Origin of the sequence: Lysinibacillus sp. A1 (assembly GCF_000801965.1) — a bacterium.
Taxonomy (GTDB): domain Bacteria; phylum Bacillota; class Bacilli; order Bacillales_A; family Planococcaceae; genus Lysinibacillus; species Lysinibacillus fusiformis.
Window position 1 is genome coordinate 1 of the sequence record NZ_JSZM01000032.1, and the last position, 57,671, is coordinate 57,671.

At 37.8% G+C, this 57,671-nt stretch carries 47 protein-coding genes, 1 tRNA gene and 1 rRNA gene (1 of these 49 running past the window's edge); 29 read left to right on the forward strand and 20 right to left on the reverse strand.

All coding sequences use genetic code 11. The features are described from left to right. The first annotated feature begins 149 nt into the window (after positions 1–149). Positions 150–265, forward strand: a 5S ribosomal RNA gene (rrf, locus tag PI85_RS20060). A 44-nt stretch (positions 266–309) separates the two neighbouring features. Here rrf and PI85_RS20065 read toward each other — a convergent pair. The 5 genes from PI85_RS20065 to PI85_RS20085 all read right to left on the reverse strand — a co-directional run bounded on the left by PI85_RS20065 (position 310) and on the right by PI85_RS20085 (position 5,701). After that, positions 310–1,761: a sodium:alanine symporter family protein gene (locus tag PI85_RS20065; protein WP_036121001.1), complete on the reverse strand. Its 1,452-nt coding sequence runs from the start codon at positions 1,759–1,761 to the stop codon at positions 310–312. A 275-nt stretch (positions 1,762–2,036) separates the two neighbouring features. Beyond that, on the reverse strand, positions 2,037–3,257 hold the full coding sequence (locus tag PI85_RS20070) for an NAD(P)/FAD-dependent oxidoreductase (RefSeq protein ID WP_036120998.1): 1,221 nt from the start codon (positions 3,255–3,257) through the stop codon (positions 2,037–2,039). Then, on the reverse strand, positions 3,247–3,588 hold the full coding sequence (locus PI85_RS20075) for a (2Fe-2S)-binding protein (RefSeq protein ID WP_036120995.1): 342 nt from the start codon (positions 3,586–3,588) through the stop codon (positions 3,247–3,249). Before PI85_RS20075 ends, PI85_RS20070 begins: the two co-directional genes overlap by 11 nt. Next, entirely contained in the window at positions 3,588–3,854 is a 267-nt protein-coding gene (locus tag PI85_RS20080; RefSeq protein WP_036120992.1) for a (2Fe-2S)-binding protein, read from the reverse strand. The genes PI85_RS20075 and PI85_RS20080 overlap by 1 nt, the downstream gene beginning before the upstream one ends. 140 nt (positions 3,855–3,994) lie before the next feature. Beyond that, positions 3,995–5,701 (reverse strand): sigma-54-dependent Fis family transcriptional regulator, encoded by a 1,707-nt coding sequence (locus tag PI85_RS20085; RefSeq protein WP_036120990.1) that lies wholly within the window; start codon positions 5,699–5,701, stop codon positions 3,995–3,997. A 152-nt stretch (positions 5,702–5,853) separates the two neighbouring features. Here PI85_RS20085 and PI85_RS20090 point away from each other — a divergent pair, with 152 nt between their 5' ends. The 5 genes from PI85_RS20090 to PI85_RS20110 are packed head-to-tail and all read left to right on the forward strand — an operon-like array spanning position 5,854 to position 11,365. Next, positions 5,854–7,035, forward strand: a complete 1,182-nt coding sequence (locus PI85_RS20090; RefSeq protein WP_036120986.1) for an FAD-binding oxidoreductase — start codon at positions 5,854–5,856, stop codon at positions 7,033–7,035. Next, on the forward strand, positions 7,032–8,051 hold the full coding sequence (locus PI85_RS20095; RefSeq protein ID WP_036120984.1) for a proline racemase family protein: 1,020 nt from the start codon (positions 7,032–7,034) through the stop codon (positions 8,049–8,051). The genes PI85_RS20090 and PI85_RS20095 overlap by 4 nt, the downstream gene beginning before the upstream one ends. A 12-nt stretch (positions 8,052–8,063) precedes the next feature. Continuing rightward, positions 8,064–8,936 (forward strand): proline racemase family protein, encoded by an 873-nt coding sequence (locus tag PI85_RS20100; RefSeq protein WP_036120981.1) that lies wholly within the window; start codon positions 8,064–8,066, stop codon positions 8,934–8,936. A gap of 26 nt (positions 8,937–8,962) precedes the next feature. Continuing rightward, a complete protein-coding gene (gene dapA, locus PI85_RS20105; protein WP_036120978.1) occupies positions 8,963–9,865 on the forward strand; it encodes a 4-hydroxy-tetrahydrodipicolinate synthase in 903 nt (300 codons plus the stop codon). A gap of 18 nt (positions 9,866–9,883) precedes the next feature. Further along, positions 9,884–11,365 carry an aldehyde dehydrogenase family protein gene (locus PI85_RS20110; protein WP_036120975.1) on the forward strand — a complete coding sequence of 494 codons (1,482 nt, stop codon included), beginning with the start codon at positions 9,884–9,886 and terminating at the stop codon, positions 11,363–11,365. 61 nt (positions 11,366–11,426) lie between these two features. Here the strand turns inward: PI85_RS20110 and rpoN are convergent, their stop codons facing one another. Together rpoN and PI85_RS20120 are read right to left on the reverse strand one after the other, a co-directional pair. After that, a complete protein-coding gene (gene rpoN / locus PI85_RS20115; RefSeq protein ID WP_036120968.1) occupies positions 11,427–12,713 on the reverse strand; it encodes an RNA polymerase factor sigma-54 in 1,287 nt (428 codons plus the stop codon). A gap of 180 nt (positions 12,714–12,893) precedes the next feature. Beyond that, positions 12,894–13,958, reverse strand: coding sequence for a Xaa-Pro peptidase family protein (locus PI85_RS20120; RefSeq protein ID WP_036120966.1), 1,065 nt, complete (start codon positions 13,956–13,958; stop codon positions 12,894–12,896). Between the two features lie 135 nt (positions 13,959–14,093). On the opposite strand from PI85_RS20120, the gene PI85_RS20125 reads away from it, so the two are divergent. Continuing rightward, positions 14,094–15,776 (forward strand): peptide ABC transporter substrate-binding protein, encoded by a 1,683-nt coding sequence (locus tag PI85_RS20125; protein ID WP_036120964.1) that lies wholly within the window; start codon positions 14,094–14,096, stop codon positions 15,774–15,776. Positions 15,777–15,817: 41 nt separating this feature from the next. Here the strand turns inward: PI85_RS20125 and PI85_RS20130 are convergent, their stop codons facing one another. From PI85_RS20130 to opp3b, 4 genes are read right to left on the reverse strand one after another with little or no spacing between them, the layout of a single operon-like run. Further along, positions 15,818–16,183: a DUF3899 domain-containing protein gene (locus PI85_RS20130; RefSeq protein ID WP_235318518.1), complete on the reverse strand. Its 366-nt coding sequence runs from the start codon at positions 16,181–16,183 to the stop codon at positions 15,818–15,820. Continuing rightward, a complete protein-coding gene (locus PI85_RS25180; protein WP_042737429.1) occupies positions 16,180–18,171 on the reverse strand; it encodes an ABC transporter ATP-binding protein in 1,992 nt (663 codons plus the stop codon). Before PI85_RS25180 ends, PI85_RS20130 begins: the two co-directional genes overlap by 4 nt. Before the next feature lie 12 nt (positions 18,172–18,183). After that, complete coding sequence (gene opp3C, locus PI85_RS20140) at positions 18,184–19,215, reverse strand: oligopeptide ABC transporter permease (protein ID WP_036120962.1); 1,032 nt, start codon at positions 19,213–19,215, stop codon at positions 18,184–18,186. Continuing rightward, a complete protein-coding gene (gene opp3b, locus PI85_RS20145; protein ID WP_036120959.1) occupies positions 19,212–20,141 on the reverse strand; it encodes an oligopeptide ABC transporter permease in 930 nt (309 codons plus the stop codon). The genes opp3C and opp3b overlap by 4 nt, the downstream gene beginning before the upstream one ends. A 150-nt stretch (positions 20,142–20,291) precedes the next feature. Here opp3b and PI85_RS20150 point away from each other — a divergent pair. From PI85_RS20150 to tsaD, 6 genes are all read left to right on the forward strand, one after another. Then, positions 20,292–20,367: transfer RNA gene (locus PI85_RS20150), tRNA-Asp, on the forward strand. 470 nt (positions 20,368–20,837) lie between these two features. Continuing rightward, positions 20,838–21,176, forward strand: a complete 339-nt coding sequence (locus PI85_RS20155; protein WP_036120956.1) for a hypothetical protein — start codon at positions 20,838–20,840, stop codon at positions 21,174–21,176. 331 nt (positions 21,177–21,507) lie between these two features. Next, positions 21,508–21,957: a tRNA (adenosine(37)-N6)-threonylcarbamoyltransferase complex ATPase subunit type 1 TsaE gene (gene tsaE / locus PI85_RS20160; RefSeq protein ID WP_036127398.1), complete on the forward strand. Its 450-nt coding sequence runs from the start codon at positions 21,508–21,510 to the stop codon at positions 21,955–21,957. Further along, positions 21,954–22,661, forward strand: coding sequence for a tRNA (adenosine(37)-N6)-threonylcarbamoyltransferase complex dimerization subunit type 1 TsaB (gene tsaB / locus PI85_RS20165; RefSeq protein WP_036120953.1), 708 nt, complete (start codon positions 21,954–21,956; stop codon positions 22,659–22,661). The genes tsaE and tsaB overlap by 4 nt, the downstream gene beginning before the upstream one ends. After that, positions 22,654–23,106, forward strand: a complete 453-nt coding sequence (gene rimI / locus PI85_RS20170; protein ID WP_036120951.1) for a ribosomal protein S18-alanine N-acetyltransferase — start codon at positions 22,654–22,656, stop codon at positions 23,104–23,106. The genes tsaB and rimI overlap by 8 nt, the downstream gene beginning before the upstream one ends. Beyond that, positions 23,106–24,122: a tRNA (adenosine(37)-N6)-threonylcarbamoyltransferase complex transferase subunit TsaD gene (gene tsaD / locus PI85_RS20175; protein ID WP_036127396.1), complete on the forward strand. Its 1,017-nt coding sequence runs from the start codon at positions 23,106–23,108 to the stop codon at positions 24,120–24,122. Before rimI ends, tsaD begins: the two co-directional genes overlap by 1 nt. Before the next feature lie 437 nt (positions 24,123–24,559). Here the strand turns inward: tsaD and PI85_RS20180 are convergent, their stop codons facing one another. Beyond that, the gene (locus PI85_RS20180) at positions 24,560–26,503 is read right to left on the reverse strand and encodes an ABC-F family ATP-binding cassette domain-containing protein (protein WP_036120949.1); all 1,944 of its coding nucleotides are present in this window, start codon (positions 26,501–26,503) and stop codon (positions 24,560–24,562) included. A 244-nt stretch (positions 26,504–26,747) separates the two neighbouring features. Here PI85_RS20180 and PI85_RS20185 point away from each other — a divergent pair, with 244 nt between their 5' ends. The 3 genes from PI85_RS20185 to tatC all read left to right on the forward strand — a co-directional run bounded on the left by PI85_RS20185 (position 26,748) and on the right by tatC (position 28,575). Then, on the forward strand, positions 26,748–27,383 hold the full coding sequence (locus PI85_RS20185; protein WP_012291935.1) for a redox-sensing transcriptional repressor Rex: 636 nt from the start codon (positions 26,748–26,750) through the stop codon (positions 27,381–27,383). Between the two features lie 165 nt (positions 27,384–27,548). Continuing rightward, the gene (locus PI85_RS20190; protein ID WP_008176991.1) at positions 27,549–27,734 is read left to right on the forward strand and encodes a twin-arginine translocase TatA/TatE family subunit; all 186 of its coding nucleotides are present in this window, start codon (positions 27,549–27,551) and stop codon (positions 27,732–27,734) included. Positions 27,735–27,750: 16 nt separating this feature from the next. Further along, the gene (tatC, locus tag PI85_RS20195; protein WP_036120945.1) at positions 27,751–28,575 is read left to right on the forward strand and encodes a twin-arginine translocase subunit TatC; all 825 of its coding nucleotides are present in this window, start codon (positions 27,751–27,753) and stop codon (positions 28,573–28,575) included. Between the two features lie 75 nt (positions 28,576–28,650). On the opposite strand, the gene PI85_RS20200 is transcribed toward tatC, so the two are convergent. Continuing rightward, positions 28,651–29,415 carry a CPBP family intramembrane glutamic endopeptidase gene (locus tag PI85_RS20200; protein WP_036120942.1) on the reverse strand — a complete coding sequence of 255 codons (765 nt, stop codon included), beginning with the start codon at positions 29,413–29,415 and terminating at the stop codon, positions 28,651–28,653. Positions 29,416–29,583: 168 nt separating this feature from the next. Here PI85_RS20200 and groES point away from each other — a divergent pair, with 168 nt between their 5' ends. The 6 genes from groES (at position 29,584) to PI85_RS20230 (ending at position 35,566) form a co-directional block, all read left to right on the forward strand. Beyond that, positions 29,584–29,868, forward strand: coding sequence for a co-chaperone GroES (groES, locus tag PI85_RS20205; RefSeq protein ID WP_008176986.1), 285 nt, complete (start codon positions 29,584–29,586; stop codon positions 29,866–29,868). 129 nt (positions 29,869–29,997) lie between these two features. Continuing rightward, positions 29,998–31,632, forward strand: a complete 1,635-nt coding sequence (gene groL, locus PI85_RS20210; protein WP_008176984.1) for a chaperonin GroEL — start codon at positions 29,998–30,000, stop codon at positions 31,630–31,632. A 313-nt stretch (positions 31,633–31,945) separates the two neighbouring features. Next, complete coding sequence (locus tag PI85_RS20215) at positions 31,946–32,482, forward strand: DUF6241 domain-containing protein (protein WP_036120938.1); 537 nt, start codon at positions 31,946–31,948, stop codon at positions 32,480–32,482. A 214-nt stretch (positions 32,483–32,696) separates the two neighbouring features. Continuing rightward, on the forward strand, positions 32,697–33,776 hold the full coding sequence (locus PI85_RS20220; RefSeq protein WP_036120937.1) for an iron ABC transporter permease: 1,080 nt from the start codon (positions 32,697–32,699) through the stop codon (positions 33,774–33,776). A gap of 4 nt (positions 33,777–33,780) precedes the next feature. Beyond that, positions 33,781–34,542 (forward strand): ABC transporter ATP-binding protein, encoded by a 762-nt coding sequence (locus PI85_RS20225; protein ID WP_008176974.1) that lies wholly within the window; start codon positions 33,781–33,783, stop codon positions 34,540–34,542. A gap of 13 nt (positions 34,543–34,555) precedes the next feature. Continuing rightward, positions 34,556–35,566: an ABC transporter substrate-binding protein gene (locus PI85_RS20230; RefSeq protein WP_036120933.1), complete on the forward strand. Its 1,011-nt coding sequence runs from the start codon at positions 34,556–34,558 to the stop codon at positions 35,564–35,566. A gap of 105 nt (positions 35,567–35,671) precedes the next feature. Here PI85_RS20230 and PI85_RS20235 read toward each other — a convergent pair whose 3' ends face one another. From PI85_RS20235 to PI85_RS20250, 4 genes are all read right to left on the reverse strand, one after another. Beyond that, positions 35,672–36,133 (reverse strand): 4'-phosphopantetheinyl transferase superfamily protein, encoded by a 462-nt coding sequence (locus PI85_RS20235; RefSeq protein ID WP_235318519.1) that lies wholly within the window; start codon positions 36,131–36,133, stop codon positions 35,672–35,674. 185 nt (positions 36,134–36,318) lie between these two features. Continuing rightward, complete coding sequence (locus PI85_RS20240) at positions 36,319–39,486, reverse strand: non-ribosomal peptide synthetase (RefSeq protein ID WP_036120927.1); 3,168 nt, start codon at positions 39,484–39,486, stop codon at positions 36,319–36,321. Between the two features lie 131 nt (positions 39,487–39,617). Next, positions 39,618–41,366: a methyl-accepting chemotaxis protein gene (locus tag PI85_RS20245; protein WP_036120923.1), complete on the reverse strand. Its 1,749-nt coding sequence runs from the start codon at positions 41,364–41,366 to the stop codon at positions 39,618–39,620. Between the two features lie 560 nt (positions 41,367–41,926). Continuing rightward, positions 41,927–42,406: a hypothetical protein gene (locus PI85_RS20250; RefSeq protein ID WP_039392410.1), complete on the reverse strand. Its 480-nt coding sequence runs from the start codon at positions 42,404–42,406 to the stop codon at positions 41,927–41,929. A 152-nt stretch (positions 42,407–42,558) separates the two neighbouring features. Here PI85_RS20250 and PI85_RS20255 point away from each other — a divergent pair, with 152 nt between their 5' ends. Next, positions 42,559–43,896 (forward strand): AAA family ATPase, encoded by a 1,338-nt coding sequence (locus tag PI85_RS20255; protein WP_036120919.1) that lies wholly within the window; start codon positions 42,559–42,561, stop codon positions 43,894–43,896. After that, positions 43,889–44,620, forward strand: a complete 732-nt coding sequence (locus tag PI85_RS20260; RefSeq protein WP_036120916.1) for a hypothetical protein — start codon at positions 43,889–43,891, stop codon at positions 44,618–44,620. The genes PI85_RS20255 and PI85_RS20260 overlap by 8 nt, the downstream gene beginning before the upstream one ends. 47 nt (positions 44,621–44,667) lie before the next feature. Here the strand turns inward: PI85_RS20260 and PI85_RS20265 are convergent, their stop codons facing one another. Together PI85_RS20265 and PI85_RS20270 are read right to left on the reverse strand one after the other, a co-directional pair. Then, the gene (locus PI85_RS20265; RefSeq protein ID WP_036120913.1) at positions 44,668–49,752 is read right to left on the reverse strand and encodes a DUF4132 domain-containing protein; all 5,085 of its coding nucleotides are present in this window, start codon (positions 49,750–49,752) and stop codon (positions 44,668–44,670) included. Positions 49,753–49,765: 13 nt separating this feature from the next. Continuing rightward, positions 49,766–50,185 (reverse strand): hypothetical protein, encoded by a 420-nt coding sequence (locus tag PI85_RS20270; protein ID WP_036120910.1) that lies wholly within the window; start codon positions 50,183–50,185, stop codon positions 49,766–49,768. Positions 50,186–50,721: 536 nt separating this feature from the next. Between PI85_RS20270 and PI85_RS20275 the strand changes: the two genes are divergently transcribed. From PI85_RS20275 to PI85_RS20285, 3 genes are all read left to right on the forward strand, one after another. Continuing rightward, on the forward strand, positions 50,722–52,011 hold the full coding sequence (locus tag PI85_RS20275; protein ID WP_036120907.1) for a glycoside hydrolase family 18 protein: 1,290 nt from the start codon (positions 50,722–50,724) through the stop codon (positions 52,009–52,011). A gap of 126 nt (positions 52,012–52,137) precedes the next feature. Beyond that, positions 52,138–54,351: a YcdB/YcdC domain-containing protein gene (locus PI85_RS20280; RefSeq protein WP_036120905.1), complete on the forward strand. Its 2,214-nt coding sequence runs from the start codon at positions 52,138–52,140 to the stop codon at positions 54,349–54,351. A gap of 107 nt (positions 54,352–54,458) precedes the next feature. Then, entirely contained in the window at positions 54,459–54,923 is a 465-nt protein-coding gene (locus tag PI85_RS20285; RefSeq protein ID WP_008176953.1) for a YusW family protein, read from the forward strand. 53 nt (positions 54,924–54,976) lie between these two features. Here the strand turns inward: PI85_RS20285 and PI85_RS20290 are convergent, their stop codons facing one another. Continuing rightward, positions 54,977–56,962 carry a catalase gene (locus tag PI85_RS20290; protein WP_036120902.1) on the reverse strand — a complete coding sequence of 662 codons (1,986 nt, stop codon included), beginning with the start codon at positions 56,960–56,962 and terminating at the stop codon, positions 54,977–54,979. Positions 56,963–57,134: 172 nt separating this feature from the next. Here PI85_RS20290 and PI85_RS20295 point away from each other — a divergent pair, with 172 nt between their 5' ends. Next, a complete protein-coding gene (locus tag PI85_RS20295) occupies positions 57,135–57,569 on the forward strand; it encodes a MarR family winged helix-turn-helix transcriptional regulator (RefSeq protein WP_008176948.1) in 435 nt (144 codons plus the stop codon). 51 nt (positions 57,570–57,620) lie between these two features. Beyond that, on the forward strand, positions 57,621–57,671 hold the beginning of the coding sequence (locus tag PI85_RS20300) for a ring-cleaving dioxygenase (RefSeq protein ID WP_036120898.1). The gene runs 933 nt beyond the window's last position; 51 of the gene's 984 nt are visible here — the first part of the coding sequence; it begins with the start codon at positions 57,621–57,623; its stop codon lies off the right edge, out of view.

The following is a 57,671-nucleotide window of genomic DNA, read 5'->3' on the forward strand; positions in this document are numbered from 1 at the left end:
GAAAGAATAATTTCTTTTATGAAGGGTTTCAAGATACGAGTAGTTCGAGGAAGCAATGGAGAGAGGGAAGGAGCGTACTTTAAGTACGTGACTGACTGAACGACAGCAGCTGACGAAGAAATACGATGTATATTGAAAGCCGACTATAGTCTAGTGATGATGGCAAAGAGGTCACACCCGTTCCCATACCGAACACGGAAGTTAAGCTCTTTAGCGCCGATGGTAGTTGGGGGCTTCCCCCTGTGAGAGTAGGACGTCGCTAGGCAATAAAAACAGTCAGCTGTGTGCTGACTGTTTTTTTATTTCTATTCATTTCTTTTTATGCTTATTGCTATATTCTATCCAGAACTCAGCATTTTTAATACCAGCTTCTCTTGGATCAAAAATAGGATCGAGGCCAGCCTTTTTTTGTCGATCATAATCTTGTAAAACTCGAATCGCTGGTTTCGTTAATAATACAATAGCAATAAAGTTCAAATAACTCATACTCCCAAATCCAATGTCTCCAAGCCCCCACATAAGACTGACAGATTGAACACTTCCAACATAAACAACTAGTAAGAAGATTACTTTTAATACTAATTTTAAAAACGGGAAGCGAAGCTTTTTATCTAAATATACAATAGTTGTCTCTGCAATATAATAATATGCCATTAAAGTAGTGAATGCGAAGAGGAAAATTGCTATAGCTACGAATCCACTTCCAAAATCATTAAATACTGTAGATACTGCTGCTTGTGTATAAGCAGTACCTGCTACAACGCCTGGTATATTTTCAACTAACGGTGTCGTTGTTCCAGGAGGAGTAACATTATACATACCTGTTATGAGAATCATTAAAGCTGTAGCCGTACAGACAATAATTGTATCAATATAGATGGAAAACCCTTGGACTAAACCTTGTTTAGCTGGATGAGATACTTCAGCAGCAGCAGAACTAAATGTTGCTTCTCCTGCTCCAGCTACGTTTGAAAATACCGAGCGTCTTACACCCCAGGCGATGGCAGTCCCCACTATACCTCCAAAAATTGCATTTGTACCAAAGGCACTTGTCAGTATAAGTTTAACCATATCTGGAATTTCACTTACATTCGCTCCTAATATAATGAGTGTTAAAATTACATAGGCAAGTGCCATAATTGGCACAACTTTATCTGCAACACGTGCTATGCGTTTTACACCGCCGAATATGATTAATCCCAAAAGAATAACGATTAGGGCACCTGTGATAAAGGGTGGAATATGAAAAGCCGTATTAAATGAAGTGGCAATTGTGTTCGCCTGGATTCCCGGTACTAGAACACCATATGAAAGACAGATAACAAACGCAACAAATATAGCAAAACCCTTTAGTCTTAAACCCTTTTCGATATAGTATGGAGAACCACCACGATACTGATCATCAGCCTTTTCTTTATATAATTGGGCAAGTGTTGATTCAATAAATGCACTTGCACCCCCTAGAAATGCCATAACACCCATCCAAAATACTGCGCCTGGTCCACCAGCAGCAATTGCCGTAGCCACTCCTGCGATATTGCCAACACCAACTCGCCCAGACAATGCCATACAAAACGCTTGGAATGATGAGATTCCTTCTTTTGACTCTTTGCGTTCACGTAATAATCGAATCATCTCAGGGATATAACGAAATTGAACAGCTTTTGTTAGGACGGTAAAGTAAAGACCTACCCCTAATGCTAAGTATACAAGTGCATTTCCCCAAATATAATCGACCAATGTATTAACGATTGTCTCCATAGATGTTTCCCCCTTTTTTCTTAAATCAAAATCCTAATTATCACTCTAAAATTTGTGTACTATACATCACCAGCAATCATTTCCTCACGCGAATTATGCCTGCCATATGAATGAGGCGTGTATAAGGCTTTTGTTCAGACATATGTTTAAATGGCGGAAGCCTCCCTTCATGAATTTAAAGCTCACCCTATGTATTGCATGTTTTATGCCATAAAGCAAAAAAGCCTTTTACTCATGAAGATGAGAAAAAGACTTTTACACTTTCATATAGTTTTTTAATGAATAGTAAGAGACCCAACAGTTTCATTCCAAATTTGTTTCATCTGCTGACGACCAGCTAAAATTTCTGGATGAAATTGAATATGTGCAGTGGCTCTTGTTTTTTCAACAGCTTGGATGGCAAGCTTAATATCATGATTGGATGCTCCTCCATTGAGGCGTTGAGCAATTGTAAGTGCTGCAACTTCCCCCTGCGCTAATGCTACCTTGGCTCCTTCAATTCCTGTAATATTTCCAGCTACATACAATCCCTCTAAATTAGTTTCCATTTGTTCATTATGCAAAGGAATGAACCCACCTAATTGTTCGATATAATGAAATGGACAACCTGCTACAGAAGCAAGCTCTGCTAGAGGGTAAAGGCCACCGGCGATACAAATAAAATCAGCTTTGATACGTTGTTCGCTACCTTTCACAATAGAGCCGTCTGTATTCACAGTTGCTAAAACGACCCCTTCGACCTGATCTTTACCTACGATTTCAATAACCGCTTTACGCAACATAATAGGTATACCCCACATTTTTACACCATTTTTAGGATAAAAGGTAATACCGAGTTTTTTCATAAAGTCATTTTTTATGAATTTGCTACCCATCTTAACAAAAGGGGAGGGAGCCATATGAGCTACATGCAATAATGAGTTCATAACTTCTAAGGGATTGCTATTCCCTTCTGTTAACAAGTTAGCAGGGGGTAATGTAATAGCGGCTACCTGAACCCCTGCTAATTGTAATTCCATGGCAATAGCTGAAGAAAGCACATTAACTCCGACAATGACGCCACGTTTACCTGGCTTCACACGATGCACATTTGTCATAACTTGTGCTGCTCCAACAGACAATACCCCTGGTAGCGTCCAACCTGGAATTGGGAAAGGCGATTCGGCAGCTCCAGTAGCTAGTAGCAGATGTTGGGTGCGAAATACACCTTTGGTTGTATGAATGATCCACATTTCATCTATTTTTTCTAAGTCGGATACACTTGTTTGTAATAAAAACTCAACATGGACTGCTTTAGCACGTTCTACTAAACGTTCAGATTCTACAATGCCATTCCACCATGTTCCTGGCTTTTCTTCATATAATTGTCCCAGTAATCGACCTCCTGCATATAAATATTCATCGATAACAAGGACTGCAATATTTTTTTCCGCTAATGTAATGGCCGCCGCAAGCCCAGCAGGACCAGCCCCAATAATAACTACTTTATTGTTCATGATTCTTCCTCCAGTCTCTTACTGTCGTAGGAAGTGTCTGTCCACTTTTTACAACCATCCCATCTGAGAGAGGGGTTAAGCATGCTCGTTCGCCCTCTAAGCCATTTACAGTGACACGGCATTCAAAACAATGTCCAATATTACAATAAATACCTCGAGGCTGCCCAGTTTCTTCGTGCAAACGTAAAGTCCGTATTCCTTGTGCTAGCAAGGCAGCCGCTAGAGACTCACCTTGGTAACCTTCAAACTCATGATCGTCAAAAGTAAAGGTCACTTTTTCTCTTTGTATTATGTTCCCTAAAATGGGGTGGTTTAATATACGTTCTGTCATCAGTTAACCTCCCCTAAGTCGGAGAATCGTACTGGTCGAATAGGGGCTTGATGTTTTAATGAAACTTCATCATTTTTACGAGGATGATGAAGATTGGCAATTGTATCTACCATAGTACGGCATGTACGACCGCCACAATAACCCATACCTGCACGCGTTCGTAATTTCAGTTCTCGTGCAGAGCACTTATATTTTGATGCGCTTTCAACTAATTCATCGTAACTAATTTCTTCACAACGGCATACAATTATAGATTTATTTTGCATAGTTCCACCTCTACTATAAAAAATACTTAACATAGTACATAATGCAAAAATTATGCCAAAGAAAAGAAAATAGCTACGAAAAGTAAATCTAGGTGGATGCGATAGATGTGTATAGAAATATTGACATCTATTCAAAGAAATTAGACATCTATGTTTAATTTGTTTAATCGGTTGTATAAAGTGGCACGAGTAATACCTAAAATTTTAGCGCATGTTTTTTTATTACCATTTACTTTAGCAAGTTGGTCTAATATTATTTCTCGTTCATAATGCTCAAGCTGATGGTGGAGCCCTGTCCCTAGAGGAAACTCCCTCTTAGCGTCCAATGTTTCATCTTTTGGCATCACCGCTAAAATATCAGTAGGGAGATCTTCCATATGAATGGCACCCTCATCAGAAAAAACAACGAGTCGCTCGATAACATTCGATAACTCACGCACATTGCCTGGCCAGTGGTATTTTAAAAGAACATTTGCTATTTCAGTTGGGATACCTTGAATAGGTCGATTATATTTAATCGACTTTTCATATAAGAAGTAATTGCTTATTTCTAATATATCTGATGCCCGTTCTCTAAGAGGGGGGACTGTGAAATTCACTACATTCAGTCGATAATATAAATCTTCTCTAAATTTGCCTTCTGCCACTAATTGCTTCAAATCTCTATTAGTAGCTGCTACTAAATTAAATTCGACGTCCATTTCCTTTGTACCGCCAACTGTATAAAAAGTTTTTTCCTGAAGCAGTCGTAAAATCTTGACTTGCATGTCTAGCGGCATCTCACCAATTTCATCTAAAAATAAAGTACCCCCACGTGCAAGCTCCACTTTACCTTTTTTCCCCTTTTGATGGGCGCCAGAAAAAGCTCCTTTTTCATAGCCAAAAATCTCACTTTCAAACAGACCGCTTGGAATGGCCCCGCAATTGATAGCAACAAAGGGTGCCTCAGACTTTTCTCGAATAGCGTGAACTGCACGTGCAAACAGTTCTTTACCAACGCCACTCTCTCCGTAAATTAAAATATTTGCCTCGGTTTCTGCGACCTTTTTTACTTTTTCTAATACTTCTTTAAGCTTTGGACTATTACCACGAATAAGGGTGAATGGGTCAAAGGCTAGGCCATTCGTATTCATCTGTTTCTCTAAATTTAACAATTTCTCAGAGGTAATATGAAGCTCTTCGTTTAATTTTTTGACATGGGTAATATCTGTTTCAGCAACCACCGCTCCTATTGTCTTATCCTGCAGCATAACAGGATTAGAGTTAATCATGACGACGAGATCCTCCCGCGGAAAATGCTGCTGTTGATAGACAGATTTTCTATGCTGTAAAGTATGTAAAATTTCTAGTTGATCTTCTTTGAAAAAGTGAGTGATTGGCTTACCGATAATATTTTCTCCGGATACTGAAAAAATGCTTTCAGCTCCTTTCGTCCAATAAATAACATTTTGTTCAGCATCTATGACCGTACATGATTCATTAATAGTATTTAATATGGCTTGTAAATAAGCATTTCCGCATTCTAATTCATAGGCAAGGTCGTATGTTAAGGACTCTCTCCATAAATATCCTAAATATTGCTTTTCATCATTACAAACTAGTAAAAATTCGTAGTCCTTCATATATTCAATGGCGATTTTAAGCGGGCAATTCGACTGGATGGTAAGACAGGCAACATAGTGAACATCATTTTTCTTTTTACCGCGAATTGCTCCATAGGGTTTATTATTTTCTATCACAAAATATTGTTTGCTGACATCGTTTATTTTGGACACAATGTCGTCAGTAGTTGTAATAGCAAAGTTACGTTTTACTATTTTATTCATTATTAAATGATATGGATGCAAGATAAGCCCCCCTCATTGTTCATTTGTCCAATTATTTTGAATAATATAAATAATTTTGACATATAGTGCCTAGTTTATCAAACAAATTCGAGTTTGATAGATTGGCATGTTTTTTGCATCATACAGTCATGAATAGAAAGGAGGAGGGAGATATGAAGAAATCCCATCATGATATCGTAATTATTGGCGGTGGCATTATTGGTGGAGCAATAGCTTATTATTGCGCAAAGGCTGGCTTAGATATCACAATACTTGAAAAAAACGAACTTGCGAGTGGGACTTCTTCTCGTTGTGATGGCAATATTTTAGCTATTGATAAAGATCCTGGCTTCGACAGTCAAATGTCTTTAGTCAGTCAAAGATTGGTTCATGAACTAAATAGAGAATTAGATATGAGCTTTGAATACCGAAATCCGGGCAGCATCCTTGTTTGTGAAAGTGAGCTAGAGATGGAGGCTGCACAACAATGGGTTAATCGCCAACAAGAGGCGGGGTTAGATTTTACGATGTTAGATCGTGAGGATTTGCGGAACGAATCAAAATACTTCGCAGATGACTTATACGGTGGATTGGAATGTAAAACTGATTCAACAGTGAACCCATACATGCTGACATTTTCTATGTTTCATTCAGCTGAACAGTTAGGGGCAAAGATAAAAAAACAAACAGAGGTCAAGCGTATTAAAAAACAGCCAGATCATACATTTTTACTTGAAACGAATGACGGATGGATAACCGCCAATAAAGTCATTAATGCATGCGGAATTTGGGCACCATTTATTGGACAAATGCTTGGTATTGATATTCCCATTAAACCTCGCAAAGGTCATATACTGGTCGCATCACGTCAGCAACCAGTTGGGCTAAGAAAAGTTATGGAATTTGGTTATTTAATTTCAAAGTTTGGTGGAGAGCGTAAGGTGGATGCGGATATTGAAAAATATGGAGTAGCCTTAGTGTTTGAACCGACAGAGGCACAGAATTTTTTAATAGGGAGTAGTCGTGAATTTGTAGGCTTTGACACGAGGGTGAATCATGATGTGGCAAAAATGATTGCTAGACGTGCAGTGCGTTTCTATCCAAAAATTGCTGATATGTCGATTATTCGTACATATGCAGGATTAAGACCATGGACAGAAGATCACTTACCTATTATTTGTGAAGTAGAAGAAATACCTGGCTTCTATATTGCAGCGGGTCATGAAGGAGATGGCATTAGCTTAGCTGCAGTTACCGGAAAGCTTATCCAAGAATTACTCCAGCACAAAGATACATGTATTCCTACTGAACCGGTTCATCTTAGTCGTTTTCAGAAAGGAGTCCTTCATAAATGAATTTTCAAAAGCTATTTACGACGATTGATACTCATACGGGTGGAAATCCAACACGTTCATTAATAAGTGGTATGCCCAAGCTTGAAGGCAAAACTATGTCAGAAAAAATGTTATTTATGCAAGAAAACTATGACTGGATTCGAAAATTTCTTATGAATGAGCCACGAGGACATAGCGTAATGTCAGGCGTTATCATTACAGATCCTTGCCACCCCGAAGCCCATATTGGCGTGATTTATATAGAAACAGGTGGTTATTTACCAATGTGTGGACATGACACAATAGGGGTTTGTACAGCACTAATTGAAGCAAATTTAATAGAGGTCATTACACCCTATACAAACATAAAATTGGACACACCTGCAGGTTTAATTGATGTACAAATTAAAGTGGATGATGGAGTAGCGAAGGAAGTGACCTTTAAAAACGTACCATCCTTTTTATTAAAAACGATTGAAATCAATGATGCTGAGCTAGGTGTAGTGGAATGTGAAATAGCGTATGGAGGGAACTTTTACGGCATTATTGATGCTAGAAAAATCAATCTAGACTTAGCTGTAGACAACTCGACGAAGATTATTAACACGGCTATTCGCCTCCGCAATACTGTAAATGCTAAGGAGGATATTGTCCATCCTGAATTCTCATTTATCCGTGGGCTTACACATATTGAGTTTTATACAGATCCAGTTAACCCATCTGCAGATTTAAAAAATACAGTTGTTGTTCCGCCAGGAGGAATTGACCGTTCTCCTTGTGGCACTGGTACATCTGCCAAAATTGCTACACTCTACTCAAAAAATAAGCTCGATCTCCATGAGTCCTTCGTTTATGAAAGTATTGTGGGGACAATGTTTAAAGCACGTGTATTAGAAGAAGTAACAATTAGTGGTTTAACAGCTGTTATTCCGGAGGTAACAGGATCAGCATGGGTAATGGGGATGCATCGTTTCTTTTACAATGATCAGGACCCACTAAAAGAGGGCTATTTGATGATTCCGCCAATGGATCACTAAGGGAGGATAAACATGAATTTTCATAAGTCTTTTCAAACGATAGATACACAAGTAGTGGGAGAAGCCTTTCGCATCATAGTGCAATCCCCAATCATGCTTATGCATGAAGATATTTTGGAAGCGGATCATCAGTTAAATACACAATTTGAAGATACAAAACAACAGCTTTTGAATGAGCCACGAGGACACCGTGGAATGAATGGCTGCCTTGTTTTACCATCCGCTATTGCTTCTTATCGCTTATTATTTTTCCAGCATGCAGCTTCTACAAATTTTAAGTATGAGGCACTTGTAGCCACGATGACAGCATTGATTGAGCAAGGAACAATAGAACTCTCAAAAAATAATACTTACTCTATTGAAACAGTCAAAGGCGTCTATGAAGCCCACGTCAAACTTTCTGAAAAGAGAGATGCCGTATTATCCGTTCATTTAGTAGTGAAGCCAGCACATTTAGAAGGTGAGCAAATCATTATTGATAATGAACGACGCTACATGGTGGTCGAAAAGCCACGGCAAATTAAAGCCATTGTTTTAGAAGAATTAGCAGAAATCAGTACGTGGGGATTACTAGAAAGGGAGAAATATAGTAAGGCAGATGGGGTCATTATGTATGAACAGTTACATGGCTCTGTCAGGTCTGTTACCTTTGAACGAGATGGCTATATATTACGTTCACCCGGTGTAGACAGTACACTGGCGTTAATAGCAGTTTTAGGGGAAGAAGCTGTCAAAAAAAATGACAGTATTTTTGGTAGCAGCATTGGAATTATACAAAAGCATGAAGCTGGCTACGAAATTGCATTAACAGGTTATATCACAGGAATCCATCAATTTGTAGTGGATCGTGAAGATCCTTTGCAGCGTGGATTTATCATTGTGTAATAAAAGAAGATAGAGGAGGAATAAAGATGAAAAAACTAGAAGGTGTATTTCCTGTATTAGTAACGCCGATGAAAAATCAAACGGATATTGATTGGGATGGTTTCCGTCAAAATATTGAACATTTTATTGAAGCAGGGGTAACAGGTATTGCTATTAACGGTAGTACAGGTGAATTTGTAAGTTTAACGAAAGAAGAACGGTTTAAAGCAGTAGAAGTAGCTGTAGATCAAATTAAAGGGCGAATTACATTGATTGTTGGTACAGCAGCTGAAACAACTGCAGAGGCAATTATCTATACACAGCAAGCAGAACAGGCGGGAGCAGATGCAGCATTATTAATTAATTCCTATTACGCACATCCAAAAGATGATGAAATATATGTTCATTTTAAATCAGTAGCCGAATCTGTAAGCTTCCCTATTATGATCTATAATAATCCGTTTACTTCGGGGGTAGATATTGGCTTAGAAACGATTTTAAAAGTAGGTAGAGATGTTCCCAATATTACACATATTAAAGAATCAAGCGGCAATATTGGAAAAGCGCGTGATATCGTACGTCAAGGCCGAGATGATATAAAAGTATTTTGTGGCTCGGAGGATTTAGCTATCGAATCATTTTTTGTTGGGGCTGTTGGGTGGATTTCTGTTTCTGGAAATATTGTGCCAGAGCTTGTGACAAAATTATATAGTCAAGTAAAAGAAGGGAACTTAGAGGCAGCTTGGGCAATTTATGATCGCTTATTACCTTTATGTGCATTTTTAGAGGGATCGGGTAAATATGTACAAATTACTAAACGTGCAATGGAACTAAAAGGATGGGCAGGAGGGCCTTGTCGTCTACCAAGACTCCCACTAACAGAGGAAGAAGATGCCCAGCTTAAAGCAATTATGACTAATTTAGACGTACTGGCAATTGAACATTATTAATGCAAAGGAGGATGAATGATGGAGGCAGTGTTGACATTAAAACCACAAGTAAAGGAATTTCTACAGTCCACGATCGGCTTGTATATCAATGGTGAATATGTGCGAGCTCAATCAGGTAAAGCATTGAATGTTTTAAATCCTGCTAATGAAGAGGTCATTGCGGTAGTAAGCGAAGCACAAGCAGAAGATATTGATCTTGCAGTAGAAGCTGCTCGAAAAGCATTTGATGGTGAATGGTCAACGATGGAGGCAGCTGAACGCTCACGAATTATTTATAAATTGGCAGATTTACTAGAAGAACATCGTGAAGAGCTAGCACAGCTTGAATCATTAGACAATGGAAAACCATTTAAAACTGCTCTTGCAGATGATGTGGATGGCACAGTTCAACATTTTCGTTATTATGCGGGCTGGGCAACAAAAATTACAGGCCAGACTGTACAAGTGTCGAAAGATTATTTGAATTACATTGTACATGAGCCCGTTGGAGTTGTAGGTCAAATTATTCCTTGGAATTTTCCTCTTGCAATGGCGGCATGGAAGCTTGGTTCAGCGTTAGCTGTAGGATGTACGGTTGTCATCAAACCAGCGGCTGAAACGCCATTGTCATTATTATATGTGGGGCAATTAATGAAACAAGCTGGTTTTCCAGACGGTGTAGTAAATATTGTACCAGGTACTGGAGAAGCGGGCGAAGCGATTGTTACTCATAAAGGTGTAGCAAAAGTAGCCTTCACAGGATCAACAAAGACAGGAATACACGTGATGAAAAAGGCTGCTGATGATGTGAAAAGTATCACATTAGAGCTTGGGGGGAAATCTCCTGCTATTGTGTTACCAGATGCAGATGTCGAGGAAGCAATAGAAGGAACATTTGCTGGGACGATGTACAATCATGGCCAAAACTGTAGCGCATGTACACGGGTATTTGTGCATAGTAGTCTATACAATCAATTCATTGAACGACTCGCAGAAAAGGCTAAAGCATTGAAGGTAGGGCCAGGCTTAGACCCAGAAACAGATATGGGTCCATTAGTGTCACAAAAGCAATTAAACACTGTTCTTCATTTTATCGAAAAGGGAAAAGAGGAGGGTGCTCGCTTAGTAGCTGGTGGTGATCGAGCACTACCAAAGGGATATTTTGTCCAACCAACTATCTTTGCTGATGTTCAGGACACGATGACAATTGCCCAAGAAGAGATTTTCGGACCTGTTATGTCCATTCTATCGTTTGATACAGTAGATGAAGTAATTGCACGCGCTAATAATAGTAAGTATGGACTTGCTGCAAGCATTTGGACTGAAAATGTGAAAAAGGCACATTATATTGCTAGTAAACTACAAGCAGGGACAGTATGGATTAATGATTTTGGGTTAGAATGGGAAACGATGCCATTTGGAGGTTACAAACAGTCAGGGATTGGTCGTGAAATGGGCGGTGAATATGGATTGTCCAATTACACTGAGGTGAAAAGTGTATTTGTTAATATGAAGCAATAATAAGCGAGTTTGCATGAAAGAAGGAAAAGGAGCTATCTTCAATAGGTAGCTCCTTTTCTCGTTATTGAAAGGGTATTATTTTACGCCGTGCAGAGGACGGGATACTCATGTCCTCGCGGTATTTGGCAATGGTACGTCGAGATATTTCAATGCCTAAAGCAGCGTTAAAATATTCAGCTATTTTTTGATCGGAGAAGGGCTTAGCCTTATTTTCTGACTTGATATAGTCTGACAGCAAAGACTTCACCTTTATTTGTGATACACTCTGACCATTGGCTGTCGACAATTTAGAGCTGAATAATTCCTTTAATTCAAAGGTGCCAAAAGCAGTTTGTACATATTTATTTGTTGTAATACGACTTACCGTCGATTCATGAACATCTATTTGGTCAGCAATTTCACGCAACGTAAGTGGTTGCATGGCGTCGAAGCCATTCAGAAAGAAATTTTTTTGCTTTTCAATAAGGGCCTTCATAATATTGATCATTGTATTTCGACGTTGTTCAATGCTGTTCACTAGCCAGTGGTAGTCAGCTAAGTGTTTTTTAAAATAACTCTTTTCTGAGGAATGAGCTTTTATATAAGGAAAGTAGTCAGCGTGAATACTAATCTTTGGTAAATAATAGTCGTTCAATGAAAAGGTGATCCCACCGTCAACAATATCAACAATAATATCTGGTATCGTCGTATGTACCAATTCCTGATAAAATAATGAGCTTAGTTTTGGCTGTAATGATTGTATAAAAAGATAGATCATTTGTAAGTCATTTAGTGTTATATCCAGCTCTTTTAATATTTTCTTCCAATTATTATGAGCAAGCTCTTCTAGATAATTAGAAATAATAGTATCGGCATGAGCAGGGCTGTTAGGACAATAAATAGTTTGTAATAGTAAACATTCCTTTAAATTACGTGCACCCATTCCTAAAGGACCAATCGTTTGTAATAAATGAACGCCCTTTTCTATTTCTAGGTCATTATAAGAAGTTTGTATAGGTTGCTCATAATAACCATTGTCATCTAAATGATAAATAATATGTTTTAAGAGCTGAATGTCTTTTTCATTATCAAATGTTAGCCTGACCTGCTGGAACAGCTCATCACGAATATTTTTTTCACATTTTGTAGAAAGATGCCAATTGTTATAGTGTCCGCTACTCATTTTTGGAATCTGTAGATGCTCTTTAAGTGCTGGTTCACTTAGCTCGATTAACGGATTAACGAGCTCTTGTTCACGTATATATTGTTCTAATTCCTGAGTTGAGTATTGGAGTAGCTCGATTGCCTGACGAAGTTGGGTAGACATAACGATTTGTAATTCTTGTGTTTGTTTAATAGAAAGTTGCATACTTAAACCTCGATTCTCTATCAATCTATCTAACTAACTTAGAAAAATATAGTGACAAGAAACTTTGACATGTGCAACGAAATGAATCATTAGCTTTCAATAATAAGCTTAAAATCTTGAAATAAATGGTTTTAAAAAGTGTAAAAAAAAGTAAACATCTATAGGGTAAGTGTAAAGAAATTATAAAATAATGAGTTCTTTTGGCGAGTGTGTAATTATTTCAACACCGTCTTTTGTAATGATGACATCATCCTCTATACGAACACCACCAACTTGTGGAACATAAATGCCTGGCTCAACTGTAAGCACCATATTCTCCTCTAAAACGTCTTCACAAACTGTCGACATGAAAATATTTTCGTGAATATCTAGACCGATGCCATGACCTGCTCCATGTCCGTAATTTTCTCCATAGCCTTTAGTTGTAATATAGTCACGTGTATAGCTATCTGCCTGTCGACCAGTAATACCAGCCTTCATATTAGAAAGGGCGTGTTGCAAGGAGTCATAAACAATTTGATATATTTCTTTTAATTGTTCAGGGGGCTCGCCGACAGCAATAGTTCTTGTCATGTCAGAACGATAGCCTTCATAATAAGCGCCAAAATCAAGTGTAAGCATATCACCTTGCTCAATAATTTTCGAAGATGCCACGCCATGTGGTAGAGCAGAGCGATGACCAGAAGCGACAATCATATCAAATGCAGCGCCAGTAGCACCATTTTTACGCATATGGGATTCTAGCTCATTGGCAATTTCGATTTCTGTAACACCAGGTTTAATGAATGTCAAAATATGCTTAAAGGCTTCATCTGAAATCCAAGCTGCTTTCTTCATAATTTCAATTTCCTCTGGTGTCTTAATCATACGTAAATCCTCCACAATAGTAGATAAAGGCTTTAATGTTGCTGTTAATTTATTAGCCATTAATTGATACGTGTAGTAAGTGACGTGATGTTGTTCAAAGCCAACAGTTTGAATGGATTCCTGTTCTAAAATTTCTTGAATCGTTTCATATAAACGGCTGCGATCAATTTCATGAACCTCAAATGTTTTACTTTGCTCTGTTGCTTGCTGTGTATAGCGGAAGTCCACCAATAAAAGTGCTCGTGTGTTAGTTACTACAACCGTTCCTGCACTTCCTGTAAATCCTGTTAAATAACGTCGGTTTTGAGCATTTGTAATAATAATTGCGCTTGTACCTTGTGCTTGTATAGCATTTCGTAATTGTTCTAGTTTTGACATGTTGTCATTCCCCCTTTAATGAAAGTATAATGCAAAATCTGTGCCAATTTTTAAAAAATTAGAATCGGCATGGAAATTGCATAGATTTTTATAGTGCGATTTCTTTCGTGCAATAAAATTAAAGGGGTTTTGAGGATGGCTAAAAAAACAAAATGGCTCTTCGTATTGTTAGCATTAATGCTCGTTGTATTGGTCGGTTGTTACGGCAAAGATAACACCACTTCTGGAAATACTACAAATAATAATGAAACAGACCAAGCATCTTCTGATGGGGAAGACACTATTGCCTCACAGGAACTTCATTTAGTGGCAACAGGAGATTTAACGACGATGAGTTCTTTAGGGAGTGTAGATGCACTTGCTGTGACGGCAATGAACTCAGTATTTGAGGGATTATATCGTATAGGTCCTGAAAATACACCCATCCCAGGTATGGCAGAGTCACATGAAGTTTCTGAGGATGGTACAGTATATACATTTAAAATACGTAAAGATGCTGTGTGGAGTAATGGGACTCCAGTGACAGCACATGATTTTGAGTATGCATGGAAAAGAGCTATAAATCCCGAAACTCAAGCAATCTATTCATACTTAATGCTAGATATAAAAAATGCTGCCAATGTGCAAACAGAAGAAGATCCCCTTTATGGTAAGGTGGAGGAAATCGGTATTAAAGCAATAAATGATGAAACGTTAGAAGTGCAGCTAAATGCGCCGATCCCATACTTTATTAGCTTAACAACGTATGCACCGTTCTTCCCATTAAATAAAGAATTTACAGAGTCCCAAGGCGATCAATATGCACTAGAAGCGGAAAATATGATCTATAATGGACCATTCATGATGGAGTCTTGGCAACATGGGCAAGGATGGACGTTCGTCAAAAATGAAAGTTATTGGGATAAAGACACGGTAAAGCTCACTAAAATCACGCAGAAAATAGTGAAAGATACGGCAACGGCTGTCAACCTCTATGAAGCTGGTGAAATAGACACTGCCGAGTTATCTAGTGAATATGTTGCTCAATATAAAGACAATCCAGAGTATTCAACGTTTTTAAAGCCAAATACGTATTTTATTCGTATGAATCATGAAAATAAATATTTATCTAATCTAAACATTCGTAAGGCCATTGATATGGCATGGGACAAACAAGGATTCGCTGATGTGATATTACAGGATGGTTCCATTCCTGCTTACTATTTAGTACCTCAGGGATTATCAACAGATGACAAGGGGAATGATTTCCGTGATGGCAACGGCGATATGAATAAAACAAATATCGAGCTAGCGAAGGAAACGTGGGCTACTGGCTTAAAGGAACTTGGTGTAGACCAAGTAAAGCTGGAGTTTTTAACATATGACCGTGCAGAATCTAAAAAAGCCGCTGAATTTATTAAAAACCAATTGGAGACGAATTTAGAAGGCTTAGAACTAACAATTAATATGCAGCCGAATAAGCAAAAGCTTGCATTAGAAGGGGCTGTTGATTTTGATTTAGACTATGGTGGCTGGGGCCCTGACTATCAAGACCCTATGACTTATATTGAATTATTTGAGTCAACGGCTTATTATAATCAATCTAACTATAAAAATGAAAAAGTTGATGCACTTATTAAACAAGCAAAAACTACCTCTAATGTTACCGAGCGTTGGGAACTTATGCAGCAAGCCGAAAAATTAATGATGGAAGATGTAGCATTTGCCCCAACATTCCAAAAAGGGTTAAGTCGTTTGACAAAACCATATGTGAAAAACTTATATGAGCATCCATTCTCAGCTGACATAAGCTATAAATGGGTAGAAATTGTAAAATAAAAAGTGCTGTCCTCTTTTCACGAGAGGACAGCATTTTTCATTTATAGATAGAAAACTATAGATAAAATGGCTGTCACTGAGCAGCCAAGTATACCTGCTAGTAGTAGCGGATAAGTGAAGGTATAGGTCGGAGCATGAACATATTCTAAATCTCCATCTAATTCCAAGGCATAGACACCATTTTTAGTAACACGTGCAAAAAAACGTTTGAAACTATAGGCGATGCCATTAAAAAGCCCACCTTGTACAACAACCAATGAAGCACCTACAATTGTAGAAGTAAGTGAAGTGAGGAAAATATTGTCAATTATCGTTAAAAAAGTGATTGGTTGGTGGAGGAGCCAGGTATAGCTGAGGGAAACTGTGATTATACCGCTAGCAAGTAAGAGGAAGGTCTTTAATTTCAAAGTAATATACCTCCTTCTTGTGCTGAACGGTATTGGACAAGCTCCTCCTCTGTCAGCATAACAAAGTGACCAGGCCGTATCTCAACAAAGCTTTCACCTTCAATATTTCGGTTAGCTTGATAGGTAGCTTCATTAAAAAAAATGCGTTTGCGGTCTCGCTCTAGCTTAGGATCTGGTAATGGGATGGCCGATAATAATGATTTTGTATAAGGGTGTACGGGGTGATCATAGAGTTCTTGACTGTCCGCTAGCTCAACGATTTTCCCTCGATACATCACACCAATACGATCACTAATATACTTCACCATTGACAAATCATGTGCAATAAAAAGATAGGTCAACCCACGTTCTTGCTGTAACTTTTTTAGCAGATTCACTATTTGTGCCTGAATGGAAACGTCCAATGCAGAGATAGGCTCGTCTGCAATGATGAGTTCAGGCTCTACAGCTAGAGCACGTGCAATACCAATACGCTGACGCTGGCCACCACTAAGTTCGTGTGGATAACGGTTTGCATACTCCTTTGTTAATCCGACTATGTTTAATAGCTCATATATTTTTGACTTCCATTCACTTTTAGGTACTTCATGGATAGCCAATCCTTCTGCAATAATATCCATTATCTTCATACGTGGATTGAGAGAAGAATAGGGATCTTGAAAAATCATTTGCACCTTGCTATTGAAGGCAAGCTTGTCTTTTTTTGTTTGATGGTCATTGATATTACGGCCATCAACGTGAATGTCACCACTAGTAATCGCATGGAGTCCAATAATGGAACGTCCCGTTGTCGATTTACCACATCCGGATTCTCCTACAAGACCAAAAATTTCTCCTTTATAAATATCGAAAGTAATGCCATCTACCGCTTTATTAACCATGTTTTTACTTAAAGAAAAGTGCTGCTTAACCTCTTTTAATGATAAATAGGGATGTTCTTTATCAAAGATAGCTGGTGCCTGACGCTTCTCTTGCTGTACTTGAGCAAGCTGTTGGTGAACCGGTACTATTTTCGGTGCGTGTTCATGCAATAACCAAGTGGCAGCGAAATGAGTGTCGCTGACCTGAAACATAGGTGGCTCCTCTATAAAGTCAATTTTTAAGGCATGTTTATTACGAGCTGCAAAGGCGTCACCAGTAGGGGGGTGAAGCAGGTTTGGTGGCGTTCCAGGAATGGCATATAATGAGTTAGTATGAATATCTGGATTAGGCATGGCTGCGAGTAGCCCTTGTGTATAAGGGTGCTGACATTGATAAAATATTTCATCAACTAAGCCAATTTCAATGATTTTTCCAGCATACATCACGGCAACGCGATCGGCCATTTTAGCGACAACACCTAAATCGTGGGTAATAAAGATAATGGATAAATTCATTTTTTGTTGTAGATTTTTTAATAATTCTAAAATCTGTGCTTGGATCGAAACATCTAGTGCTGTGGTAGGCTCATCAGCAATGATGATACGTGGCTCACAAGCAAGAGCCATGGCAATGACTATTCGCTGGCGCATACCTCCAGAAAATTGATGTGGGTATTGTTTATATCGTTTATCAGCTTCTTTAATACCGACAAGTTGCAATAGTTCTATAACACGGTTAGTTATGTGTCGGCCACGTAAAGTCGTATGTTTTTTTATACTTTCTGCAATTTGGTGACCAATCGTCATCGTAGGGTTTAAGGCAGTCATGGGATCCTGGAAAATCATAGCGATCTCAGCTCCGCGTATTGCTCGAATTTCTTGTTCACTGGAAGATAAAATATCATGTCCATCATAAAAAATATGTCCGCTTTTTATCATGGTGGACTCGGTTGGATTGAGGCGAAGAAGGCTTTTCGACGTAACTGATTTTCCAGAGCCAGACTCGCCTACAATGGCTAAGGTTTCACCTTCAAATAAATCAAATGATATATTACGTACGGCTTGTACCTCACCATTATACGTGTTGAAGGAAACACTTAAATTTTTTACCTCTATTATTTTTTTCATTTAGAGCACCTCCTATTTACGAGTTTTTGGATCGAATGCATCACGCAGTCCATCACCGAGTAAATTAAAGCTAATCATAATTAAACTAATGACAATAGATGAGACAATCATGCCATGTGGATAAATTCTTAATAGTTTATATGAATCATTAACAATTGTTCCCAAAGAAGCGGTTGGAGGTTGTAGCCCTAGTCCAATAAAGCTTAATAAAGCCTCTGTGAAAATAGCACCTGGGATAGTAAATGTGGTCGCAACGATAATTGGTCCAAGCGTATTGGGAATTAAATGCTTCCATATGAGACGCTGGTTACTAGCACCGAGTGTTCGTGAAGCAAGTACATATTCATACGTTTTTAACTTCAGAATTTGTGCGCGAACAATTCGAGCCATACTAATCCATCCTACGATCACCATTGCAATCGTAATTGAAATAATGCCAGGCTTTAAAATAAGGATCAGAAGAATGTTCACAATTAGTCCGGGGATACCCACTAACACTTCAATAATACGTTGCATGATAGTATCTGTTCGACCACCATAAAATGCTGAAACAGCCCCATAAGCAACGCCTATAATGAGATCGATGGTTGCTGCTAAAAAAGCTATATAAAGAGAAATTCTTGTTCCTTCCCATACACGTGTCCAAAGATCTCGCCCTAATTCATCTGTACCGAACCAAAAATATTCTTCAATACCTTTCGCTTCATATTGGTCTATGCCGCGGCTATCGACACCATTCAAGCCTAAGAAAGAAATATTCTCAAGGACAGGAATTTTTGGCGGTAAATTGGTACGCGCAATATTTTGTTCGTCATAGCCATGGCTATTCATAAAAGGTCCTAAAATGGCAAGTAATAGAACAATGATAATAGTACATAGCCCAACGATAGCTGCTTTATTTTTTCGCAAACCACGCCAAGCATCCTGCCAAAATGATTGCTCAGGACGATAGGTGAAATCATCTGTAATATCAGTTTGCGTTGCATATTCAAATAACTCCTTTGGATGACTCTTCGTTGTACCATCTGTCAGTTTTATGGTCATGCCTTATCGCCTCCCATCACACGAATGCGGGGATCAATCAAACCGTATAAAATATCGATGATTAAAATGACGGTTACAAATAATACCGCATAAAAAATAGTTGTCCCCATAATGAGCTGATAATCATTCGTAATAATTGAATTAACAAATTGCTCACCTAAACCTGGAATACTGAATATCTTTTCAATAACAAGTGAACCAGTAATAGTGTTCACGGTTAACGGACCAATAATAGTCACGATAGGGATCATGGCATTTCGAATCCCATGCTTTGTAATAATAATAGGCTTTGATAATCCTTTTGCTTTTGAGGTTAAAATGTATTCTTGACTAAGGACTTCTAGCATTTCAATGCGCGTGAAACGAGCAATTGTAGCAATTACTCCTACTGCTAAAGCAATTGTTGGTAAAATGGAGTACTCAAAGCCATTCCAAAAGGCAATGGGTAACCAGCCCAATTTAACGCCAACCCAATACTGTAAAAAACCTGCAAAAACAAATGATGGAATGGATATGCCTAGTACGGCTAGTATTGTAGCGCCATAGTCAATAATCGTGTTGTGTCTTAGAGCAGCTATAATGCCTAAAAAAAGACCAATAATTGTACCTACTAGAATGGCTTGAAAGCCCAAAATAGCTGATGCACCAATACGTTCCTGAATAATCTTAGTCACTGGTCGATTATCAAAGACAAAAGAAACACCTAAATCTCCTTGTACAAGATTCGTTAAATAAATACCAAATTGCACAGGGACCGGCTTGTCTAATCCATATTTTTTGTAAAGCAGCTCTTTTTGCGTCTCTGGAAGGCGTTCATCATTAAATGGTGAACCGGGCAAAGCCTTCATTAATAAAAATGACAGCAGGATAATAATAAAAAGTGTAATGATCATATAGCCAATTCGTGTAAATATGTACCGAACCATGGCACCAGCCTCCTACTAAATAGTGTGTTGAAACTATTAATTTATTTGCAAGATTGATGCCAATTGTTAGAAAAATAAGAGAAGAAAAAATATGAAAATATATATTGCATACCTTTTTCTTATATGATATATTTATAAATGTCTTAAAGAGGTCCCGTGGTGTAGCGGTTAACATGCCTGCCTGTCACGCAGGAGATCGCCGGTTCGATCCCGGTCGGGACCGCCATTTAAAATTGATATGTTCGCTCTTATGTACTGTTACAGTCATAAGAGCTTTTTTGTATTGAATGAGAATTTTCTTGCCGACTAGCTGTCAACCATAAAATTTATTCAAGCATTTATTTCAATTGTGAAAGTGTCACTTTATGAAGACCTAGTTCGCAGGGTATAAACATAGAGGTGAAAAGCTTTACATTTGGTGAAGGGTTTATGACCTACCTCCTATTGATTTTAATAAAATAACATCTATTGCCCTAAATGGCCCCACTACTGTCACTCAAAATACGCCCAATCCCAATGAAATCACTTGTATTATTGAAATGAAACTAATGAATTGTATATATTTAACATTATCTAAAGATAGTAAAAATTACCGATAAATGATGACGGTTTTATAAGGTAAAATGAGATATGTTTCTAAAATTAAAACGATGGGTAAAAATTAGAAGTAATTGGATTGGCTACGGAGGTGTTTATATGGGCAAAGACCATTTCTTAAACCATTTTTATGTACCTTTGCTTATTGGTTCCATGATTATGATGGTAGGCTGTGGAGATCCTATTATAGAGATTGAAGAAGCAAATACGTATCACTGGCAAAAAAATATGAACGAAGTAGAATTTGAGAAATTAAAAAATGATATGTCATATATTGAGGTAGTAGAGACAGCAGGTGGCGCAGGTAAAAAGGTGAAAAATAATGAATACCGTTGGAATGATGAAACTTTGTTGACTCAGGCTTATATAGTGAAATTTAAGGATGATAAATTAATTGCTAAAGAGATCATAGCTGTAAAAGGCCATTCCAATCGATAATTGTAAAATGTCTTTGTAAAAGAAGGCATCTCAACATGTAGACAAAAGCCATCGGGAAAATTCACTCTCGATGGTTTTTGTTCTCTTATCACATTCACTGGAAAGCATTCGCGTAGTGGAAATCAGCAGCTTTACTTTTTTCATTGTACAGTCTGACACGTCTTCATCAGAGAAGTCGTGTTTTTGTTTTCATCGTGTCACCTCACTGCTGTTATTAAAAGAGCTTTTTAACGAGCGCAATCAAAGCAAGTATAATGGTATTGGATGCTTTGAACATTTTGGCTAGTTTAGGTAAACTAGAGGTAATGTAGTGATGAGAGGAAAAAAGAATATGTATGAATTAATCATGAATTCAATTGATGATACAGAACGTTTTGCCTGCAAACTTGCGAATAAACTAGAAGCTCAAGATACGATTACATTAGAAGGTGATCTAGGCGCGGGCAAGACAACATTTACGAAAGCCTTGGCGAAGGGGCTGGGGGTCAAACGAACAGTCAACAGTCCTACATTTACGATTATTAAGCAGTATGAGGGAAGAGTACCGTTTAATCATTTAGATGTATATAGGTTAGCAGAAAGTGATGAAGACCTTGGTTGGGATGAGCTGTTTTATGGAGATGCGGTATCAGTGGTCGAATGGGCGCATTTAATTGAACAGGATTTGCCACAGGATCGTCTAGCGATCGAGATTTACCGAATCGGAGAAAATGAACGACGCTTTGTGTTAATACCTCGTGGAGAACGCTATGAGGCACTATGTGAGGAGCTAATGAAATGATTTGGTTAGGAATAGAAACAGCAAATACACCACTTTCCATTGCAGTTGTAAAGGACGGCAAAGTAGTGGCCGAGATGGTACAAAATATAAAATTAACGCATTCTGCAGGTGCGATGCCAGCGATTGAAGAAATCTTGGCACGAATAGATGTAAGGCCGAATGACTTGGATGCGATCGCAGTATCTGAAGGACCAGGTTCTTATACGGGTGTCCGTATAGGTGTGACATTAGCAAAGACATTAGCATGGACATTACAGAAACCCTTAGTCGGCGTATCTAGTTTAAAAACATTAGCTGCCAACGCTGCCCTTTATAATGGATTAATTTGTCCAATTTTTGATGCTAGAAGAGGCAATGTCTATACGGCAGTTTATCAAGGTGAGACATTAGAAGCACTTGTGGAGGATCATCATGCACATATTGATGATTTATTAGTGCGTTTAAAGGCATTAGAGCAACCTATTCTATTTGTAGGAACAGATGTTGATATATTTTGGGAGAATATTGTGCAAATACTTGGTGAACATGCAGTACGTGCACCATTTAGTATTGACTTGCCACGCGCAACGGAAGTCATTCATCTAGCGACGAAAATGGAGTTGCCAAGTGTCGAAGCTACCCATCACTTCGTTCCACAATATAAACGGATTGCCGAGGCTGAGGCGAACTGGCTGAAAGAACAGAAGGAGAAGAAACATGAGTAGGAATGTAACTTATCGAAAAATGGTTTCTGACGATGTGCCAGCAGTTTATGAAATAGAATTGGCTTCATTTCCAGTACCATGGACGTTAGATTCCTTTTACTACGAAGTGCATGAAAATCAGTATGCGCATTATGTGCTGGCTATAGATGAAGAGGGTAGTATTATTGGTTTTTGTGGAATGTGGATGGTCATAGATGCAGCTCAAATAACAAATGTAGCTGTGATTGAGCAGGCTCGTGGCAGAGGGATAGGCGAAGGATTAATGCGTGAGGCGATGCATATAGCGCGTTTACATGGAATGGAAGTCATGACGCTTGAGGTACGTGTAACAAATGTAGTTGCACAAAATCTCTATCGCAAGCTTCTTTACCAAGATGGTGGTATACGGAAAGGCTATTATACTGATAACGGGGAGGATGCCCTTGTCATGTGGGTGAATTTATAATGAATAATGGATTGATATTAGCAATAGAATCGAGCTGTGATGAGACAGCTGCCGCAATTATTCGAAATGGTCATGAAATTGTTTCGAATGTTGTTGCTTCACAAATAGAAAGCCATAAGCGATTTGGTGGCGTAGTTCCTGAAATCGCTTCACGTCATCATGTTGAACAAATTACAGTGGTTATTGAGGAAGCATTAGCACAAGCGAATATAAAGCCAGCCGATTTAGATGCTGTTGCCGTTACGGAGGGTCCAGGTTTAGTCGGTGCGTTGCTAATTGGCATAAACGCGGCTAAGGCGTTTGCATTTGCCAACAATTTACCGATTATCGGTGTGCATCATATTGCAGGTCATATTTATGCCAATGCTCTAGTCCAGCCAATGGAATTTCCATTATTGGCACTTGTTGTATCAGGTGGGCATACGGAGCTTGTTTATATGAAGGAACATGGCTCCTTTGAGGTTATCGGTGAAACAAGAGATGATGCAGCCGGTGAGGCATATGATAAAGTGGCACGAGTTTTAAATTTACCCTATCCAGGTGGCCCACGCATTGATCAGCTTGCTCATGAGGGCGAAGAGGCTGTTCCATTTCCAAGAGTGTGGTTAGAGGAAGGATCTTATGATTTTAGTTTTAGTGGCTTAAAATCAGCGGTCATTAATTATAAACATAATATGGATCAACGCGGCGAAGCAATTTCTCCAGCCGCTGTAGCAAAGGGCTTTCAGGAAAGTGTTGTCGAAGTACTAACAGCGAAAACATTGCGTGCCGCTCGCGAATATCAGGTGAAGCAGGTCATTGCAGCTGGTGGTGTAGCAGCCAATAAAGGCTTACGTGCTTCATTAGAGACAGTGTTCGCTGAGGAAGGGATTGCGTTTTTTGTACCACCACTCAAATTGTGTACAGATAATGCTGCAATGATTGGAGCAGTAGCGATGCCAATGTATGAAGCAGGAATCCGAGGAAACTTAATGATGAACGGTCGTCCAGGAATGGAGTTAAAATCCTGGGTGTAGTAGTAAATGAAGGAGGTATCTTATTGAAGATATCTCTTTTTTTATTGTCGAAAATTTGTTGATAAAAAATGAATGTAGCGAAGAGAAACATCCAATGAAACACTTTAATTGACGAATTTTTCAGAAAATTATCCACAGGTAGTAGAGCGAACTGAATACCGAACACGCGTACTTATGCACAAATTGTTGATAACTTGTGCATAACTTGTGATTATTCAATATATAGTAGCATGTTTTACACGGGATGGTGTGGATAAAATAAATTTTAATTGTGGACAGTGTGGAAAACTCTGTTGATATGTTGGTATTACTAGATTTATGGTGTGAATAAAACTGTGGGCATTTTTTGTCGAAAAATAGCACTTGACCAATATATATGAAAAATGAAGGAGAGTAAAGAAAAAAGCCATGCGACAATGCACACGGCTTAAATCAAATTACATATTTATATTTTCTAATTCTTCATTTAACGCTAGCCACTCTAATTCTAAAAGCTCATGCTGTTCCTTTTCAGTAGCCAATTCGTCTTGCAGTTGGGTAATTTTTTCATGATCTGTAAAAATTGCAGGGTCACAAAGAGCTTCCTCTAATCTATTAATGGAGGCTGTCGTTTCTTGCATCTTGCCTTCTAATTCTTCGATAGTACGTCTTATTTGCCGTTCACGCTTTTTTGCCTCTTTATCAATTTTAGAGGTAGAGGACTTATCAGGTAGGTCCTGCTGTAGTTGCGGTTGGGAAGTACTTTTCATTTGTGCTAGCTCCAACAGCTCCTGTTTTTTCTCTACATAATAATCATAGTCCCCTAAAAATTCAAACGACCCAGTTCCAGACAACTCCACTACCTTCGTAGCGATACGATTAATGAAGTAGCGGTCATGGGAGACGAATAGAAGCGTTCCAGGGTAATCGATCAACGCATTTTCCAGTACCTCTTTACTATCTAAATCTAGATGGTTTGTAGGCTCATCGAGAATTAAAAAATTGGCTTTTTGCATCATTAATTTTGAAAGTGCCAGTCGTGCTTTCTCACCGCCTGATAATGAAGAGACGGTTTTATCCACATCCTCTCCACTAAATAGGAAACGTCCTAATACGGTGCGAATATCTTTTTCATTCATCAGCGGCCATTCATCCCATAGCTCTTTTAAGACACTTTTATTGCTTGAAAGCTTTGCTTGCTCTTGATCATAATAGCCAATTTGTACATTCGTACCATAACGGATATCACCTGCTAGAGGTGTTAAATCTTTCACAATCGTTTTTAATAATGTCGATTTACCAACTCCGTTTGGTCCAACAAGAGCAATCCGATCCTCGCGAAAAGTACGTAGCTTAATCCCACTAGATATGCGCTGATCGTTATAGCCGATTGTTAAATCATCAACGGATAACACATCATTTCCACTTTGACGTTCAATCGTAAAACCAAAACTAGCGGATTTCTCATCACCATCCGGCGATTCCATCCACTCTGTTCGTTCAAGCATCTTCCGTCGACTTTGTGCCATTTTTGTTGTAGAGGCACGTGCAATATTCTTTTGGATAAAATCCTCTAGCTTGGCCTTTTCGTCTTGCTGACGCTCAAAAAGTTTGACATCACGTTCATAGTTTTTAGCTTTTTCATCTAAATAAGCACTGTAGTTGCCTGTAAATTTTGTGACACGATGACGTGAAACTTCGTAGACAATGGAAACAACTTGGTCTAAGAAGTAGCGGTCATGTGAAACAATTAAAATAGCGCCCTCATAGCTCTTTAAATAAGATTCTAACCAAGATAATGTTTCAATATCTAAATGGTTCGTAGGCTCATCGAGAATTAGTAGGTCTGGTTTACTCAATAAAAGCTTAGCTAGTGCTAAGCGTGTGCGTTGTCCACCAGATAGTGAGCTAATAGGTTTATCATAGTCTTCCGGATAGAATTGCATACCGTGAAGCACTGCGCGTATGTCCGATTCATATTGATAGCCGCCAGCATCCTTAAATGTATGCTGTAGTTGATCGTATTCCGACATAACTTTGGCATACAGAGTAGGATTTTCATAAACAGTAGGATCTGCCATTTGCTGTTCGAGCGAGCGGAGTGTTTGTTCTTGAGCTAAAAGGGGTTCGAAAATGGTCATCATTTCATCCCAAATAGTTAACGTAGAATTTAATCCGGCATGTTGCTCTAAATAGCCAACCTGGATGCCCTTTGGAATAATGATATCCCCCGAGTCATAGGACATTTGACCAGCAATTATTTTTAATAAAGTAGATTTACCTGCACCGTTGCGCCCTACTAAGGCAACGCGATCACGGTGTTGAACTTCTAATTTCACACCACTTAAAATTTCATCTGCAAGAAAGGATTTAGTTAGTTGATTGACCTGTAAAACAATCATTCTTGACACCTCAATTCTACCTTAGTGTAATGGATGAACGATTTGCATGCAATGTCGGTGCTTTACTTATTCCAAGCAGTCATGTAAGATTGAAACGATTTCTTTTTAGTTAGCTGCGTACAAAGCGCCATTAACTAAAGAGAAATACGCTAGTGGATTGAAAAATGTTGTATATAGTTAAGGATATATGTATTAAAATTAGTACAGTAAAATTGATTGAGTTTCATTATAAGGAGGAGAAAGTTTGAAACAAGAATTAAAAATTCCACAAGCCACTACAAAAAGACTTCCTCTTTACTATCGATTTATTCAAAACTTTGCACAAGAAGGTATGGAACGTATTTCGTCGAAGGAACTGAGTGAAGCGATGAAAATAGATTCTGCAACCATTCGCCGTGACTTTTCTTATTTTGGTGCTCTTGGAAAGAAAGGCTATGGCTACGATGTACAGCATCTATTACAATTTTTTAGCCAGACGCTTGATCAACATGAAACAACAAAAGTAGCGTTAATTGGCGTGGGGAATTTAGGCAGTGCATTATTAAAATATAATTTTCAAAAAAACCACAACACTCATATTGTTGTAGCATTTGATTCGAAAGCGCCGAAGGATGGCAAAATGATTAGTAACATTCCTGTTTTTCATCCTGATTTGCTGGAAGAAAAGTATGCAGAATATGGGGCTGAGCTTGCTATTTTGACAGTATCACCGCGCTCTGCACAAAAAATGGCAGATCGGTTAGCGGCTATGAATGCAAAGGGAATTTTAAACTTTACGCCCGAGCGCTTAACGGTGCCAGATAGTATGCAGCTCTTAACCATTGATTTATCGGTAGAATTGCAAGCGCTTATTTATTTAATTCGGAATCAGGAAGTGTGAAATTTTTACATATTTTATAGTGGAGTTCACTGTTTCTGTCAAATAGTAATTTTAAATAAAACAAGGTAAAATCAGTGAGAGTGACGAAAAACTTTCACATATAATTAGTTAGCAAAATGGCGAAATATGCGTTAAAATGATGGATATAAAGAGGAGGTGGCTGTAATGGGCGGTATTGGTCCTATGAGCCTCATTATTATCGGAGTTGTCGCGTTATTAATTTTTGGTCCTAAAAAGTTACCAGAGCTTGGTAAAGCATTTGGTTCAACACTACGTGAATTCAAAAATGCTACTAAAGGTTTAGCCGACGAAGATGATGATGACAAGAAAAAGAAAGAACTAGATAAGTAAGTTAGGATGTTGAGGAATGAATCCAAAAGATCTAACTGTCATTGAGCATATAGAAGAATTAAGAAAACGGCTGTTCATTGTTGCCGTTTTCTTTGTTCTCGCTATGGCTGGCGCCTTTTTTGTCGCAAAGCCACTTGTTAAATACCTTCAAACCACAGGAGCAAAATATAATATTGAGCTCCATGCATTTGACGTAGTAACACCACTAGCAATTTATATTCAAGTTGTTTTTTTAATTGCATTTATTCTTTCATCGCCAGTATTAATGTATCAATTGTGGTCGTTTATTAGTCCAGGATTAAGGGAAGTAGAGCGAAGAGCAACCTTAAGCTATATACCATATTCATTTTTATTGTTTATCGCAGGGTTATCTTTTTCATACTTTTTATTATTCCCGTATGTCATCAAATTCATGATGAATTTATCAAATGATTTAGATATTAAGCAAACAATTGGAATACATGAGTATTTTACATTTTTATTTAAACTCACAATACCATTCGGTTTTCTATTCCAATTACCTATTGTAGTATTGTTCTTTTCACGGATAGGAATATTGAGTCCAGATCTACTAATTCGTATTCGTAAATATTCATACTTTGGTTTATTTGTATGTGCTGCTCTCATTGCACCGCCTGAATTGGCGTCTCACTTAATGGTATCAGTGCCGCTATTTATCCTGTATGAAATTAGTATTATGATATCTCGAGTAGGTTATAGGAAATATTTAAAATCAGAGGAAATTCGATTAAAAGAAGAGCAAGAAGCGGAGCAAAAGCGCCAGATTGAAGAGGCACTTGAGCAGCAACGACGACAAATAGAAGAATTGAATAAACAGTAATAGATAAAGCTCGGTACCTACATAAAGGCACCGAGCTTTTGTATTTTTGACAACTTTATAGAGCTTTACAAAAATTTATTGCATTTTTTCTAGTTCTTGAAGAAACTTTTGCAATGGTTCTGCATAGAATTGTACAAGTGTCACAAATCCATTCAGCATGACGTGTGCAATAATGGAAGTCCAAATACGTTTTGTTTTGTGATATAAAAAGGCGAAGATCAAACCACAAATTGTATAAAGTAAAATATGAGAGAAGTCGAAGTGGATAATCGCAAAGAATATAGCACTTACTATTGCCGCCACCCAGAAGTTTGTTGTTTGGACAAGTGATCCAAATATAACTCTACGGAAGACGAACTCTTCTAAAATGGGACCAAATACAACGATCGCTAATATGGCAATAGGTGCTCCTTTAGCTATAGCGACAATATCAGCGGTATTTTGGGAACCTCCTTCAATACCAAAAACAGCCATTTCAATAGCTGCTCCAATCATTTGACCAAAAAATACAAGGAAGAAACCAAGAATACCCCAAACAATTGTGAGTGGTATTGTCTCTTTTTTTCCTTGATAGACGTTCCAAAAGGCTTTATCACGGGATGTTAAGATTAAACTTAAAATGAGCGCCACGGCAAAGCTAAGCGCAATATACCATCCTTGAGTTATCGGTGCTGCTTGCTCAGAAGCTAGGCCAGTCATCTTCATAACGAGCTTGTGAAACGGTAAGAGCAACCATCTGCTTGAGATGTGCATGAGGATATAAATCAGTAAAACATATAGAGCTGTTTTTTTATGTTTTGTTACTTTTGGAGAATTAGTCACAGTCAAAATCCTTTCCATTCATAGGCTTCCTTTCTATTGTAGATGAATATGGAAAGAAAACAAAATTTTTCGAAGTTCTGACTTGCAAAAAAAAGTGTGATTGATTATCATAATAATTGTGTTAGCACTCGATGTTATAGAGTGCTAATAAATTCAACAATTATTATTATTAGGAGGTTGTTTCACTTGTTAAGACCACTAGGAGATCGTATTGTAATTGAACTAATCGAGGTAGAAGAAAAATCTGCATTCGGCATTGTACTACCTGACTCTGCAAAAGAAAAACCACAAGAAGGTAAAGTTGTAGCAGTTGGGACAGGTCGTGTTTTAGAGAACGGACAACGTGTAGAGCTTGACGTTAAAGTTGACGACCACATTATTTTCTCTAAATACGCTGGCACAGAAGTTAAATTTGAAGGTAATGAATACCTAATTTTACGCGAAAGCGATATTCTTGCAATTATTGAATAATATTTGATACACCTTTAAATTAAGGTGAAAGCTTATTGTTTCTTGATCGAAAAGTGACAATAAGATGAAATTGATATAAATATATTGAAGAAGCTTAACGAATATTCCATTTCAGGAGGGTAAATTCTCATGGCAAAAGATATTAAATTCTCAGAAGACGCTCGTTCATTAATGTTACAAGGTGTAGATAAATTAGCAAATGCGGTAAAAATAACATTAGGTCCAAAAGGGCGTAATGTAGTATTAGAAAAAAAATTCGGTTCACCACTGATTACAAATGATGGTGTGACAATCGCAAAAGAAATCGAGCTGGAAAATCCATACGAAAACATGGGAGCAAAATTAGTAGCTGAGGTTGCTTCTAAGACAAACGAAATCGCTGGTGATGGTACAACTACTGCAACAGTTCTAGCACAAGCAATTATTCGTGAAGGCTTGAAAAACGTGACAGCTGGCGCAAACCCAGTAGGTATCCGTAAAGGTATTGATAAAGCTGTTGCTGCGGCATTAACGGAATTACACTCAATTTCTCGACCTGTAAGCAATAAAGATGAAATCGCACAAGTTGCTGCTATTTCGGCTGCTGATGATGAAGTTGGACAACTTATTGCTGAAGCGATGGAGCGTGTAGGTAATGATGGTGTTATTACCATTGAAGAATCTAAAGGCTTCACAACAGAGCTTGATGTAGTAGAAGGTATGCAATTTGACCGTGGCTATGCGTCACACTACATGGTAACAGATACAGATAAAATGGAAGCAGTTCTAGATAACCCATATATCTTAATTACAGATAAAAAAATTACAAATATCCAAGAAGTATTACCGTTATTAGAACAAGTGGTACAACAAGGTCGTCCACTTTTAATGATTGCTGAAGACGTTGAAGGAGAAGCACTTGCAACACTTGTAGTGAATAAGCTTCGTGGTACATTCAATGCTGTAGCAGTAAAAGCACCAGGTTTTGGTGATCGTCGTAAAGCAATGCTAGAAGATATCGCTATCTTAACTGGTGGACAAGTGATTACAGAGGAATTAGGCTTAGACTTAAAATCAGCTGATATTTCTTCACTTGGTCGTGCTGCAAAAGTAGTTGTGACAAAAGACAATACTACAATTGTTGAAGGTGTAGGCGGTGCAGATGCAATCGAAGCACGTATTGGCCAAATCCGAGCACAACTTGCTGAAACAACTTCAGAATTCGATAAAGAAAAACTTCAAGAACGTCTTGCGAAATTAGCAGGTGGTGTAGCAGTTATTAAAGTAGGGGCTGCAACAGAAACAGAGCTTAAAGAGCGTAAACTTCGTATTGAAGATGCTTTAAACTCAACACGTGCAGCTGTTGAAGAAGGTATCGTATCAGGTGGTGGTACTGCACTTCTTAACGTATATGCAGCAGTTGAAAAAGTGGCTGAATCTGAAGCAGGCGATGTAGCAACAGGAGTGAAGATTGTTCTTCGTGCTTTAGAAGAGCCAGTTCGCCAAATTGCTAACAACGCTGGTCTTGAAGGCTCTATCATCGTGGATCGCCTAAAACGTGAAGAAATTGGCATTGGTTTCAATGCAGCAACAGGCGAATGGGTAAACATGATGGAAGCAGGTGTAGTAGACCCAGCGAAAGTAACTCGTTCAGCTCTACAAAACGCTGCCTCTGTAGCTGCACTGTTCTTAACAACAGAAGCAGTAGTTGCAGACATTCCAGAACCAGCTGGTGCAGGTATGCCAGATATGAGTGGAATGGGCGGCATGCCAGGAATGATGTAAGGGATTATTCACTTCCATCTTGTGAAATAATTACTGGTCATGTAAATAATTAATTTCAATCACAAAAACCACTTCTCGGTAAACACGAGGAGTGGTTTTTTGTTGCTTAACTTTGCCTAACCAAACTTTTTAGATGATAGGTTGCACTGAAAACCAAGGAATAATTGTTGAGGATATTACTTATAATCATAGGTGCTCTCTGTTTTAGAGAGGTTGAACCCTATTATAAATTTCTGTTATTATTATCCTAACCTACATAATATAAACTAATACATAATTACATAATGATAAAAAATTACTGAGGGGTCATAACATGAAGAGAACAACAAAATCGGTTATCAGTATCATTGTCATTTTCATCATTTTCGGTGGAGCATTTGGTTATCTTAAATTCAATGAACATATGGGGAAGCCTGTCCCAGAAAAGGAAAAAGCAATTGTTGAAAATGATGGACTAATTCTTGAAAATAAACCTGTTACAAAAGAAGAATTGCTTTATCCTGACAATTTAATAGAACACAAAGTAAACGAAGCCATTCACAACATGTCTCACCAAAAAGTTGAAGCTAGTGTAAAATGGGGTCACACCGAAATCACACAAGAAAAAGTTGATCGATTGTTGGCGGTATGCAAAATGAACGATTATAAATATAAAGAACTTTACATTTCAATATTGGAAAGATGGTCGAAGGGTGATTTTTCTCATGCTGTAGAAGATCATAACGCAATTTGGGAGATGCAAGGTGGCGAAGAATCAAGAAATGCGGGAAGAGCGACTCGTCTATTGAGACCCGAAGAGGAGCAAGCTTATATAGAACACAATTTAAAAGCGGATTTATATGATAAATAACATTCAGCAATGAGTGTTATTTTTTTATTTGTCGGCCATTTACCAGTCTGCAGTTAAAAAATGGAGAGCTGGTTTTTTGTGTTGTTAAATAAAAAAATCTAATAAAAAAAATTTTCCTGTTGTTTTTCCTTAGATTATACCTTACAATACGAAATGTAAAATGATAATGATAATCGTTATCATTTGAGATAAATTGGATAATAGAGGTGACATTTTGGATAATCAGGAAGCTAACAGAATAGGGATGGGCAATATATATTATGTCATAATCTTACTATTAATCGGCTCCATTATAATATCTGCCGTTTTTTCTGTATCAATTGGTCAGGTCAGTATACCCTTCAAGCAATCAATGGATATCTTGTTGCATGCTGTATCTAATGGAAAGTTTGGCACACTCGATAGTGTGGATAGTGAGTCCTATTTGAATATTATTTTACAGGTCAGAATGCCGCGTGTTATTTTTGCACTGCTTATCGGTATTGGACTTGCTTTATGTGGGGCTGTGATGCAAGCAGTTGTACAAAATCCTCTTGCTGATCCATACATACTTGGTATTTCTTCAGGGGCATCATTGGGTGCAACCTTTGCCATTTTAGTTGGCTTCGGCAGCAGTGCATTACTGGCACAATTTGGGGTTGCCTTTGGTGCATTTGCAGGAGCCATGCTTACTTCTATGGCCGTGCTAATTTTATCTAGTATTGGTGGTAAAGCAACATCGGTGAAGCTCGTTTTATCTGGTGTTGTGATAGGTGCATTATGTAGCTCATTTTCAAGTCTTATTATCTTTTTTGCCAATAATGCTGAGGGTATAAAAACCGTTACTTTTTGGTCTATGGGAAGTTTAGCCTCTGCAAGCTGGGATAAAACGCCGATTTTAGCAATCGTCATCGTATTAGGAGCTGCATTATTTCTTTTTCAACATCGAGTGCTGAATACGATGTTACTTGGAGATGAATCTGCTATCACATTAGGTATCAATTTAAGTGTTTACCGTAAATTGTATATGATTCTCACATCGCTAATAACAGGAACGATGGTTGCTTATGCAGGTATGATTGGTTTTGTCGGCTTAATTATTCCACATATTACGAGAGGGATTTTTGGAGCGGATCATAAACGATTAATGCTAGGAACGTTACTCTTAGGAGGACTTTTCATGATATGGGCAGATATTTTGTCTCGAACATTAATCGAGAATGTTGAACTACCGATTGGCATCATTACTTCTGTCATTGGATCACCATTATTTATCTATATGATTGTAAAAAAAGGTTACAACTTCGGAGGGTAGAACAATGGAATTAGTAGCGAAGGAAATAGAAGTAAAGATAGGAAAGAAGGAAATTGTAAAAAATATCTCCATTCATGTAAACAAGCAGCAATTTGTGGGCTTAATCGGACCAAATGGATGCGGAAAGTCAACTTTACTGAAAAGTATTTATAAAAGCTTAGTGCCACAAAAAGGGATGGTTTTTTTAGATGATTTAGACGTTTTGAAAAGCCCAGAAAAGAAAATCTCACAGCATTTAGGGGTGGTAGGGCAATTCAATGAAATGCATTTTGATTTAACCGTTCAGCAAATGGTGATGTTAGGCAGAACACCTCATAAAAAAATGTTAGAATCTGATAACCAAAAGGATTTTGATATTGTCGAAGAGGCATTAGCACGCACGAATTTACAAGCTTACAAGGGACGTAGTTTCCTTTCATTATCTGGTGGCGAAAAGCAACGGGTTATATTAGCGAGAACAATCGCCCAGCAGCCTAAATTTATGATCTTAGATGAACCAACGAACCATTTAGATATTCGTTATCAAATTGAAATACTATCCTGTGTAAGAAGCTTAAATATTGGCGTGTTAGCAGCACTTCATGATTTAGAGATGGCTGCACATTACTGTGATTATCTTTATGCAGTAAAAGATGGTGAGGTTTATGCGCATGGTACGCCCGAGGAAGTTTTAACGCCCGAAATAATAGAAGCTTTATATCATATCAAGTGTCAAACGTTTACTAATCCAGTGACGAATGGATTAGGATTTGCATATGGACTATAGGAGGAGCAACAACATGAAGAAAAAATTATTACTAGGAATTGGTTTGGCCGCTTTATTAACGTTAACAGCTTGCGGTAATACTAGCAAAAATACTTCAGAAGAAGCACAAACAAAAGAGCACTATCCATTAACTATCGAAAACTTTACAAAGGCTGAAGGTGGCTCGACTTGGGAAGAGAAAGATCAAGTATTCGATAAGGCTCCTGAAAAAATTATGGCAAATACACGCCCAGCAGCGGAATTATTATTGCATTTAGGACTAGGCGATAAAATCGTTGGTGTTGGTGCAAACTTTGGTGCTGTCGATAAATCTGTAGAAGAGGAATACTCAAAATTAAATATATTAAGTGATGAATATGTAGGGAAAGAGGTTACATTAGGAACTAATCCAGATTTAGTATTTGGTCGTGGTGGCTTATTTGATAATGCTGAATGGGGAGTAGGCACAGTAGATTCACTAAACGAAATGGGTATTAAAACATTTGTTTTAGAATCATCAATCACAGGTGGCACGTATGATTCTATTTATAAAGACATCGAAAATATCGGTGAAATTTTCAATGTTCAAGACAAGGCAACTAGCTTCATTAAAGAATTAAAAGATCGACAACAAGACATTACTTCAAAATTAGAAAGTATTAAAGAAGAAAAAACATTTGCTTATTTGCATACAAATGATCCAAAGGAACTTTTTGTATACCCAGCACATGATGAAACATTCTTTAATGACGCATTTAAAATGGTTAAGCTAGATAATATTTTCAAAGATGAAACAGGAGATGTTAGTGTGGAAACATTAATTGCATCTGATCCAGATGTGTTAATTCTTCCAAACTGGGATGGTTCTGATCTGACAAAAGTTCGTGAAGAAATCTATGCTAACCCTAAGCTTTCGAGCATGAAGGCTATTAAAAACAAACAAATCTATATTGTGGATTATAATTATATGTTTGGTTATGGCTATAATACAATAGATGGTATGGAAGCCTTAGCGAAAGAAATGTATCCAGATTTATTTAAATAAACTGTATTGGAGCTGCCCATTGGTCTATAAAACAGACATAATAGGCAGCTTTTCAGTTCATAAACAAGGAGGAGAAATGATAGTTTTCTCCTCCTTGTTTTATTACTATAGAAGCTGTTGTCTATTTAATGTTGTTATTTTTACATTGATAGAGCTATTGTTCCAGCATATGGTGACAGGATGACGTTGATCAAGATAAAGTAATTGTGTTGAAAGATCTGCTCTTGTCGTTTTAATATCAATAGTATCAAGCAAGTGAGGCGATAGGTTAGGAAATAAGCCTGTTTTAAAAAGAGCCTCTTTTAATGTCCAAAGTTCATAAAAAGCATGTAGAGGCTGATGAAGGGCCATATGGAACTCTTGTTTAGATAATGCATAGCGCATAATATCTTTATTCACTGGCTTTATTTCTTCAACATCAATGCCTACTCGCCCGTTTGTTGTTAGGGCCAGAACAATCCAATCACCAGAGTGAGAGAGATTAAAATCGCCTTCCCAGTGTTTGTGATTCGCTACAGTCGGACGACCATAAATGTCTTGAGTAATATGGCATACAGCCTTATTCATGAATGGGAGGAGTGCCCACCTGATAAGGGTGTTACCTAGCAAGGCTCTTTGACGATCCTGCCACTGCTTGTACTGCATGATATTTTTTTGGACATGAGAAGGGAGCATTATAGTAAATGCATTCCATTCTTCGGAAGATAACTGTTCCCCTAATGGGAGTGCAAAAAGCTGTATATCATTTATGTTCATCGTATATTGACTTGTTTGGGCTTAGGAAAGTAACCTGTTTCGATCCCATATTCAATCATTTGATGAATAAATGCTGTATTTGGTACAGCACATTCAATACTTGCGTTTGCTAGAAATTCAATCGTTTTTTTGCAGTTAAAGATAAATGGTGAGTCACTAGCTCCATCACCTTCTAGCTGTGCAATAGCTAAAGCTAAATATTCTTGTACTTCTATAGAATGGTCATCATGTAATAGCCAATTTGTATACTCTTGCTTTGTCATGACTTGTAAATCATAGCCAAATTCCTTTATCATGTCGATTAATTCTAAATAGGTAAGTGACACAGGATTACATAGATGGAATACATGTCCATTTGCAGCTGGCTGATTAGCTAGGCATACTAATGCTTGGCTAGCATAATTAATCGGTGTGAAGTCTACATGCCATTGTACGGAAGGTGTTTTACCTAAATAAAGCATTGATTTAATCATACGGTAAAAGGCGTTATCATTGATATTTCGTTGGAATTTTCCTGTTTCAGAATGACAACTTAAATTACCTACACGATAGATAGAAATAGGAATCGAGTCATGTACAGCATTTCTTACGAGATTTTCTGCTTCCAGCTTACTTTGTGTATAGACGCTATGAAGCTGCATATCGTAGTTGAAGTCGCCTTTAGCCTCATCTGGGCCCCAACGAATGGCAGCAAGCTCCTCTGGAATGCCGATTGTTGATACATAATGAAAATGAATACCAGGTTTACCCTTTGCCAATTCAAGTAAATAACGTGTCCCATTGACATTAACATTATTAAAATGATCCGTCGCTCCGAAGTGACGTACATCGGCTCCACAATGGATGATGGCATCGATTTCTTCTATTAGAACCTGTTCATCTTCGCTAGTTAAATGAAGGTTCTTCTTTCCTAAATCGCCTTGAATGACGGTTATTCGATTCTCCATATGTTTAGTGATGGTATGTCCAAAGTAAAATTGCATACTGTCCTTTAGCTTATCCTCTAAAGTGGCCTTTTCACTTGGTCGAATAAGACAATAGATATGCGCACTTGTTGTCACTAGCAGCTCGTATAATACATGGCTTCCTAAATAACCTGTCGCACCTGTTAATAAAACCGAAGTCATCGGTAACGGCTTCACCGTTTCTGAAACTGGAAGCTTACTAGGCTCCATCAAATCCTTATAGACAATGTTTTTAGGTGATGTTTCCACGTCCAAATCTTCAGGCTGAAAGTTGCTAATATATTGATCTAATTCAGCAATCGTTGGATATTGGAAAAAATCCTGAATCTTCAGGAACGGTATATGCTTCTTCACTTGGACAAGAATTTCAAGTACTTTTAATGAATGTCCGCCAATGTGAAAGAAGTTATCGTGAATGCCTATTGGACTGTTGCCAAGTACATACTCCCATGCATTCGCTAGTAAATGCTGCGTATCATTTTCAGGGGCAACGTATAGATGACTACGTGATAATGATACATCCAATGTGGCCAGCTGCTTGCGATCGATTTTGCCAGTAGGGGATAATGGCATTTCTAGCAATTCGATGAATCGTTCAGGTACCATATAATCTGGTAAAAAATTGTTTAAGTAGTCTCTTAAAACTTGTTCCTCTAGCTGTATACCATTTGCCGCTGTGTAGTAAGCAAATAAATGGTTTAGGCCGTCAGACATTTTCTTAGCTATGACCACAGATTCCTGAATGATAGGATGATTGCTTAAAACAGTCTCAATTTCTCCAAGCTCAATACGGAAGCCTCTTACTTTAATTTGTGAATCTTTCCGTCCTACAAATTCAATGACACCATTAGGTAATAGGCGGACTAAATCACCTGTTCGATACATTTTTTGATCTGGTTTAAACAGATGAGGGACAAAGACCTCTGCTGTTTTTTCAGGTTGATGTAAATAACCTGCTGCTAGGCCAGCTCCTGCAATACATAATTCGCCTGTTACATGAACCGGACAAAGCTGTTCATCCGTATTCACCACATACATCTCATAATTGGCAATTGGTCTGCCAATAGGAATACTTGATTGCATGTCTGTTAACCGACTTTTTATCTTGAAGTAGGAGGTTAAAACTGTACATTCAGTTGGTCCATAGACATTAATAATTTCTGTAGAATATCCGAATTTTTCTTGCCATTTTTGGACAATAGCAGGCAATAGGGCTTCACCGCCAACCGATAGATATTGTAACGTCATCAACTTGTCCCGATAATCTATAGGTAAATGTGTGGCTAGCTGTGTAAAGAAAGCGTTCGGAACAGTTGCAGTTGTTACTTGCTCTCGTGCAATCATTTCGGCAAATGCTTCGATTGAAAGACGCTCAATACTTGCGAGCATATGGAGTCTTGCACCAGAAAAGAAAGCGGTAAAAGTCTCTGTTACAGAGGGGTCAAAACTGTAAGAGATAAACTGAGAAAATACATCTTCTTCAGTCGAATGGTAAATTCTTTGATTATCTGTTATTAGGTTAATAACGGCTGAATGTTTAAGCAAAACACCCTTAGGTTTACCAGTAGAACCAGATGTATAAATAATATAGGCTAAATCGGATGGAAGTAGGTTACATGGTAAATCCTCTTGTGAATGGCCACTCTCCATTTGATTGATTGTTAGCACTGTGGGTGATTGGAATTCATTATGTATTAGGTCATTCAGTAAATCATTATATTCATTTTTCGTTATGATAAATGGTGCACCAGTATCATGTAAGAGATATTGGCAACGTTCTTTTGGATAACTCGGATCAATAGGAACATAAACACCACCAGCTTTTAGCACACCTAACAAACTGATGATAGTTTCCTTACTACGATCCATAATAATGGCAACATAGTCACCTTTTTGTAGACCATTGGCCATTAGCATATGTGCAACTTGATTAGATTTTTGATTTAACTGACGATAGGTCATCTTGCCATCTTCATAGGATAGAGCGATACGGTCTGCAAACTGCTGTGCTACTTGATAAAATACTTGCGGTATCGTGATATTTTTATCATAGTCAGCCATTGTCCGATTTAATGTTTGATAGGCTAAAGTATCCTCTTCATTTAATAGCTTTGTATGATTGGATAGTAGCGTATTTTTTTTAGAAAAATGCTTTTTAAACTGTGATGTAGGACAATCAAATTCTCGTTTATTATTCAATCATTACAACTCCTATTTTAGAAAAGGGCAGTCACTTATGTAGGAAATTTTAAGTCCTATAGCTCCAGCAGAAAGTATTCTGTAGAAGCTAAGGGACCAAAAACACCGTATAAGGGCAGCCCTTTCTCTTTTTATTTCACTACAAAGGTATTGACAACATTCAATAATTCTTCAGATAACTCGGATAGTACTTGAGCTTCCTCAGACACTCGCTGTACTGTATTTAGCTGAGAGGCAGAAGTTGCTGCTACTGCTCTTGTACTATCTTTAGAATTGATGGAGAAGTCCTCCATATCTTTTACTGCGGAAGTCACTTGTTCCATGCCAGCCGCCATTTCTTCAATAGTTGCGGACAGTTCTTGTATTTGTCCAGTTACATGATGAATAGATGTTAATATTTGACTAAATGATTGTTCGGAATCGTTTATCATGACAATACCATGATCGACTTCCTCTACCGCGCGAACCATGACATTCACAGATTCATTTGTATCGTGCTGAATATGAGAAATAAGCGTGGAAATTTCTCGGGCTGAGGCCTCAGACTGTTCAGCTAACTTACGTACTTCATCAGCTACAACGGCAAAGCCACTGCCAGCTTCTCCTGCACGGGCAGCTTCAATAGCTGCATTTAAGGCTAGGAGATTTGTTTGAGAGGCAATTCCGGTAATAATGCCGACAATTTCTTCAATTTTATTAGAATGATCGCCAAGCAATTTAACCGATGCTGCTGATTGATTGACGGCCTGACTAATCGCATTCATTTGAGCGACAGACTTATTAGTTGATTCATTCCCTCTTTCAGCTTCCTCAGATGCTAAGATAGAAGATTCCGAAATTTGATTGGATGTCATAGCAATACGTTGAATTCCAATACTCATTTCTTCTATTGTAATGGTACTTTCATTGGCTCTTTGAACTTGAAGGTCAGCTGCACTCGCAATTTCTTGCATGGAAGATGCTACATTATTATAGGAATCAGAAGTTTCCTGCATGTTCGTAGACAAAATATTGGCTGTGTTTGAAACACGTGCAGATACATTTGTTGTACTCTTAATAACAGTTTTTAAATTTTCAATCATCGAATTAAAGTTTTGCGTAAGCGTTCCTACTTCATCCGTTGAAGTAACGGGTAGAGGATCAAGCTCTAAATTACCTTCAGCTACTTTTTTAGACTGTAGGGAGAGCTGTTGAATCGGTGTTAATTTTTTTCTTAAAAGAGTATACACAGCAATGGATGAACCAATTAAGAAAATAACGGTTACTACCAATGTCCAAAGTGCCTCTGACATAGCCTTGCCAGTTACCATCGAAACGTCATAATCAATAGCATATGCAGCTAGCATAGTTCCATCATCATCTAAAATTGGTGTAAGACCAGTTTTATAGCTACCAAACTCATCGCTATAGATATCTGTAGCTGTAGCTTCTTTTGTCTCAAAAACTTCTTTAATTCTCGCTAGGAAATCAGGTGATAAACCCATAGCAATCATGTCTTGATTATACTCAGCACCTAGTTCAAGTATACTAGAAGATAGGACAGGTGCATTAATATTTTCACCATCAACTGTAATTAAAAAGAGATTGGTAATGCTATCTGAATAATCATTAATAGCATCCATTTCCTTCGTCAGTCGAATTGCATCAGAGTTACTATCTGAAGGATTATCTAAGATTGATTTCAATGTGTTCACATCAATTGTTTTTGCTAAGATCATACCCTTGTCATCAAGCGATTGATTCATATCTGTTAAATTACTATTTCTTACTATATAATAAGAAAGACCTAAAGTAACTAACCCAAACAGTAATAAAATACTTACCATTATAGCGGTTATTTTTTTACTAATGGACATATGCTGCTTCTTACGTTTTTTCATGCTTTTCCTCCTAATTATATTATACCGATTAATTCATGTTAAGGATGAGAAATGGGTATTGTTATCAATGAAATAAAAGCTAATTCAATGTAAAGTCTAGATGTCATTCATAGAATTCCAGATGCATTCTCAATAAATATGTACCAGTGAAAAATAATCTAATTATCCCCTAACAATAAACTACTATACTGCCAAAAAAAATGATTCACAACCCAGAAAACTTACTATTTGCAGTGTAGATTTAAATAGGTAAACGAAGATATTTAGTGTTATAGTCTATGTTTTTTGTAGCTTAGACAATATTTTTATGAAAATTCGAAGGGTAAATAATATAAAAAACAAGTATGCTCAAAACTGAGTCAATTTTAGTTTAATTAAAATTTGGCTAAAATCTTATTTTTTTATTTCTCTTTAAGTCTTTTTGCCTATTAAGGAATGTCATTTCTTCTAGAAAATGCTATTGCCTTTCTTCGTTTTTATTATGGAAATAAAATATAAATATGTAAAAAAAGGCTTTTCTTTATTCTTCGTAAAAGAACAAAGAGAAAGCCTTTTATTTTTTATGGCTGTCTGGGGTTGCCGATAATACCTGGCAAGATGTTTGGGAGTCCCGGCAATAATTGAGGTGGGAACCCCGGGAATTGTCCCCCTGGAAACGGCGGATATGGCCTTGGTGGTTGTGGTGGATAAGGCTGCGGCGGATAGGGTCTTGGTGGTTGTGGCGGATAAGGCTGCGGTGGGTAAGGTCTTGGTGGTTGTGGTGGGTACGGTTGTGGCGGATAAGGTGGCGGATAAGGTGGTGGATAGGGCGGTGGATAGGAGTTACCAGGAGGTGCTCCTGTACCAGCAGCAGTTATTTGGCTAACATCAACAGTCACCAATTGACCGTTATCTAATTGGATTTCGGCTGTTCTTCCTCCTGTTCCAAATGTTCGAATCAATGTGCCTGAATAAGTCCCTGTAGGAAGTGTCACCCATATTTTCATACCTGGACGGAATTGACTGTTAAAATCTTCAGGAGCCAATCTAGGATAAACCAATGAAACACACCTTTCTTCATTTTTCTTTAACATATGCCTACCTACTGTGAGTGTTATAGGCTATAGGCTAATTGATAATTAAGTGTAAGATTGTTATAAAATATAACAATTTTCATTATAATAGGGGAAAAGAGCTAAAGGATGTTTAGCAGATGGCAATCATAAAAATAAAAAAGATCAAACTAAAAAATTTACGGAATGTACGACATGGTGAGGTAACTTTAGCAGTTAGCTTCGAGAGCTTTTTACAAGCAAATGTTGTTGGACTTTACGGACAAAATGGCTCTGGGAAGACAACCATTGTCGATGCATTTGGTTTATTGAAGACCCTTATTTCAGGTTGGCTTGCTGAAGTGAAGCTACCCCCGCAAGAAAAGCGGTTAATTTTAGCGGGTGAGGATACAGCCAGTCTCGATTTTGAATTTTTAGTTGAGAATCAATTTGGCACATTCTTTGTCCATTATTATGTGGAGCTGCAGGAGGATCAGCATCGGCTCTATACAACACTGGAACGACTGACGTATAGAGAAAATGACAAAGGAAAACGGTCAAAGGTGTTAATGGCTATGACAGAGAAAGGTATCCAAATACGTAACTTAAATTTGCCTGATCTGAGTGAACAAGCACGTATTCAATTGCTTGTTATTCAGCAATTAGCAAGAAAGGAATATAGATCTTTTCTTTTCCATAAGGATTTGAAGCCATTATTACAGGAACGGTTGACCGAACAAGAGATTCAGCTAATCAAAAACATAGCTGTTGATTTTAATCGAGATTTACATGTAGTGAATAACCAAAATATTGCCCCGTTATTTGAAGAACGGATCATGCCATTTAGTATCCATTTAGAGAAAACAAGAGGGCAAATTCCATATGACTTAAAGGGTCCTGCCTTATTGCCGGAGGATGAATTCTATGCTTTATGTGAAGTGATTGAACAGAGTAACCGAGTGCTAGCTGCCATTATTCCAGGTTTGACTATTAAGATCAATATTATTACAAAGCAGACAATGGATGATGGGGGACAAGGCATCCGTTTTGAATTTTTATCGCAGCGTGGAGAGCAAGAATTACCCTTGCGAACAGAGTCAGAAGGGATATTGAAGATCATTTCGATTCTTAGTGTATTGATTGCCGTATATAACAATCCAAATGCTTGTGTCGTTATTGATGAATTAGATTCAGGCGTTTTTGAATATTTGCTAGGTGAGTTGTTAACAGTGATAGATGAGGAAGGAAAAGGACAGCTTGTTTTCACATCCCATAATCTACGAGTGTTAGAGGTGCTAGCTATTAAAAATTTATGGTTCACGACAACGAATGAAAATCACCGTTATATGCAACTAAAGGGTATTAAAGAAATAAATAATGCCAGAGATGTCTACTTGAGAGCTATTCAGCTTGGTGGACAGGATGAAGAGGTTTATAAAGAGACCAAAACATTTAAAATTAAACGTGCTTTTCGTAAAGCAGGTGTGCAGCATGACTAAAAAGGTACTTTTAATTATTGTTGAGGGGCAGACAGAGCAAATTATTTTAGAGGATTATTTAGATACTTACTTCGCGGATACAACGATACGTTTTGATGTCCAGCGTGAGGATGTATTGACAAAATGGGATGCCCATAAACGCATCCCCAATATTAAAAACAGTGTTATCCGAGTAATCCAGAGTTATTTAGATAAATATAAATTTTTAGCGAAGGATTTAACTGCTGTAATTCATATAACAGATGCAGACGGTTGTTTTATTGCACCAGAATGCGTCAGGGTCGATGAGAATATCGAGCAAAAATTGTTTTATACAGAGGATGCCATTTTAGTGAAGTCCGATAAGCGTAAAGAGCAAATTGAACAGCGCAATGAGATGAAGGCGAGGAATGCCAGAATTTTAATTGCGAATGACCACTTTAGTATTAATCGCTTGAAAGTGCCTTATCAATTATTTTATTTCTCTACAAACTTAGAACATGTACTATGGGATGAACGTAATGAAATCCCAACGGAGAAAATCCACAAGGCAGATGAGTTTATAGAAAATTTGTCTGGTACGATCGAAGAATATTTAAAGGCTTATATGCCAGTCGATGCTGAACTACCCTATAGGGATAAAATGAAAAAAAGCTGGTCGTTTTTAATGGAAGGAAGCCATTCATTACAGCGAGGAACGAATGTACCTCTTTTATTTGAAATGATAAAAACAAATGTACAATAAAACAGGTGACGTATGTTGTTTCGTCACCTGTTTTTGTTTTGTACCTTTTAATGCGTTTGTTCATAGCTACGAATATGAGCTAAAATGGCTGGGTCCTTCATTTTAGTATCTTCACTTAGCATTAAAAGCTTTGACATAATTTCAGCTGTTCGTGGATCATCATCCACCATAGGTAAGAATATGCGTCCACGATGCTGAGATGGGACTGCGACAATTGGTATCATCGAACCACCGACTTGATGGACCACGCCGCTGCCTAAATGCACGGAATAGCTTGCTAATTTACCTTCAATAAGGACATGTTGTTTCTTCACTTCTACGTTGGAAAGCTTTAATAATTTTGCTAATTCCTCAACGATAATAGTCCTCATTTCAACAGTAGAATGACTGGCCTCAGGGTCGACACCACCAACATGGGCAACGCTGACCACGAGGTCCATATCCCGCATAACCTCAGAGAAGATTGCAGTTGGAATATCATCTAAGACGATATCTTTTCCTGTTAAACGATCGTAGAAATAAACACCTTCAACTGCAGGTGCTTCGATTTCTGCTGGTGTAAACCAGTCTGCCTGCGCATACAAGGATGCCACTATATTTTCTTTGTAATACACCTTACGAGGTCCAGTTTCATAACTAATTTGCCAGCCTCGTGTTTTTAGCAAGGCTACTGTTTGAGATGGATTGACTTGATGTCCCGCATAACGCAATGATTGTTTTAAACCTTTTTCGTCTGCATTTATAAGATATAGCTCACGGAACACTTGTTTAAATGGCTGTTGTATTTTGTGTTGGAACATATAGGCCTGCCATTGTCTCCATTGACCACTTTCAAGAAGATGGTAAGGGTGAGCAATCATTAAGGGTGTTGTCGGAGCAAGCTTCACGACATTACCTGATAGTACCTGTAAACCCTCTGGTGTAATCATCCCAACATGCTCGCCGCTAATAAAGACAAGCTTTTGTAAAAGCGGAGCAAGAATCGGGTGAGCTAACAAATTAATTAGCTCTTCCGCTGAAAACTTGGTTTCTAATGTCATTGCTTGCTCTAGTGCTGGACGTGCACGTTTATATTGTTCTTGTAAATCTTTACGAGCTTCTTGAAGAGTAACAACGTCAGCATGCTTTTTTAAAGCAGCAGGTATGTTTTTTAGACGTTTACCATCTTTTTCAACGATTATTGTAACAGCGGCATCTTCTTCAATTTGTAAGTGCGCTGTTATTTGTTCGATAGGCTGTGCTTTAAATAAATGCTGAATATCGTTAAAGGCTGATAATTCCATTCGCCATATGAAGCGAGTAGCTTCTCCGTCCCCAGCGTTGCGGGCTAAATTTTCTAGTGCAATACTAGCTGCTCGTGATTCACTTGCCCTACGTTGAGCTCCAAATTGTTTACTTTCCTTTAAAAACTGTTGAATAAATTGGTAACGATGTAGAGCATCTTTGTCATCTGTTGTTTTTAACGGAATAAGTCCAAGTGCACGCAGTTTATCTTTATTGCGCTTTTCCTGAATTTCTTTCATTAATGGCTTTGGACTAAGTGTGCCAATGGCTGTATCTGCATAAAGCTGAGCACGACGGTGGTTAGCTCCTTCTGAAGCGTATTTCGCCGCATCATATACAAGTTTAAACTTCTTCGAGCCCAGTGTTTGATAAGCACTTTGGAACCATGCTAAATCAAAGGCGCCATCACGAAAATCTTCTGCCGTTATGCTGGAGAAGAGGGCAATTTGATCTTTGGCAAAGTCTGATAAAGAATCTGTAGTATGAGCAATAAAATACCAAGCAGATTCCTTTAGTCCTTCCCAGCCAATCACCTCGCTGACAAGGTCAATCCAATGCTGGTTATACATCATAGCTTCAATTAAACGCTCTTTAGAAATATCTGTTTTTTGCCATGCTTCTTTTAACTGCTGTGCGGTTTCTTCTTTTTGAGGATAGCAGCTAGTTAAAAGGCGAGAGAAGACATTTTTTTTCGTCTCAGCCTGCCATATATATCCTCGTGAAAGCTTTTCACCATCAAGTGCCTGTAAAATTTGCAGGAAATAATCGATTCCTTCAAAGTAAGAAATACTACTAGCAAGCTTGGTAACAGTTGTAGGAGTATCGCCACGCTTTAGCTCGATAGCTAAGATGCGGTCGATCGCTTGATTACGAATGGCAAGGAAATCAGCTAAGTCTTCAAATGATTGATAGCGATCCAACAGTTTACTTGGTTCAGTAAATATTTCTGAGGCAAGAGTGTTCGAAAAAATAGCTTCATATAAATGGTCTTGCGTCAATAAGCCAACTTTAAATGCATCTAAATATTGGAATAACGATAGATCGTAGAGACTTGGGCTATAATTTTCTTTTTGCATACGCTTTGTTAGTTCTTCATTGATGGCAAGCATTTTAGCATAGCCTTGATAAGTTGCATAATTAGATAGTCGATCGACAAATGCATCAATAATATCTAAGTCGACAATTGTAGAGGTAGATTGATAGTAGTAATAGCCTTTATCTCTTACTTCTACTCGCCACTGATCAGCAGGGATTTGATGTAATAGCTGAAGCACAATACCGGTTGCTTGTTCAAAGCTATTAAATGCTGGTGCATGCTGTTCTAGTAATGAAACTGCTTCTTTATGCAATAGTGTCTCTCCTGAGATATTTTTGATATCTTGCGACAAAACGGAAAAGATTTGCTGAAGCGTATAGTGATATTTCAACGAGTTAAATTGGGCAACATATTTTTTTATTCCTTCATATTGAAAGAAAGGTTTTATAAGAATATGGGCTGCTTCAGAAAGGTCATGAGCAGCAGGATATTCTGATAAATGATTATAAAAGTTGAAATAAGCTAAGTCTTCACCGCTAAAGGATGATGATTTAATCCACTGAACAATGGCTTCTGGTATAGGATAAACATCTAGACTGGCATTTCGCTGACTGTCTGTTTTAGAGGCCAAGATACTGTATTTTTGCCCTAAAGTAGTCGTCATTTTAGCGTCATTCCATTGATAAGTTTCATATTCAAAATTAGCATATTCATCAAGTATTTGAATAAGTTGTTCTAGCTTGGAGAGAAGCTTATCTAAATCATATTGAAAGAATTTTTCAATAGGTGTAGGTTTTTGTATATATAAAGATACAAGCTGTTGCCAAGGTTCTTCACCATTCATTTTGATCGCGCTATTGGCAATGCGATCGTATGGAATAGGAGCATGTGGTGTATATAAACCAAAGCCATTGCTTTCGTTATATTCGGGTACATCTCTTGCTACTAATTGTTCTAATAGTACTTGTTCATTTTTTGTTATCTTTGGTAATAGGGAGCATAATGTCGTAATTTGCTCGCTCGATAAATTGTAGTCCTTAGATGCTTCTAACAATAATTCAAGACCACCAAGCCTCTTTAGCTGCTTACTGTCTTTTATTAATCGTTCAGCACTTTCCAATACATGATCCTGTGGTTGAATTTTCAAGAGTGAAATAGCTTCTTTCCGCAGAGCCCCAGATTTATTGGCTAAAAGATCCTCGATTTTTGCTATTTCTTCTTTGGTTGGTGTCAATGCATGTATTTTCTTTAATGCAAGGGAACGATTGATAGAGCTTCGATCTCGTAATGAATTGAATAGAAATTCACGCTGTCCTTGTGTGATTGGATCCAGACAATAAATGTTCAATAAGCCGATCCTACTTGATGGTGGATAAGCATCTGCCTGCGCGATGATTCGTTGGAATAACTCTTCATCTTGTAGATGATACGCAAGTACAATTTGTGTTGAAATTAAGTCTTCGAATGACAAGTGAACAAAGACAAAGGATAGAGGCTTGCCTGTAATGGATAACCCATCTTTGGTCATTTCATTTTTTGCCCATTCAAGCTGTTCAAATAATGCATATTCTATGCCCTGTAGCTGTGTATTGTCTTTCATGAAGCTTTGAAGTGTTTTATCCCATTCATTATCTCTTGCATATTCACTATTGATATAGTGGTTGGCATGAAGGAAATTATCCCATGCAAATGCAAAAATTTCGATATCCTTCGTTGTTACAATTAATTCCTTTACGAAAGGCGCTGTAAAGGATATTTTTGATAGGTTTTTCAAAAAAGCTAGCGTTGTAAGCTGAATATGCTTGTCTCGCTGTAAGAGATCGGCCAACAGCACATCTAGCTTCGTATAATCTTTTGTCGAAGTCGCCCATAATGCGACGTAAATATCAATGGTCCGTTCACTTTTTATCAACTGTTCAGTGAAATGGTCATCTTCCATCGCTTGGATGGCTAAGGACAAAACTTCCTCCGTTATTTTTTGATTTTCGAAGCTACTATAGCCAAGCCCCATCCATGTATCGACCGCTCGTATAACAGAGGAGAACCTTGTTAGTTGGTGCTCCTGAATAAGTTTCATCATGTAAAGCTGTGCATCTAGATTCCCGTGGTCAATATTTTCTACAATTGCTTGTCGAAGCCCTTCTTGACGTGCAGCCGCTACTAATAATTTTCCAAGCGCTTCGTGCATCCGACTATTGCTTGATTTAAAAATGCCACGAATGAGTGGATGACCGAAAAAGCTACTGCGGTGCTCATCAAATAAAATACTCTCTACTTTATCTTCAATGAGTGGATTTTCTATGGATAATTCTTCAGCAAGCAATTGCTCAAATACATGAAAGCCCATTACTTTTTCATTTTCGTTTTTCAATACATAGGAGCTATAGTTCGGATAGGTACCATGCTCATATTGGCTATGGTGAGCTAGTAAATCCTCCAGACTAATTTCTTCAAATGTCAGCATTTCTTCTATTAATTGTAGACATTGAAAAAGATGATCTTGTACGGGTTGTGCTGAACGAAATGATCGACGTAACAGATCAGTTTGGAATATCGTAGCATCAAAACGTAAAGCTAGTTTCTTAATGTGGAGCGCGCGTTCCTGTGAAGAAAATAATATAAGCACTTCTAATAATGGTCCGCTAAATAGCTCCTCTAGTGATTGAACATGCTGTTCTGTAATAAGCTTTTCAATATCGTAATCACGATTGTCCATATACTTTAATAATGCGGCTGCTAATGGCTGTATTGTTGACGGTGCGGTGTCAACTATACTTTGAAAATGTATTTTTTGTTCATGTGATAGTGTCATGAGACATTCCTCCTTACCAAATTCGTCCTGCAAGCATGGTTAATCTAATAAATGTAAAAACATCGTCTTCCAGTACAGTTAGTGGCGAGTTAAGCGAATCTAGAGACTCCTCATTGTGAAGTACTAAGAAAAGCTCATCTTGAAAAGCCTGAAGCATTGTAGAGACAGCTTGGTCTACTGGCTGGAATGAATCACTTTTTTTCTCTCCAAAATGGACTTTGCCATGCTGAGCCGCATCATCTAATTGCTGATCGGTTAAATAGAGATGGAGTGGCGTATCAACCATTTTCTCGTTATATTGTTGTACCTGTTGTGAGACAAGTTTAATAAGTAAATCTTGTAAATTTATGACAGGTTCTTCGATGAAAAATGGAATCTGTTGAAGCTTACGTGATTTCTTACCGATTACTTTTTGTTGGTAAAATAAACGCAATCTAACACCTCCTTACAATAATTTCATTATACAAGAGTGATAACTATGAAAAGAATAAGGCATCCGACGCTAGTTGCATAATTATTTTTGGGAAATGTGTAACAAAAAATAGCATGTTACGGATTATTAGTAAGGTAGAAAGAGGGGGTAGGCTTGCTTAAAGATCTGTTGAAAATAGAACGTTTGTACGATTATTTTTATAGGGGTATGTATCAATTTGCGCTCTATAATATAAATACTATGGAAAGCAGAGGATATTACACAAGAAAATTTTTCAGGCTACTTCTACTATATAGAGAGTAATAGAAAGTGAACGCTTGTGTGGAAAATATAACGAAATGATGATGCTAAAACTATTATAAAGGATCTTTTATTCGCCAAATCTATAAAGCTGGAAGATTAGAAAATAAACCACGGTAACATCCTTTGCTACTTTGATGAATGGATTTTTATGTGGTTTCTAGAAAGACATTATTTCTTTTCTTATCTCATAAACTTTATAGGTATGATTTATCAAGATAGAAGGAGGCAAGATCATTCAAATACATGTTGTACGGGCTGGCGAGTCTTTATGGGGTATTGCGCAGGCGTATGGGACTACGGTTCAAAGTATTGTAGATGCCAATCAAATTCCAGACCCAAATCGTTTAGTTGTGGGGCAAGCTCTTGTGATACCTATTGTTGGTAGCTTTTATTATGTACAGCCAGGAGATAGTTTATGGTCAATTGGACAACGCTTCGGTATTAACTATGTAACACTTGCGCAAGTCAACGGTATTAACCCAAATCAACCATTAGCTGTTGGGATGAGATTATATATTCCGCAACCACCAAGAACAAGAGCAGAAACATTAGCATACTTAGAGCCAAGAGGTACTTCGGTTAGTGAGGTACTTTTAAATCAAGCTAAGGAAGCGGGTCCCTATTTAACATATTTAGCTTTATTTAGTTATGAAGCCAGACGGGATGGCACCTTACGGATACCGCCTAGTCAAGGTGTAACTCAAATTGCGGATGATACTGGGGCTTCCTTGGCAATGGTCGTTACGAATCTGGAGAATTTCAGTTTTAGTGGAGATCTGGCGAGAGATATTTTTCAAAGTACAGCTGTTCAGGATTTACTCTTTGATAATATTCTTGCGGAGGCTAGAAAGCTAGAGGACGTTAAGGATATCCATTTTGATTTTGAAAATTTACCAGGTGATCAACGAGAAGCCTATAACAATTTTTTAAGAAAAGCGGTGGAGAAATTCCATGCTCAAGGATACACGGTATCTACTGCTTTAGCTCCAAAAACAAGTGCAAGTGATCGAGGTCCATGGACTGCGGGGCATGATTATAGGGCACATGGTGAGATAGTGGACTTCGTTTTATTAATGACCTATGAATGGGGTTATTCTGCGGGACCCCCAATGGCCGTTTCCCCACTTCCTGAAGTGGAGGCCGTTGTCAAGTATGCGGTGAGTGAAATACCTGCCAGCAAAATTATGCTAGGACAAAATTTATATGGTTATGATTGGACATTACCATTTGTACAAGGGGGTCCATTTGCTGAAGCATTGAGTCCTCAACGAGCTATTGAGATTGCCAAACGTTATAATGCGGCAATTCAATATGATTGGAGAGCACAAGCTCCTTTTTTTGAATACTATGATGAACAGGGTAGAGCGCATATTGTATGGTTTGAAGATGCAAGATCCATTCAAGCTAAATTTAATCTAGTCAAACAATATAATCTTCGTGGTATTGGCTATTGGAAATTAGGATTACCTTTCCCTCAAAATTGGGTATTAATTGGTGCTAATTTTGATGTGGTGAAGAAATGACACGAGGCAGAAGAATAGGGTTTACCCATTGTATTTTCTTCTAATTTGGAAATTATCTGTAAAAATGTTTCTAAATATCGGAAACTATATTATAATTATGGCAAATAGTATTTTAGGAGGGATATTTTGGGTAAATTTAAAAAGTTAGGAATAATTCTAACGTCAACAGCATTTTCTGTTGGTATTTTAGCACCAATATCGCAAGCATCAGCAAATGTAAAGGAATCATCGGAGCGTATTGAAATTCAGGTAGCTTCAACTGAAACAAAAATTACAAAAAATATGCTAATAAAAAAGCTACGATCACTATTCCCGGAAGAGTTCAAATTTGTAGCGGATCAAGACTTTAATTCTGGACCTGGACACTTCTATAGAGATGATACAACGGTTCGATATGAACTAAATTTCTATAAAACAATTAAAGGTAAAGACGTACATGGTAGCTTTGTATTTAAGGGCGATGATTTAGAATTAGAAAGCTTTTATTATCAGCCTGCAAATATAGCAGATGCAATCTATCCAGCAAAGTATTCAGAGAATGAGGCACAAAAAATTGCACAAAAATTCCTGGGTAAATTTGCAAATGCGAATAATTACAAACTTCGTGATGATTCTAACGAATATGGTTTTAATATGACGAGACCGTTATCAGAACCGATTACTTACTCCTATGTCTATTCACCAATTTATAATGGGGTTCTTATTGGAGATCAAAGTATTACTATTAATGTTCTGGCAAATGGTGAAGTTACGGGGATGTCTAGTAATGCAGAGTCTATTAGTAAAGCTTCCTTTGATAGTTTAGATCAAAAAAAGAAAGAGGAGGATATGCTGGCACAAGTTCGTGATAATTTAGCTGTCGAACTTCGTTATTATATTGATTATGACTACAGATCTGATCAACGTAATGTGAAGCTTGTTTATGCACCTGCCACAGGGTTCAATGGTGTACATGCTCTAAATGGGCAATGGCAGACAGCAAATGGTTTCACTGAACAATTGCCGAAGACAAAGAGCATTGAAAAAATTTCAGCACAACCTTTACCACCAAGAAAGAACGGTATGACGGCAACTGAGGCTGAAGAATTCGCGAAAAATTTCTTAAAAGTTGATGAGAGTAAAGCAAAGCTTACGATCGATTTAGTAGATGAAAGAGAAAATGACAATGGTGAGACGATCTACTCTGTTAACTATACGTATATGTATGGCAATGGTGGATCTGGTAGCTCTTTAGAAATTAATAAGGCGACAGGTGAACTAGTTCAGTATCATGACCTATCGAGAGATTTTTTAATAAATAACAAAGGAAACGCAATTTCTAAGGACGCTGCATTGAAGAAGGCAACTGATTATTTGAAGGAATGGGCACCTTCATATTTACATGAATATTCAATGCCAATCGAGGATGCCGTATTCGATCAATATAGTAAGGAATATTACTTCACCTTCCCACGCATTATGAATGGTATTGCAGTTGTAGGGGATGGCTTACATGTAGGGATTGGCTCTGATGGATCTTTACGCTCACTAAGTGTATATAAGCAAAAGATAGATAACTGGCAGCCTATTAATAATGTAATATCCGCTGACAAAGCAAAAGAAGCTTATAGCAAAGCACTTACATTGCAACTGCAATATGTAAAACAAGATTCAGAGAGTAAACTCCATTACGATTTAGTGTATGCACCTACTTACAATGGAAGTTTATTTAATCAAATTGATGCTATTTCTGGTGACTGGTTAACGAATGTAGATGACTCGAAAGAGAAGCCCGTTATTTCTCATCCAACAGCTGCCAAAGAGTTAAACTATTTATTTAACCAAAATGTGTTAGATGTAAAAGATATAGCAAACTTTAATGCGGACGCTGCTGTAACAAAAGGAGAAGCATTGAAAATTTTATTGCACTCCTTAACTTACGGGTACTATGGCATTGGGGATGGGGAAAAGCAATCCTTCAACAATATTGATAAAAAACATCCTCTCTATGGGGTAGTGGAGCAAGCTGTCAAAATGGGCATCATTCAGCCTGCTAATCAATTTGCATTAGATGCTACTCTAACTCGCCAAGAGTTCGCAGAGTGGTCAATCAAACTATTACAATTAGACAATGTTGCTAAATATAAAGATATTTATAAATTAAACTTTGCTGATGCATCTTCAATTGATCCAGCGTATACAGGCTATATTGCTTTAGCAAATGGTATGGGTCTAATTGATGCACAGCAAAATAACTTTAATGCTACGAAGAGTGTGTCATATGCTGATTTGGCTGTCTCGACAATCCGTTTAGCAAAGGCTATTCAAGAAAATAAAGTTGATCGCAATTTCTATTATTAGTTGTATGTTATGAAAAGGGCATTTCCTCATTTGAGGAGATGTCCTTTTTTTGGTTAGTTTATAGCAGAAAGGGGAAATAATATGAAAAGAAGGGAGTGTACAATTGGATGAAATTAAAATTATTATTAGCGATTTCTTTCGTAATGGTTATCCTTTATGGCTGTAATAAAGATGAGGTAAAGGATGTGCCTACAAATGCGCCAGCAGATCAGAATGCTTCACAACAGACTGGTGATACGCCTACAGACCAAGTGACATTCAATTTTTTAGAGTTTTCATTGGATGTTGATTATTCTGCAACGGAGTCATACGAGGTAGAGTATGAAAATAAAAAATCAGGAATCTCAGCGAAGTTACAGGATGATCGACAAAATGTAAAGTTACAAGGTGATGAAGCCTATACAAAACTAGAGCCGTTATTTAAGCAGTTAAATTTTGATTCTACCACTCCAAATGATGAAGTGATTGATCAAGTAATTAAAGTTTTTAATATTGAAGATAACTATCAGTCCATTGAAGTCGAAGTAGAGTTTATGGACGGAAACGAAAAGGAATTTAAACGACTACCTTAAAAATGAGACAAGCCAGCTAAACAAGCGTTAGCTGGCTTTTACATGCATAAACGTTAACGTTCCCAATGTCGATACTTTGAAAGGAGTTGAATAAAAGAAGGTAAGTTATTCGCAACCCCATTTTTATTGGCGATATGCGGTAAAATCGATACATTTTTAGCAAGGCCAATTGTTTTAAAGTGCTGGTAGGCTTCTTCAATAAATTGCTCTGCTTTAATTTGTTGATGGGAATCATGGTAGGAACCAGTTACATAAATTCCATCATAAAGTACGGAAGAAGCAGTGGCAAAAGTTTCATGAATTTCAAAGCCATTTAGTAAGCCCTGTTTTGTACTAATTAATTCTACTACTATATTTTTGCTCAAAAGTGTAGCAATCAGGTCATTTAGGTTTTCCTCCGTATTTTCTGCTACAATCACGGCTACTTTAAAAGTTTTGACACTTTCTACAGCATTCAAGATTTGGCTAACCGCAGGGGAGGTTTGCATAGTATGAGGGACCTCTACTTGTACGGGAGGTACAATACCAATATTATCTGCAATTGCTGTTGCAAGTGTATGGCTGACATGGGCAAACATATCTACAACTTGTTTTCGAATGGCTTTATTTTTTACTTTACCAAGCTCAAAGCTAAAGGCATTGATGATATGTTCCTTTTCAATATCGGTCATACTCAACCAAAATAACCTAGCTTGTGTAAAATGGTCTTTGAAACTTTCACTGCGTGCGCGTACTTTATGACCCTCTACTTTTTCCTCATAATGTGTATAGCCACCTTCTGCCTCAGGGACGGGGTATGGTGTGTTATCAGCTAAGGAATTTTTATGGTAGCTAACTTGCCCAACATTAATCGTTTGTCGACCATAGCCATCTCGCTGATTATTATGGAAAGGACAGATAGGTTTATTAATAGGGAGCTCATGAAAGTTTGGGCCTCCGAGTCTTATTAACTGTGTATCTGTATAAGAAAATAAGCGGCCTTGTAATAAAGGGTCATTTGAGAAGTCAATGCCAGGTACAACATGCCCTACATGAAATGCAGCTTGTTCTGTTTCAGCAAAGAAGTTGTCTACATTTTTATTAAGCGTCATTTTGCCAAGAATACGAACAGGAACCTCTTCCTCGGGCCATATTTTTGTAGCATCGAGAATGTCGAAACTAAATTTAAATTCATCTTCAAGCGGAATAAGCTGCACCCCAAGCTCCCATTCTGGATAATCACCATGTTCGATGGAATCCCATAAATCTCTGCGGTGGAAATCAGGATCTTTACCAGCTATGATCTGTGCCTCATCCCATACTAACGATTTAACACCAAGAACTGGCTTCCAATGAAACTTAACAAAGTGGGATTTTCCTTCGGCATTGATGAAACGATAGGTATTCACACCGAAACCCTCCATCATGCGGTAGCTTCGTGGAATCGATCTATCCGACATATGCCACATAACCATATGGGCAGACTCCTGATTGTTCGCAATAAAATCCCAAAATGTATCATGGGCACTTTGAGCTTGAGGAATTTCGTTATTTGGCTCGGGCTTTACTGCGTGTACGAAATCGGGGAATTTAATAGCGTCTTGTATAAAAAATACCGGAATATTATTCCCGACCAAATCATAGTTACCTTCCTGTGTATAAAATTTTGTAGCGAAGCCACGTGCGTCACGGACAGTATCGGCTGAGCCTCTTGAGCCTGCAACGGTAGAGAAACGAACAAAGACTGGTGTTTTAGTTCCTTTACCATTTAAAAATTGTGCTTTTGTAATGTCACTTGCACATTCATAGGTTTCAAAAATCCCATGTGCTGCCGATCCACGTGCATGCACTACTCTTTCGGGGATACGTTCATGATCAAAGTGCGTCATTTTTTCACGAAAATGAAAATCCTCTAGTAAAGTAGGACCTCGATCACCAGCTTTTAAAGAATGTTCATCCTCTGATATTTTTAGTCCTTGATTGGTTGTGAGTGGTTGGTTTTTATCACTTACTCGGAATGCTTCTAATTGTTGTTGTTTTTGATTGATTTCTTTTTTCATATATAGAATCCTCCTTTATAAGTTACAACTACCTTCTACCCGCAGAGGATGTTCACAAACATTTTCAGCTAATGAGTAACATACGAAACAAAATGATTGCCGATTAAAAATGGATATGTTATTATTATCTCGAATTAAAGATAATTAAATTCGAAATAAGTGAGGGAGTCGTATGAAGGAAGACAATCGTAACTTAAAAGCATTTACGGTCTTGTTCCGAGCATATCAAACGATTCAGGAAGCAACCAAAAGGGATTTACTTCAATTTGACTTAAATCAAACTGAATTTTCGGTCCTTGAATTTCTGTATCATCGTGGCGAGCAGCCCATTCAAGTGATCGGTAAAAGAATATTAATTGCAAGCAGTAGTATTACGTATGTAATTGATAAGCTTGAACAAAAAGGCTATGTATATCGCAAATCATGCCCTAGAGATCGACGTGTCACTTATGTATTGCTTACAAATGAGGGACAGACCCTAATGGAAGAGATTTTCCCTAAGCATGAACAAAAAATAAATGAGATATTTCAAGTATTGGGACCTCAGGAGCTGGATACAATGATTTTGTCCCTAAAAAAGGTTGGCAAAAATGCGAATGAACAGTAAAAAAATTTTAAATAATTATCTCGATTTCGAGATAATGGGAGGAGAATTTTTATGAATCATTTAAAAGGTGTACACCATGTAACAGCTATTACAAGCAGTGCT

Bases quoted from the DNA above. Each gene is read 5' to 3' on its own strand.
- groL (WP_008176984.1), top strand. From the start codon at position 29,998: ATGGCAAAAGATATTAAATTCTCAGAAGACGCTCGTTCATTAATGTTA.
- PI85_RS20095 (WP_036120984.1), top strand. From the start codon at position 7,032: ATGAATTTTCAAAAGCTATTTACGACGATTGATACTCATACGGGTGGA.
- PI85_RS20180 (WP_036120949.1), bottom strand. From the start codon at position 26,503: ATGATTGTTTTACAGGTCAATCAACTAACTAAATCCTTTCTTGCAGAT.
- PI85_RS20235 (WP_235318519.1), bottom strand. From the start codon at position 36,133: ATGAATAAGGCTGTATGCCATATTACTCAAGACATTTATGGTCGTCCG.
- tsaE (WP_036127398.1), top strand. From the start codon at position 21,508: ATGTATGAATTAATCATGAATTCAATTGATGATACAGAACGTTTTGCC.
- PI85_RS20065 (WP_036121001.1), bottom strand. From the start codon at position 1,761: ATGGAGACAATCGTTAATACATTGGTCGATTATATTTGGGGAAATGCA.
- dapA (WP_036120978.1), top strand. From the start codon at position 8,963: ATGAAAAAACTAGAAGGTGTATTTCCTGTATTAGTAACGCCGATGAAA.
- PI85_RS20120 (WP_036120966.1), bottom strand. From the start codon at position 13,958: ATGTCAAAACTAGAACAATTACGAAATGCTATACAAGCACAAGGTACA.
- PI85_RS20200 (WP_036120942.1), bottom strand. From the start codon at position 29,415: ATGGAAAGGATTTTGACTGTGACTAATTCTCCAAAAGTAACAAAACAT.
- PI85_RS20260 (WP_036120916.1), top strand. From the start codon at position 43,889: ATGACTAAAAAGGTACTTTTAATTATTGTTGAGGGGCAGACAGAGCAA.
- PI85_RS20285 (WP_008176953.1), top strand. From the start codon at position 54,459: ATGAAATTAAAATTATTATTAGCGATTTCTTTCGTAATGGTTATCCTT.
- opp3b (WP_036120959.1), bottom strand. From the start codon at position 20,141: ATGGTTCGGTACATATTTACACGAATTGGCTATATGATCATTACACTT.
- PI85_RS20110 (WP_036120975.1), top strand. From the start codon at position 9,884: ATGGAGGCAGTGTTGACATTAAAACCACAAGTAAAGGAATTTCTACAG.
- PI85_RS20290 (WP_036120902.1), bottom strand. From the start codon at position 56,962: ATGAAAAAAGAAATCAATCAAAAACAACAACAATTAGAAGCATTCCGA.
- PI85_RS20125 (WP_036120964.1), top strand. From the start codon at position 14,094: ATGGCTAAAAAAACAAAATGGCTCTTCGTATTGTTAGCATTAATGCTC.
- PI85_RS20100 (WP_036120981.1), top strand. From the start codon at position 8,064: ATGAATTTTCATAAGTCTTTTCAAACGATAGATACACAAGTAGTGGGA.
- PI85_RS20255 (WP_036120919.1), top strand. From the start codon at position 42,559: ATGGCAATCATAAAAATAAAAAAGATCAAACTAAAAAATTTACGGAAT.
- PI85_RS20215 (WP_036120938.1), top strand. From the start codon at position 31,946: ATGAAGAGAACAACAAAATCGGTTATCAGTATCATTGTCATTTTCATC.
- tsaD (WP_036127396.1), top strand. From the start codon at position 23,106: ATGAATAATGGATTGATATTAGCAATAGAATCGAGCTGTGATGAGACA.
- PI85_RS20080 (WP_036120992.1), bottom strand. From the start codon at position 3,854: ATGCAAAATAAATCTATAATTGTATGCCGTTGTGAAGAAATTAGTTAC.
- PI85_RS20070 (WP_036120998.1), bottom strand. From the start codon at position 3,257: ATGAACAATAAAGTAGTTATTATTGGGGCTGGTCCTGCTGGGCTTGCG.
- PI85_RS20265 (WP_036120913.1), bottom strand. From the start codon at position 49,752: ATGACACTATCACATGAACAAAAAATACATTTTCAAAGTATAGTTGAC.
- tatC (WP_036120945.1), top strand. From the start codon at position 27,751: ATGAATCCAAAAGATCTAACTGTCATTGAGCATATAGAAGAATTAAGA.
- tsaB (WP_036120953.1), top strand. From the start codon at position 21,954: ATGATTTGGTTAGGAATAGAAACAGCAAATACACCACTTTCCATTGCA.
- PI85_RS20190 (WP_008176991.1), top strand. From the start codon at position 27,549: ATGGGCGGTATTGGTCCTATGAGCCTCATTATTATCGGAGTTGTCGCG.
- PI85_RS20090 (WP_036120986.1), top strand. From the start codon at position 5,854: ATGAAGAAATCCCATCATGATATCGTAATTATTGGCGGTGGCATTATT.
- PI85_RS25180 (WP_042737429.1), bottom strand. From the start codon at position 18,171: ATGAAAAAAATAATAGAGGTAAAAAATTTAAGTGTTTCCTTCAACACG.
- PI85_RS20245 (WP_036120923.1), bottom strand. From the start codon at position 41,366: ATGAAAAAACGTAAGAAGCAGCATATGTCCATTAGTAAAAAAATAACC.
- PI85_RS20230 (WP_036120933.1), top strand. From the start codon at position 34,556: ATGAAGAAAAAATTATTACTAGGAATTGGTTTGGCCGCTTTATTAACG.
- PI85_RS20155 (WP_036120956.1), top strand. From the start codon at position 20,838: ATGGGCAAAGACCATTTCTTAAACCATTTTTATGTACCTTTGCTTATT.
- rpoN (WP_036120968.1), bottom strand. From the start codon at position 12,713: ATGCAACTTTCTATTAAACAAACACAAGAATTACAAATCGTTATGTCT.
- PI85_RS20075 (WP_036120995.1), bottom strand. From the start codon at position 3,588: ATGACAGAACGTATATTAAACCACCCCATTTTAGGGAACATAATACAA.
- opp3C (WP_036120962.1), bottom strand. From the start codon at position 19,215: ATGACCATAAAACTGACAGATGGTACAACGAAGAGTCATCCAAAGGAG.
- PI85_RS20225 (WP_008176974.1), top strand. From the start codon at position 33,781: ATGGAATTAGTAGCGAAGGAAATAGAAGTAAAGATAGGAAAGAAGGAA.
- PI85_RS20295 (WP_008176948.1), top strand. From the start codon at position 57,135: ATGAAGGAAGACAATCGTAACTTAAAAGCATTTACGGTCTTGTTCCGA.
- rimI (WP_036120951.1), top strand. From the start codon at position 22,654: ATGAGTAGGAATGTAACTTATCGAAAAATGGTTTCTGACGATGTGCCA.